Source organism: Rhizobium sp. BT-226, from assembly GCF_025847085.2.
In the GTDB taxonomy this organism is placed as follows: Bacteria; Pseudomonadota; Alphaproteobacteria; order Rhizobiales; family Rhizobiaceae; genus Rhizobium; species Rhizobium sophorae.
In genome coordinates this window covers 1,454,186-1,506,918 of the sequence record NZ_JAOYTI010000001.1, presented here as the reverse complement: position 1 = coordinate 1,506,918, position 52,733 = coordinate 1,454,186, and the positions used below count along the sequence as shown (strand labels likewise).

Here is a 52,733-nt window from a genome sequence, read left to right as displayed (position 1 = left end):
GTGCTCTGCTTCGACGGCGACGGCGCCGGCATCCGCGCCGCCAATCGCGCCGCCGAACTGGCATTGCCGCATCTGAAGCCCGGCCGTTCCGTTCGCTTCGCGCTTCTGCCCGATGGCAAGGATCCCGACGATCTTGTGCGCGATGACGGGCGCGCGCCTTTCGACAAGGTGATGAGCCAGGCAAAGCCGCTCTCCGAGATGCTGTGGAGCCGGGAGGTCAACACCGGCAAGTTCGACACGCCCGAGGCGCGCGCCGAGCTCGAGGCGCGGCTGAAGCAACTGGTCGCCGTCATCGCCGACGAGAACGTCCGCCGCCACTACCAGCAGGATATTCGCGATCGGCTGAGCGCCTTCTTCCAGCCGCAGTTCCAGAACCGCAACAATGGCGATCGCCGCGGCGGCTTCAACGGCAACGGCAATTACCGGACGGGCCGCGACAATGCGGGCAAGGCAGGGCCGAAAAGCCCGAGCGTCATTTCCGAAAGGCTCGCCCGATCGGGTCCCGTGCGCGGCCACCAGAACAATACGGCGCTGCGCGAAAGCGTGCTGGCGCTGACCGTCGTCAATCACCCCTCGCTGATGATCGACGATTATGACGAGATCGCCGCGATCGAATATGACAGCCGCGAGCTACAGCGGCTCTGGTCGGCGATGCTGGGGGCCGCCGCTGCCGTCGCCGGCCCGCATCTGACGCGCGAATATCTGACCGAAAGGTTGGAATTCGAAGGCTTTGGCCCGCTTATCAAGAGCCTGGACCAGCAGGTGCGCAATGCCCGGCTATGGATCGCGACCGAGCAGGCGGCGATGGAGGATGCGCGTGAGGGATACCGTCAGGCGCTGGCCTCCCACAAGCGGTCGAAGGCGCTGCGCCGGCAGAAGATCGAGCTTGAGCGCGAGATCGCACTGGCAACCGAAGCCGGCGACGGCGAGGCGATCGTTCAACTGATGCGAGCGCAGCAGGAAGTGCATTTCGAAGGGGTGCGCCTTGAGAACCAGGAGGCGATCATCGATGGCTTCGGCGTTCTTTCCGGCCGCGTCAAAGGGGCGGCGAACCACTGATGTCGCTGACCGAACCGGGTTTTTCCGCTTCTGGCGCGCTGTTTTCTTCCGGCCGCTCGCCGCTCGATATCCTCAAGCAGGTCTATGGCTATTCCTCCTTCCGCGGCAAGCAGCAGCAGGTGGTCGACCATGTGGTTTCCGGCGGCGATGCTGTGGTGCTCTTTCCCACCGGTGCCGGCAAATCGCTATGCTTCCAGATCCCGGCGCTCTGCCGCGACGGCGTCGGCATCGTGGTTTCGCCGCTGATTGCGCTGATGCGCGATCAGGTGGAGGCGATGAAGCAGCTCGGCATCCGGGCGGCCGCGCTCAATTCGTCGCTGTCGCGCGAGGAGTTCGTCGAGGTTCGCCGCGCGCTTTCGGCAGGCCAACTCGACCTTCTCTACGTGACGCCCGAGCGCATTTTGACCGATGGTTTCCGCGATCTGATCGCCAACGAGAAGATCGCGCTGTTTGCCATCGACGAGGCCCATTGCGTCTCGCAATGGGGCCATGATTTCCGGCCGGAATATCGTGCGCTCGGCCGGCTCGGCGAGCAATATCCCGGTGTGCCCAGAGTGGCGCTGACGGCGACGGCCGATCCGCATACACGCGACGACATCATCGAGCGGCTGGGGCTCGATGCCGCCCGGATCTTCACCACCAGTTTCGACCGACCGAACATTGCCTACGAGATCGTCGAGCGTGATCAGCCGCGCCAGCAGCTGTTGCGGTTCCTGTCCGGCCACAAGGGCGACAGCGGCATCGTCTATTGCCTGTCGCGCGCCAAGGTCGAGGATACGGCCGAATGGCTGAACGGGCAGGGCATTCGCGCGCTTGCCTATCATGCCGGCATGGACAGGGCGGTTCGTGACGCCAATCAGGATGCCTTCCTGAAAGAAGAGAACCTTTGCCTGGTCGCCACCGTTGCCTTCGGCATGGGCATCGACAAGCCGAACGTGCGTTATGTCGCCCATCTCGACCTGCCGGGTTCTGTGGAAGCCTATTATCAGGAGACGGGGCGCGCCGGGCGCGACGGTCTGCCGTCCGAGGTCTGGATGGCCTATGGCATGGCGGACGTGATCCAGCGCGGCCGGATGATCGACGAGGGCAGTGCCGCCGCTGAAATCAAGCGGGTCGAGCGCGCCAAGCTCAACGCATTGCTGGCGATTTGCGAGACCGCCTCCTGCCGCCGCCAGGCGATCCTTGCCCATTTCGGCGAGGCGCATGCCGGCCAATGCGGCAATTGCGACACCTGCCTGAAACCGGTCGAGACCTGGGAGGGCACGGAGGCGGCGATCAAGGCGCTGGCCGCCATCTATCGCACCGGCGAGCGTTTCGGCGCTGGCCATGTCGTCGACGTGCTCCTTGGCAACGTCAACGAAAAGACCGAACGGTTCGGCCACACCGAAATGCCGGTCTTCGGGGCCGGCAAGGATATTCCGGCGCGCGTCTGGCAGTCGGTCTTCCGCCAGTTGCTTGCCATGGGGCTGATCCGCGTCGACCACGAGGCCTTCGGGGCGCTGAAGTTGGAGCCGGAGGCGCGTGCTGTCTTCAAGCACGAGCGGCCGGTATTCTTCCGCAAGGACCGGCCGGCCTCGGAACGGCGCACGAAGAAGGCGGAGCGCAACGAGCGCAAGTCGGGATTATCGGGCGCCGACGGCAGTCTCTTCGAGGCGCTCAGGGCCGAGCGCATGGCGATCGCGAAATCGCTCGGCGTGCCGCCCTATGTCGTCTTTCCCGATACGACGCTGATCGCCTTTGCCACCGAGAAACCGCGCAGCCGCAAGGAATTGCTCGTCATATCAGGCGTCGGGCAGGCGAAGCTCGAACGCTACGGTGATGCCTTCCTCGAAATCATTCTCTCCCACGACAAGGGCTGAACGGCTCACGGCTGATCCTTGAGGTCGGAAGAGGGGGCATGGTAGATGCTGGCCCTTAAGGAGAGAGCTAATGGCGCAGAATATCTACGACAAGCCAGAATTCTTTCACGGATACAGTCAGATGCGCCGCTCCGTCGATGGTCTCGACGGAGCATCGGAGTGGCCGGCGGTGCGCGCGTTGCTGCCCGATCTTGCCGGCAAGCGTGTTGTCGATCTCGGCTGCGGCTTCGGCTGGTTTTCGCGTTTTGCCGTGAGCCAAGGTGCTGCGAGCGTGCTGGCGCTCGACATTTCGGAAAAGATGATCGCCAGAGCGCGGGCCGATACGGCGGATGCCGCGATCACCTACGAGATTGCCGATCTCGAGCATCTCACGCTTGCTCAAGCCTCTTTCGATTTCGCCTACAGCTCGCTGGCGCTGCATTATATCGAGGACTTCGCCGGTCTCGTCGCGACCGTCTATCGCGCGCTTTTACCGGGATCGCATTTCGTCTTCACCATCGAGCACCCGATCTTCATGGCGCCGACCAACCCCGCCTGGGCAGCCGGTGCCGAGGGGCGCCGCATCTGGCCGCTCGACCGCTATTCCGTCGAAGGTCCGCGCACCACAGACTGGCTCGCCAAGGGTGTGGTCAAGCAGCACCGCAAGCTCGGCACGACGCTCAACGCCTTGATCGCGGCCGGTTTTGCCATTCGCCATGTCGAGGAGTGGAGCCCGAACGAAGATGAGCTCCACGACAATCCAGATTGGGCGGAGGAGATGGACCGGCCGATGTTCCTGCTGATTGCGGTTGAGCGCTGAAGAAGACAAGCCGGCGGCAATATGCTAACCCGGCGGGCAAATGGAAATCTCTGGGAAAGGCCGTCCATGACCTCGCAATTTCTCTCCCATCTCAACAACGAGATCTCAGCGCTGAAGGATGCCGGCCTCTACAAATCCGAGCGCGTCATCACCTCCAAGCAGGCGGGCGAGATCGCGATTTCCACCGGCGAACGGGTGCTGAATTTCTGCGCCAACAACTATCTCGGCCTTGCCGACAACGAGGAACTGGCCGAGGCCGGCAAGCAAGCGCTCGACCGATACGGCTATGGCATGGCCTCGGTGCGCTTCATCTGCGGCACGCAGGAAGAGCATAAGCAGCTCGAAGCGCGTATCTCCTTCTTCCTCGGCATGGAAGACACGATCCTCTATTCCTCCTGCTTCGACGCCAATGGCGGCCTGTTCGAAACGCTGCTCTCCGAAGAGGATGCAATCATCTCGGACGCGCTAAACCACGCCTCGATCATCGACGGCGTCAGGCTTTCGAAGGCCAAGCGATTCCGCTACGCCAACAACGACATGGCGGCGTTGGAAGAAGAACTGAAAAAGGCCGAAGGCAGCCGCTTCAAGCTGATCGCCACCGACGGCGTCTTCTCGATGGACGGCATCATCGCCAATTTGGGCGGCGTCTGCGATCTCGCCGAGAAATACGGGGCGATGGTCATGGTCGATGACAGCCATGCCGTCGGATTCGTCGGCAAGAACGGCCGTGGGTCGCCGGAATATTGCGGTGTCGAGGGCCGGATCGATATCATCACCGGCACGCTCGGCAAGGCGCTCGGCGGCGCCTCGGGCGGTTATACTTCGGCGAAGGCCGAGGTTGTGGAGTGGCTGCGGCAGCGTTCGCGGCCCTATCTGTTCTCGAACACGCTGGCGCCCGTCATCGCCGCCGCCTCGCTCAAGGTGTTCGACCTCATCGAAAACGGTGATGCCCTGCGCAAGCGCCTTTCCGACAATGCTGAGCTGTTTCGCAGCGAAATGACCAAGCTCGGCTTCACGCTTGCCGGCGAAGGCCATCCGATCATTCCTGTCATGCTGGGTGACGCCAAGCTCGCCCAGGATATGGCCAGCCTGATGCTGAAGAAGGGCATCTATGTCATCGGCTTCTCCTTCCCCGTCGTGCCGAAAGGGCAGGCCCGCATCCGCACGCAGATGTCGGCGGCGCATTCGCGGGCGGATGTGGAAAGGGCGATCGCGGCCTTTGCCGAGGCAGGGCGGGAACTGGGTGTGATTTGAGAATGGGGTTTGCTCCTCACCCTAACCCTCTCCCCGTGAAAAACGGGGAGAGTGGACGTGCCAAACACAGCGTCGAGGTTGACGAAGCCGGTGCATCTTGCTCCCTCTTCTCCCCGCTGGGGAGAAGAGGGAATAGCAAAGTCAGATGCCAACCAGAGTGGGAATAGTTATGTCGAACATGATGAAGGCACTGGTCAAAGCAAAACCCGAGGTCGGGCTCTGGATGGAGAATGTGCCGGTGCCCGAGGTCGGGCCAAACGATGTGCTGATCCGGGTGAAAAAATCGGCGATCTGCGGCACCGACGTCCATATCTGGAACTGGGACCAGTGGGCACAGAAGACCATTCCGGTGCCGATGGTGGTCGGCCATGAATTCTCCGGCGAGATCGCCGAGATCGGTTCGGCGGTCACCCGCTATCATGTCGGCGAGCGGGTCTCCGGTGAGGGGCATATCGTCTGCGGCAAGTGCCGTAACTGCCGGGCGGGCAGGGGGCATCTCTGCCGCAACACGCTCGGTGTCGGCGTCAACCGCCCAGGCTCCTTCGGCGAGTTCGTCTGCATTCCCGAAAGCAATGTCGTGCCGATCCCGGATGATATTTCCGACGAGATCGCCGCGATCTTCGATCCGTTCGGCAATGCCGTGCACACCGCGCTTTCCTTCGATCTCGTCGGCGAGGACGTGCTCGTCACTGGCGCCGGGCCGATCGGCATCATGGGTGCGCTCGTCGCCAAGCGATCCGGCGCCCGCAAGGTCGTCATCACCGATATCAATCCCCACCGGCTGGAGCTGGCGCGCAAGCTCGGCATCGACCACGTCGTCGACGCATCGAAGGAAAACCTCGCCGACGTGATGAAGGCGATCGGCATGACGGAAGGATTCGACGTCGGGCTGGAAATGTCGGGGGCCGCACCTGCCTTCCGCGACATGATCGACAAGATGAACAATGGCGGCAAGATCGCCATTCTCGGCATCGCGCCGGCGGGCTTCGAGATCGACTGGAACAAGGTGATCTTCAAGATGCTCAATCTCAAGGGCATCTACGGCCGCGAGATGTTCGAGACCTGGTACAAGATGATCGCTTTCGTCCAGGGCGGCCTCGATCTCGCGCCCATCATCACCCACCGGATCGGCATCGACGATTTCCGCGACGGCTTCGAGGCGATGCGGTCGGGCAATTCCGGCAAGGTTGTGATGGATTGGATGTGAGGAGACGACATGCTCTATGAAGGAAGCTGCCATTGCGGCAATGTGGCTTTCGAGGTCGAAGGCGAATTCACCGAGTCGCTCGACTGCAATTGTTCGCTTTGCCGAAGGCGTGGCGGACTTCTCGCCTTCGTGCCGCGCGAGAAACTGGTGCTGACAACGCCGGAGGACAATGTCTCGACCTATACTTTCCACCAGCATGTCATTCGGCATCACTTCTGCGCCAATTGCGGCATCGCGCCGTTCGGCGAGGCTGTGGGTCCGAACGGCGCAGCCATGGCTTCGATCAATCTGCGCTGTATTCCCGCGGTCGATATCGGCGCGCTGACGGTGAAGGCGTATGACGGCGCGGCGCGTTAGCCGATATCCGTCAGGCAATGGCGAATATATTCTCGGCACAACTGCAAAAATGGTGGAAGCAACTGGTGCGGCGGGCAAAATTCTTGCTGCCCTTGTCTTTTGTTCGCCGCATCTTAAATAAGGGTTCGCAATCGCTGCCGCGGTTCAAAGCCTGTGGATAAGGCTTTTTCCGTATTTTTGTGGGCTTTTTCTCTGGAAAAGCTTGACGAGAACAAAAAATGTGGGAATCACCGTTCGACTTGTTGAATGGTGAACTGGGTCAAGGCGGATCGCGCAACCATGACCGGAAATCCAAAAGCAAGAAAGCTTTGCTGTCCGGTGCCGGTAATCGTGGTTAATCAGGCTTTAAATGTCATCCCGTTAGGTGGGCAAAGGTGATTCGAGGGCGGCGCGTGCGGCGCGTCAGGCCCTGAGACAAGCCGTTCACCGTAGCGAGATTGGATAGCGTCAGGAAGGCGACGATATAAATGGCAACCAAGGTCAAAGAGAACGAAGACGCGGAAGTCGAACGCGACGGCGCAAGCGACGGCCCTCTTCTCGATCTTTCCGACGACGCGGTCAAGAAGATGATCAAGGCCGCCAAGAAGCGCGGCTATGTGACAATGGACGAGCTTAACGCGGTCCTGCCGTCCGAAGAAGTGACGTCCGAGCAGATCGAAGACACGATGTCGATGCTGTCCGACATGGGCATCAACGTCATCGAAGACGAGGAAGCCGAGGAAGCCGGTGCTTCCGGCGGCAGCGATGACGACGACGCCGGCGGCGACGAGGAGAGCGAAGGCGGCGAACTCGCGCCTTCGAGCGGCACGGCGCTTGCGACTGCCAAGAAAAAAGAACCGACCGACCGTACCGACGATCCGGTTCGCATGTACCTGCGCGAGATGGGCTCGGTGGAGCTTCTTTCCCGCGAGGGCGAAATCGCGATCGCCAAGCGTATCGAGGCCGGCCGCGAGACGATGATCGCGGGTCTCTGCGAGAGCCCGCTGACCTTCCAGGCGCTGATCATCTGGCGCGACGAACTCAACGAAGGCACGACGCTGCTGCGCGAGATCATCGATCTCGAAACGACCTATTCCGGTCCTGAAGCCAAGGCTGCGCCGCAGTTCCAGAGCCCCGAGAAGATCGAGGCTGATCGCAAGCTCGCCGAAGAGAAGGAAAAGACCCGTCGCGCCCGCTCCGGCGACGACGACATCACCGATGTCGGCGGCGAAGGCCTGCCTCCCGAGGAGGAGGAAGAGGACGAGGACGAATCCAACCTTTCGCTGGCGGCGATGGAAGCCGAGCTTCGCCCGCAGGTAATGGAGACGCTCGACACGATCGCCGAGACCTACAAGAAGCTGCGCAAGCTGCAGGACCAGCAGGTCGAGCAGCGGCTGTCGGCTTCCGGCACGCTGTCCACTGCCCAGGAGCGCCGCTACAAGGAACTCAAAGATGAGCTCATCAAGGCCGTCAAATCTCTGTCCTTGAACCAGAATCGCATCGATGCCCTCGTCGAGCAGCTCTACGACATCAACAAGCGCCTCGTTTCCAACGAGGGCCGTCTGCTGCGTCTGGCCGAATCCTACGGCGTCAAGCGCGACAGCTTCCTGGAGCAGTATCAGGGTGCTGAACTCGATCCGAATTGGATGAAGTCGATCGGCAATCTGGCCGCCCGCGGCTGGAAGGAATTCGCCAGGGGTGAAAACACGACGATCCGCGACATTCGCCAGGAAATCCAGAATCTGGCGACCGAAACCGGTATCTCGATCTCGGAATTCCGCCGCATCGTCCATATGGTGCAGAAGGGTGAGCGCGAAGCGCGCATCGCCAAGAAGGAAATGGTCGAAGCAAACCTTCGCCTCGTCATCTCCATCGCCAAGAAGTACACGAACCGCGGCCTGCAGTTCCTCGACCTCATTCAGGAAGGCAATATCGGCCTGATGAAAGCGGTCGACAAGTTCGAATATCGCCGCGGCTACAAGTTCTCGACCTATGCGACGTGGTGGATCCGTCAGGCAATCACCCGTTCGATCGCCGACCAGGCCCGCACGATCCGCATTCCGGTGCACATGATCGAGACGATCAACAAGATCGTCCGGACATCGCGCCAGATGCTGCACGAGATCGGCCGCGAGCCGACGCCGGAAGAACTGGCCGAAAAGCTCGCCATGCCGCTCGAAAAGGTCCGCAAAGTCCTGAAGATCGCCAAGGAGCCGATCTCGCTCGAAACCCCGGTGGGTGACGAAGAGGATTCGCATCTCGGCGATTTCATCGAGGACAAGAACGCGCTGCTGCCGATCGACGCCGCCATCCAAGCAAACCTGCGTGAGACGACGACCCGCGTTCTCGCCTCGCTGACGCCGCGCGAGGAACGTGTTCTGCGCATGCGCTTCGGCATCGGCATGAACACCGACCATACGCTCGAAGAAGTCGGCCAGCAGTTCTCGGTCACCCGCGAACGTATCCGCCAGATCGAGGCGAAGGCGCTGCGCAAGCTGAAGCATCCGAGCCGTTCCAGGAAGCTGAGAAGCTTCCTGGACAGCTAGGGGCTTCGCCGCCGCCGCTCTCATTGGAAAAGCCGGGCTTCGCGCCCGGCTTTTGCTTTTCGTGATTAATACCAATGATCCCGGCGCCTTTCTTGTCCCTCTGCGGTGACAGGATTATAATCCGGCCACGGGGGAAGGGATCACTCGCGACACGCGAGCGAGGGTCGACGTTACCTGCGTGGGCCAATCCTCCGTCAGGAGGTGCGACATGACCACTTACATTCTTTTGATCAATTGGACGGATCAGGGCATCCGCAATGTGCGCGACTCGGCAAAACGGCTCGATGCCGCGAAGAAATTGCTCACCAGCGTCGGGGGCTCCATCAACCAATTCTACCTGACGATGGGCGGGCATGACATGGTCGCCGTCTGCGAGGCGCCAGATGACGCCGTGATGGCGCATTTTACCCTTTCGCTGGCGATGGGCGGCAATGTCCGCACGGAGACGCTGAAGGCATTCCCGGAGGCCGCCTACCGGGATCTCATCGGCTCGCTCGGATAACCGGAGCCGGAGATCGTCGATCTTAGATGTTGCGGAGCACTCGCTGCGCTGGCAGTGTCGCGGCGTGCTTCAATTTCCGCGGCAGGCTCCGGCCCGACTTTTCGGCAAGCTCATGATGAAAGCGCTCCTCAGTTTCATGATCGTCACCGCTCGTTCGACAGCCGCTTCCTGACCGATGGAACTGGCGGCGGACAAATGGGATGACGGGATCCGGCGGGGCGCTGCTGCGTCGTTCGCACTGCATATCGTTGCGATTCTGCTTCTGCTGCTACTGCTGCCGAAGGCGGAGCCGCCGCTGCCATTGCCGGATGACGGTCTCTCGGTGGAGATCGTCCCGCAGGCCGCGGAACAGCTGAAAATGCCCGAGCCCGCCAAGACGCCTTCGCCGGAACAGGCAAAGCCTGAGGCGGCAAAACCCGAAGCCGAGCCGGCGGTGCCGGTTACCAATAATCCGCCAGCTGCGGTAATGCCTTCTGTGGCACCGATTACTTTGCCGGTGCAAAAGCCGGCGGAATTCGTCAAGGCAAGGCAGCTGTTTTCCGACAAGCTCCTTGCCGATCCACGCAGCCGCCGCGCCCGCGAGGCACTACGTGGGCTTGCCGGCAGCGAGCGCAATCTGCAGCTCTGTGACTTGGAGGCGCTGGAGCAGGTCCGCCGGGCGCACCCGGCCATGGCGCCGGATATGCTTGCCCCCTATGCGATGGTGGCGGAGAAGGTCAGCGGTAACAGCGTCGAGGTCAGGGGCGGCGCCTTCCGCAGCAAACGGAAGTGGTACAACATCCAGTTCAAATGCGAGCTCGATGCCGGCTCCGGTAAGGTCGCGTCCTTCGCCTTCCTCGTCGGCGATGCCATTCCGCAAGGGGAATGGCAGGAGCACAATCTGGTCGCCGACGATGGCGCGGTCGACCAATAACCCTCATCGCTGCTCGATCACGCGGTTTTTTTCTTTTGTGGCTTGATGCTGCCGGCTTTAAAGGCCACATCGCTGCTGTGACAGAAGAAGACGTAGAACCGGCGGAAGCGCAGCACGAAACGGGAAAGCAGCGGCCTGAAATCCGCTGGGGCGTCGTCGCGTCCGTTGCTGCCCATATTCCTATCGTTGCTCTTCTGATTTTCGGGCTGCCGAAGATCGAGCCGAAACCTCTCGAAGACGAGAGCGTGAAGGTTGAGCTCGTTCCGCCGCCGGAGGAGAAGAAGCCGGAGCCCAAGCCCGAGGTAAAGCCACCGAAGCCGAAGCCACCGGAAGAGGCTAAGAAGGAGCCACCTCCACCTCCACCACCGCCTCTGCCTCCGCCGCCTCCGCCCGCCAGCAAGACTCCCGAGCAAGCTAAGCCGAGGCCTATGCCGACCCTGAACCCTGTCATCGAGTTTGGTGACAGGAATAGCGGTCCCGAAAAATCGCTCGCGGGAAATTCTTCTCGAGGCGAAACCAAACCCGCAACAACTCCGCCGCAGCACGATGCCGAACCTGAGCAGATGCCGACACAGGCTGCTGCGGAAAAACCTGAAACTGAGACGCCTGCTTCAAAGCCCGTCCCAGATGATGTGAAGCTTCCAGAGGTTGCAACAACAGACGTTTCTCCAAAGCCCAATGGGCCGCCGACAGACGTGTCTGGCGAAGCCACGACGAGTATCGATCAGGCCAGACCGGCGGAGCAGAAGGCCGCTGAAAAGCCGAAAGCAGTCGCTAAAAACAACGATCTGCCGAAGGCAAAAACGCTGTTTTCGCGCATGGGGGATGGCAATTTGTTTGCGCAGACTGCGATCGATGGCCTTCCGCGCAAAGAGCGAGTGGCCACGCTTTGCACTACCGAGCTTCAGGGCCAACTCGTTCACGGTTCGCCGAGTTATTTTCCATCCGCATTGCCTAGTTTCGGGTTGCGCAGCGGTACCGTCCTTGATGTCCCGGATGCAGCCTTTGGCACAGCCAAAGGCTGGTACCACGTTCGTTTCCGCTGCGAGCTGGATGAGGGAGCCACGAAAGTCGTGTCGTTCGCCCACGAAGTTGGCGGATTGATCCCCCGCAGTCAGTATGCGAAGTATGAAATCCGTGACTAGTCCTTGCGATCCTGGATTGCGGCCTTATCAGGAACAAGCCACGCGCAAGGAACCGCACCTAGCCTCTTCTCATGGCCGTGATGATTCCGGTGAAGAAGGGGACAATGATATGTCAAACGAGATTGAGCATTTTTTTGAGCGTCAGGACGAAGCCGTGAGCGCGGTGTTCTTGGAGAACAAGGGCGACGAGCTGACAGATATTCTGGTGGCTGCTCTGGAAGAGGCTTTCGAAATCCTTCTCGAAGCCGCCCCAGCCGAAACCGTTCATTGAGGTCGCAGAAGGATCGTTCAGTCTGCCAATGTGTGCTGACTGGTCGCGCCGCTTGCGCTGTCCCGCCTTGTCGGGATAATGCGCCAGCATCAACGGCCTAGATATCATGTCGATTTTCCAAGAGGATCAACCACCGTCGGCGGGCGTGCTTGATGCCCGTCTGGCTGGTTACCGGTTCGAACGCGATGCGCTCGGCCGTTCCGCTGCGAGCGTTTTTCGGCTGGAAGCTCTCGGATTGCCGACGCTTTATCTGAAGGTCGAAGAGGTCGGTCCTTTTGGCGAACTCGCCGATGAAGCGGCCAGGATTCGCTGGGTCAAAGCTTCCGGTCTGCCTTGTCCCGATATCATTGCAGAGGATAGCGACGGCGTGCGCAACCGGCTGCTAATCAGCGCGCTGCCCGGGAGTGATCTCGCCAGTGCATCAGTGCTGACGCCGCTTGCGCGGGTTGAACTGCTGGCTGCGGCACTTCTTGACCTGCATCGCCTGCCGATCGCATCCTGCCCGTTCGATCATCGGCTGGAGAGGCGTATCGCTGTGGCAAAAGCGCGGATGCAGGCCGGTATCGTCGACGAGACCGATTTTGACGAAACGCGGCTTGGAAAGAGTGCTGAGGCCTTGTTGGCCGAACTTGAACGCAAGAGGCTTGGCCGCGAGGATCTCGTCGTCACCCATGGCGACGCCTGCCTGCCGAATTTCATCGCGTCGGAAGAGGGATTTTCGGGTTATATCGACTGCAGCCGGCTCGGCGTCGCCGACCGCTATCAGGATATCGCGCTCGCCTGCCGCAGCATTGCCCACAATTTCGGCGAGGCGCTGGTGCAGCCCTTCCTCGAACGTTACGGCACGCCGGCCACGGATCCGGCAAGGCTGGATTATTATCAGCTGCTCGACGAGTTCTTCTAGGCAGCCCAGTCTGGCTACGATTGCGTCATCGCACTGCGGCTGGCAGAGTGGCCGGCGATCGGACCTGCGGGCAGATGATGGCGAGAAATCAGTTCAGGATGTTGCGCTCGGCGCTATCAGGCGTCGAAGCCGTGGCGGCGGAAACGCATCACAGCTTCGCGCGCCACACCCATGAGCAATTCGGCATCGGCTTGATTTCCGCCGGTGCTCAGTCATCGCTCAGCGGCCGCGGTATGGTGGAGGCCGAGGCCGGCGACATCATCACGGTCAATCCGAACGAGGTGCATGACGGCGCGCCGATCGGCGAGGGGCGGTCGTGGCGCATCCTCTATTTCGATCCCGCCATCGTCAGCGGTCTTTCACGAGAGATCAGCGAAAGCGGGGTAGGGCGATCGGAAATTCCGCATCCCGTCATCCGCAACGCGGCGATCGCCGCCCGCTTCGAAACGCTGTTTGGCGCGGTGACCGGCGATGGAGCGGCGGACGAGTTGCTGCATGAGGAACTGCTTCTGCAACTCGTCGCCGATGTCATGCGGGAGCGCTCTGGTACCGAAGAGCGGCCACTTGTGCCGGCGTCGATCCGCGCGGCCCGAAACCTGATCGACGACGACCCGCTTGCCGCCGTCTCGCTTGCCGATCTCTCCAGGGAAAGCGGGCTCAGCCGCTTCCAAGTGCTGCGCGGTTTTGCCAAGGCGACCGGCCTGACGCCGCATGCCTATCTCGTCCAAGCCCGCATCCATATCGCCCGCCGGCTGATCGCTCAGGGCATGCCGCTTGCAGAAGCTGCCTTTGCCAGCGGCTTTGCCGACCAGAGCCACATGACGCGCGTCTTCGTGCGCAAATACGGTCTGTCGCCGCGGCTTTATGCCGGCGCCTTTCTCTGAGCAGCTGCTTTGCACCTGCAATTTCGTTCAAGACCTCGACCGTCTCCTACTGTTTTCTCGGCGCATCCAACAGGAGACGCCGAATGGCGAGGCAGGTTCAAGGTTATGTCTATCTGGCGCTGGCCATGCTGACTGTGGGGAGCACCGTCATTGCAAGCAAGCTCATCGCATCAAGCCTGCCGCCGTTCAGCGCCACCGCATTGCGCTTCGCCATCGCCTTTCCTGTTCTTCTCCTGCTGATGTGGGCGACCGGCGCGCGGCTGCCGAGGTTTTCCCGGCATGACCGCCTCATCCTCATCATTCAGGCGGGTGCCGGCAGCGTCGGTTATACGACGCTGCTGATCTCCGGCCTCAGCCTGACCTCGGCTGCCGATGCCGGCGTCATCATCGGCACGTTGCCGGTGGTGTCGGCCGCAATCTCCATCCTGCTGCTTCGCGAACGGCCGCAGCGTGCCCTGCGTCTGGCCGTGGCGCTTGCGACGGCAGGCGTGCTCTCGATCGCCTGCACACCGGATGCGGCCGGCGGATCGCTCGCCGGCAATGCATTGATCTTTTGCGCCGTCGTCTGCGAAGGATTGTTCATCCTGCTGAACAAACGGCTGAAGACGGAGGTTGCGCCGCTTGCCCTGTCGACGCTGATGGCCGGCATCGGCTTCATTGTTGCCGCCATCCCGGCTATTTTCGAAGCGCCTTTCGCAGATGGTATTTCGGCAAGCGCTTTCGTCGCCGTCGTCTACTATGCGCTGGTGCCGACCATCGGCGGATTTCTGCTGTGGTATGCGGGGGCAGAAAGGGTGAGCGGCACGGAGGCCGCTCTCTTCACCGCGGTGGCTCCAGTTTCCGCCGTCATGCTTGCCTTCATCATCCTTGGCGAGCCGGTCGGGCTCAGCCAGATCGCCGGCATGGCCTGCGTGCTTGCGGCCGTGCTCGGGCTTGCCTTTGCCGGGAGCCGTAGCGCGAAACTTGCCGGAGGGAGATAGACCATGCAGTTCAGCCATTCCGATGCCATGTGGCAGGCCTTTCCGGAGCTTCGCGCCGGCGCGCTCCATGGCGACGGCATCCATGCGGATGCCGATGTCGAGGCGGTGATCGCAAGCTTCTACGCGATCGCCGAGGCCCGGCTGGCGCAAGCGCAGGAAGGCGAATTCCCCGAAATTCAGGCCTGGCGTCGCGGCTTTTCCCGCATGGGGCTGAAGCCGACACAATATCGCTGCGCTTCCGAGGCGTTGTTGCGCCGATTCCGCCAGGAGCATGCGCTGCCGCGTCTGCATCCGCTTATCGATCTCTGCAATGCGATTTCGCTCGCCTTCGCCATTCCGATCGCTGTCTTCGACGCTGAAAAGATCGCTGGCGATCTCGAGGTCCGGCGGGCCAGGGGTGGCGAGACCTATCTGACCTTCGCCGGCGAAATCGAACATCCGGAGCCGGACGAGGTGATCTTCGCAGACGGTGCGGGAAACGCGCATGCGCGGCGCTGGACGAACCGGCAGAGCGGGCTTTCGGCCGTGCGGGAGACGACGCGCTCGGTGCTGATTGTTGCGGAGGCCCTGCATGTTTCCGCCGGTGAGGATATGGGGAAGCTGGTCGCCACAGTTGCGGATGTGCTCGCGGGGCATTGGCCGGTGGCACCCAAAACGGCGGTGCTGAGCGTGGAATCAACGCGTTTCGAATTCTAAACGAAGGTGGTATTCGAGGCCTTGGGCCGGCGGCATCGCCGCCCTATCTCCATGGGGCCGATATCTCCTGGAGACGAACCACCATGTCAGACAAGTCGATCAAGATTCCGGGGCCGGACCATCCGATCACGGTCGAGCACAATCCCTCCCGTGTCGTCGTCACGCTTGGCGGCAAGACCATCGCCGACACCCACGACGCACTGACGCTGCGCGAGGCCTCCTATCCGCCGGTGCAGTATATTCCGCGGAGGGATGTGGACATGTCGCTGCTTCAGCGCACCGACCACACCAGCCATTGCCCCTATAAGGGCGATGCGTCCTATTACAGCATCATTGCGGGCGGCGAGCGCTCGAAGAATGCCGTCTGGACCTACGAGGCGCCGAATGCCGCGGTCAGCAACATTAAAGACCATCTCGCCTTCTATCCCGATCGCGTCGACGGCATCGAGGAAATGGCCTCTCCGGAAGCCGGCACCTTTTGACGACGCGCATTGCAGCCGTTCCGGCGGAACATGTTTGCTTCCGGGCCGTTAGGCTCATCTAGCGGGGGATGTGTGGTGCCGAAATTCTACTTTCAGCTCTTCGATCGTGATGGTGCCGGGGCGACCGAGACGGGATATGATTTCGACTCTATCGAGGCTGCCAAAGCAGAGGCGCGGCGCGTGCTCGCGGAGATGGCCGCCGAAGGCTTGCCGACCGCGCCTTTGAATATGATGTCGGTGGAGCTCTTCGATGAAAGCCGGCGACCGCTTGCGGAAATCCGGTTGATTCTCGAGGAAATTGCGAAATAGCAGCCACAGGCATGCCGGCCTTTGAATTGCTTGTCGATCGCGCCAATGCAATCGAATGACTATGTCAAATTTAATTGCCGGCCATGAAGGCGGGTCTTAGCGTCGCGTCGCAATCGACCGAGTCGGATTGATGCGTATGTGTGACCGGCGGCAGCCCTTAAACGGCTGCGGCTATCGTAAGACGTCGAGCCATTCATTGCTGAAGACGAGGCTGGCAACCGTGACCGGATCGCCACTCTCGTTGCGAACGGTGACGGCGATGATCGCGCGATCACCCGCAGGCAATTCGTCACGGGCCACATCCAGCAGGATGCGGGTCACTTCTTTCGGAATGTCTTCACGAGATCTGAGCTCGGTGCCGTGCTCATCGCGCGTGGGACCTTCCCCGTTGTGTAGATCGAAATAGTAGCGAGCCATGTTCTTTCCTGCGCGTCACAGGGGAAAATCACAGATGAAGACAATTGTTCCCGAGGCTAGGCATTGATTCTTATAGAAAAATATAGGTCGCATCGAAATCGGTCGGGCTCCAGCGATACCGGTGGGCAAGCCCGTGATTGAATCCCTGCTGCTCAACCTTGGAAGCCGCGATGTGTTGTCGGCCGAAGAGGAAAGCCATCTCAGAGCCATCATCGTCAAAGACAGGTATTTTGCTGCCGGGGAGGATCTCGTCTCCGAAGGAAGCAGGCCTGGCTACAGCACGCTGCTGCTCGATGGTTTTGCGGCGCGCTATAAGGTGATGGCCGATGGCAGCCGCCAGATCACCGCGCTGCATGTCGCCGGCGATTTCGTCGATCTGCATGCTTTCCCGATCAAGAAAATGGATCACGGGATCGTCGCGCTGTCGTCCTGTCATGTCGCCTTTGCCGATCACGCCGATCTCAAGGCGATCACCGAGGGCATGCCGCATCTGACCCGGCTGCTCTGGCTCGATACGCTGGTGGATGGCGCCATTCACCGCGAGTGGATTGTCGCCATGGGCCGGCGCTCCAAGCGCGCCCATATCGCCCATCTCGTCTGCGAACTCTTCGTGCGGCTGCAGGTGGTGAAGCGGACGCGCGGCGCAAGTTTCCAGTTTCCGTTGACGCAGATCGAGATGGCCGATGTGCTCGGCGTCTCCGTCGTCCACCTCAACAAGACGCTGCAGGCGCTGAGGCGCGAGGGCGTGTTCACCTGGGAGAACCGGACGATCACCATCGTCGACTGGGAACGCCTGCAGGAAATCGCCGAATTCGATCCCGGCTATCTCAGCATCTCCAGGGAACCGCGCTAAAACCGAGGCATCACACAATCCGGTGACACCAGCTCATTGCGATTGACAATTCGCCCATTCGGGCAGAACACCGCTCCGACCTTGAAAACTCTTATAAAGGCTGGCGGACCCGCGCTGCCGGCCGGTGACATCGCAATGGACATATCCCAAGGCCCGGGGAGCGTTCTTCGCCACCCCGGCTATCTGAACTTCGCCGCCTCCCGCGTCTTTTCCTCGCTTTCCTTCCAGTCCATTGGCATCGCCATGGGGTGGATGATCTACGATCAGACGCACAGCGCCTTTGCGCTCGGCCTCGTCGGCTTGTGCCAGTTTCTCCCGATGGCGGCGCTGACCTTCGTCGTCGGCCATGTCGCCGACCGGTTCGATCGGCGGCGCATCGGACTTGTCTGCCAGTTGATCGAGGCGGTGACGGCGCTGGTGCTGGCGGTTGCCACCTGGCAACAATGGCTGACACCGGCCGGCATCCTTGCCGCCGTCACCGTGCTCGGCGCCGTCGTCGCCTTCGAGCGCCCGACCATGGCGGCGCTGCTGCCGAACATCGTGCCAGCCTCGATGCTGCAGAAGGCGGTTGCAACCTCCACCTCGCTGATGCAGACGGCGCTGATCGTCGGCCCCTCGCTCGGCGGCCTGCTTTATGGCCTCCACCCCGTCGCGCCCTTTGCCATATCCGCGCTGCTCTTTGCCGTCGCAAGCTTCAACGTCATCTCGATCCGGATGCAATGGAGCCCTGCCAAGCGTGAGCCGGTGACGCTCGCCTCGGTCTTTGCAGGCGTCTCCTTCATCCGCAGCCGGCCGGTGATGCTCGGGACGATCTCGCTCGATCTCTTCGCGGTGCTGCTCGGCGGCGCGACTGCGCTGCTGCCGATGTTCGCCAGCGATATCCTGCATGCCGGTCCCTGGGGGCTCGGTTTTCTCCGCGCTGCCCCGGCGGTCGGCGCGCTCGCCATGTCGATCGTGCTCGCCCGCCGGCCACTGAGTAGCAATGTCGGGCGCAAGATGCTTGCCGCCGTCGCCGTGTTCGGCGTCGCCACCATCGTCTTCTCGCTTTCGACCAATATCGCGCTTTCCGTGGTCGCGCTGTTCGTGGTCGGCGCGTCCGATACGGTCAGCGTCGTCGTGCGCAGCTCGCTGGTGCAGCTTCTGACGCCGGACGAAATGCGTGGCCGCGTCAGCGCCGTCAACTCGCTGTTCATCGGCACCTCCAACCAGCTCGGCGAATTCGAATCCGGTATGATGGCGGCAGTCCTCGGCCCCGTCGCCACCGGCGTTGTCGGCGGACTCGGCACGATCGTCGTCGTCGCCCTGTGGATGCGGCTCTTCCCCGATCTCACCAAGGTCAAGACGCTGCAGGGCTAGCACATGCATGACGCGTTGAAAGCGACGACCGCTCCCGCTAGGTTCGGCCCGAAACATCATTCGGCGGAGCCGCGCGTGACAACAAATTTTCTATCCTGTGTGCTTGCGGCGGTTTTCGCGTCGGTGCCGGCTGTGGCGTTGGCCAATTGGCAGGCGGTCGAAGAGGTACGGCCCTATTCGATATCAGGCACATCGGGGGCCGGGCTCTATGCATCGATCGGCGAGCGTGGGCCGAAGGCCAGTGGCTTCGGGCGGGCGATCGCGCATACGACGTTCAAGCTGACCTGGACCAGGAAATACGAACCGCAGGGAAATGCCTGCGTTATCGTGACCAACCGGCCGAAGCTCATCATCACCTATACGCTGCCGAAACCATCTGCCGAGCTGCCAGCCGCCGTGAAGAGCAGCTGGGAGGGCTTCATATCAGGGGTGCAGGCGCATGAGCGCGTTCATGGCGAGACCATCAAGGAGATGGTCAAGGAGATCGAGGCGATGAGCATCGGCCTCACCGTTGCCGACGATCCCGATTGCAAGAAGATCAGGATCGAGCTGACCCGGCGCCTCGGCGAGATCTCCCAAAGACAGCGCCAGCGCGGCCGCGACTTCGACAAGATCGAAATGGGTGACGGCGGCAATATCCAGCAGCTCATCCTCAAGCTGGTGAATGGGCCCTGAGGGGGCCGAAGCGGATAACGGGCGACCTTCTCCGGGCGGGGCCTGGCAAGCCACGGGTGCGGCTATCAGGCCGCAGCCAAATGCATGGGCTCACCTTAGGCGCGGGCGCTTCGTCGCCATCAAGCCCTCGGTGAGTGCGTTCAGATCGCGGACAAGGGCTATCAGCTGTGGCAGCAAATCTATTTGATACCGCGGCGAGGGCAGCGAAGCGGGCCAGGCGTTTTTTGGGCCGAAATAGACGGCATGCATACCGGCGTTCTCTGCTCCAACAATATCGGCCTCGGGATTGTCGCCGACGAAGAGACAGCTGTCGACGGGCAGGTGGAGACGGCCGGCAGCCAGCTCGAAAATTTCCCGTGCCGGTTTGCGAAGGCCGATGTCTCCTGAAATGACCACCAGGTCGAGCCCTTCGTTCAGTCCCGCCGCCGCGATTTTCGGTCGCTGAACATTGCCTTCGCCATTGCTGACGACGCCGACTAGAACTCCGTATTGCTTCAGCGCCGAAATGGTCTGTCTTGCCCCTGAAATGGGGACAGCCATGCCGGGATACACTGTCTCGAAGTCATGGAAGAGGGCTGCAGCAAGGTCGCCTGGAAGACCGAATGTCTCCACCAGGCGCGGATAAAGATCGCGCTTTCTTACCAGGCCGGCCTTCTCCAGCTGCAGGAATTCAGCGATGTAGCACTGTTCGTCGACGCCGTGCTCACCAAGACGAAACCGCTGATATTGGAGCGGCAGGAAGGTGAGGACGGTAGCGGTCTTGTCGATGAGGGTCTCGTCAAGATCAAAAAGGACCGCTCTAATCATGGTGTCCCGCCCAATGCTTACTGGAAGGATTGTTCTGCAAGGCCGGTAAAGCGGAAAACCGGATCGGGGTCAAACCTCACAAATCGAGTGAACGATCGACAGCGGCGCAAGCCAGAGATGGCAAGGCAGTTGAGCGCTTCGTCCCTGGACCTGCCTGGCCGCCGTCCTATCTCCTCCGCCATAACAAGGCGCAGATACGCAAAGGAGGAGCGAGATGTCCTATGTCGATGGTTTCATCGTCGCTGTGCCGAAAGCGAATATCGAGGTCTACAAGGAATTCTCGACCTTCGCCGGCTCGATCTGGAAGGAATATGGCGCGCTCGAATATGTCGAATGCATCGGCGATGACGTGCCCTATGGCGAGTTGACCTCCTTTCCCCGCGCCGTGCAGGCGAAGGAGGACGAGGTGGTGGTGTTTTCCTGGATCGTCTACGGCTCGCGCCAGGAACGCGACGATATCAATGCCAAGGTGATGGCCGATCCCAGGCTCAAGGGCGACCAGTGGCAGATGCCGTTCGACGGCAAGCGGATGATCTACGGCGGCTTCGAGACGCTGCTCAAGCTCTGATCGCCCGGGCAAGCTTGACTTGCGCCAAGCAGCGCGCCAACTCGCGACCCAGATGTCATCTCGAAGCAGGAGAGCGCCTTGCCCCAGACGATCCTCACCTTGTCCACACGCGGACAAGGCCTTTACGAATTCACCCACCAGGCGGAGGCCTTCGTCAGCGCGTCGGGGCAGGAGGAGGGGCTTCTCACGGTTTTCGTGCGCCACACATCCTGCTCGCTGCTGATCCAGGAAAATGCCGATCCCGATGTGCGCACCGATCTTCTCGCCTTCTTCCGCCGCCTCGTGCCGCCGGCCTCCGATCCCGAGATGGGCTGGATCGTGCACAGGGCCGAGGGGTCGGACGATATGCCGGCGCATATCAAGGCGGCGCTGACGCAGGTCACGATCGGCATTCCCGTCGCCAGGGGGCGGTTGATGCTCGGCACCTGGCAGGGGCTCTATCTTTTCGAACATCGCGACCGGCCGCACCGGCGCGAAATCGTGCTGCATCTCAGCAACTGAAACCGGATTAATTCCAGATCCGGATGATCATCCGGATCTAAATCGAAGAAGGAGAGCATGATGTCGTCCGAAAACCGCTGACACTTTTCAGCATCATGCTTGTGAATGCAAACTGAATACCCGGTTCGAACACCATTCATTTTGTAACGTTTACTGTCGAGACAATCCCTGAAGGGAGAGCTTGGAATTTAATCGACGGAGACATCCCATGACGCATTTCCTGACCAAGGCTTCGCTTGCCGCTCTGCTCGCCCTCTGCACTATTCCGGCCACTGTTTCCACGGCCGCCGCCGGACCGCAGACGAGCTTTATCGTCGAGGCGCAATACCATCGCCCGATCCGTGGCTGCTCGCCGATGCACGCGGTGCGCAAGGCGCGTGATTTCGGCCTGCGGAGAGCCCATATCACCCGCATGTCGCCGCGGGTCGTCGTCGTTGCCGGGCGCGACCGCGGCGGCTGGGACAGGATCACCTTCGCGAATGTCCGCGGCTGCCCGCTGATCCGGCGCTGAGGACTGCAGCCGGAGGCGCCGATGCGGCGCTTCCGGTCCGTTTTTGCCTTGACGCTGACACTTTCAGCCGTCTCTTCTCTGACCTGTATGAGTGATTCCCAAATGACGCTTCGGCGTCATGCGGAGTAATGGGAGGGCGGCTCGACCGGCCCGACTTTCAAACGAAAAGGTTTTGCGATGATGCAGTTTCTGGCAAAGGCGGGTCTTGCCGTCATGCTGACAGCCGGCACCCTGGCCGGCACGGTGGCCCCGGCCGCCGCCCAGTTGAATATCATTATTGGCGAGCCGGACCGTGGTCCGCCGCAGGATTACCGCCGTCCGCCTCCGGGTTATGACCGTCCGCCTTCAGGCTACGGCCGCCCGTCGCGCGGCTGCAATCCGCAGCTTGCCGAAAACCTTGCCCGGGATTACGGCTTTCGCCGCGCCCGGGTTGTCGACATCACCCCGCGCCGCGTGATCGTCCAGGGCTGGACGCGTCGCGGCCCCGATGAAATGAGCTTCGGCAATGTGCGCGGTTGCCCCGCCTTGCGCCGCCGCTAATCGTTGGAAGAATACGTCGCCCCGTCTCCCCGATGCGGCGGCCACAACCGCCTTTGTCAGTCCCCCCGGATCGGCAAGGGCGGTTTTCTGTAAGGTCTTTCCTACAACGCCGCGCGTCCGAAAAGACGCGCGGCGTTGTAATGCTTATTGTTCGATGGCGAAGGTCACGGTGACGCTGACATTGTAATTGTTCTCGCCGCCCTGGACGGGAACGGCAGCGTCGGAGGCTTCCTTCATCATCGTGGCGCGATAGACCGGCTGCGGCATTGCGCGCGGCACATTCTCGTTGATCTCGAGAATGCGGCCGAGCTTGACGCCGGCGGCTTCGCTCAGCGTCTTCGCCCTCTTGACGGCATCGGCGACGGCGGCCTTGCGTGCCTCTTCGATCGCGGCGTCCGGCTTGTCGTTGGTGAACCGGATTTCGCCGCCCTGGTTGATGCCGAGGGTGACGGACTGGTCGATCACCGCGCCGAGCTTGGCGAGATCGCGCAGCCTGACGGTGACCGAATTGATGGTTTGGTAGCCAATGAGTTGCGGCTGCTGCTGCTGGCCGTCGACCGGCTGCGGATAGTTATATTGCGGCTGGATGGAAAACCCTGAGGTCTGCAGGTCGCGTTCGGCGATGCCGCCGCTCTTCAGCGCGGCAAGCACGTCGTTCATTGCCTTGTTGTTCTCATCGAGCGCTTCGCGGGCGGTTTTCGCCTGTTTGACGACGGCGAGATTGACGATTGCCATATCGGGAGCGACGGACGATTCGCCATCGCCGGTCACCGAAATCACCGGCTCGCGCGGTTTTGCCTCCTGCGCGAAGGCGGGCGCTGCGGCGGCGAGCGGCAGCGCCAGAAGGGCGGTCATCAGGACAGTTCTGGTATAGATCGGCGCCATGTTTTCATTCCTTGGTTGTCGTTTCCCGGAAGTGCTTTCTGTCGGTTGATTGTGAAGCTATTACGGCGGAAAAGACAGGCGCATGCGTAGCGAGAAAAAAATCTAAGGGGCGCACGCGTTGGCGCTGAAACCGGAGGACGTCCGCCGACCCTTAAGAGCCGAAACGGCTGGACCGGAACCGAGGGCTCGCTATCATATGGCGACCATCGATGACGAGGAAGCAATGTTCGAAACGCTCGATCCCGTCCCGTCCGAGATCGCCACCGCGATTTCCGATGGCCTGAACGCCTTCAACGAGAGCGCTCAGATCAGACGCGAGGCCTTCGCTATCGTCTGGCGGGAGGACGGAAGGCTTGCCGGCGGGATAACGGCCTCCGTTTCCTTTTCGGTTCTTTTCATCGGCAATCTGTGGGTCGAAAAATCGCTGCGCCTGAGCGGCATCGGCAGGAAGTTGATGGCGGCGGCGGAAGAAGAAGGGCGCCGCGGCGCCGCCGTCGTGGCCTGCGTCGACACGCTCTCGACCCAGGCCCCGGATTTTTACCCGAAGCTCGGATATGTCGAATTCGGCAGGGTCAGCGGGTATGCGGGAGGCCGGCCCGTTGACCGGATCTGGTTCCGGAAGGAATTTTCCGCCGCAACTTGATCAGAAGCCGCTGGCGGCTTCCTGTCAGATATCGACTGAAATGACATTGGAGGAGGTAATCGCGGGACAGACGAGTCTGTTGACTCGCCAATTGTCCTGCTAGGCGCCGAAATCGTCCATGAAGGATGGGTGGATAGCGGGCTTGCGCTCTTCGCGTGCGCCGCGAATGCGCTGGGGAACCGCACCGAGACCAGCGACGAAGCGGGTCAGGAGATTGCGGTTGAAAAGTTTCTGTATGGCACTCATGGCAGTTCACTCATTCTTTTTTTTGTTAGCCGGCAGCATATATTTTGCCCAGGCTGCCGTAACAATGGGCAATTTAGCATGACAGTTATGCGACAGTGCATGGCTGGGGCAGGGGCTGGCCTAAAAGATGATCACATTGACGTTAGAACGGGCCGCCGAGGGCGGCCGGCCGCTATAAATCCTCGTCGGTATTCGCCGTGGCGTGGTAGATTGCCCGCTTGGGGTAAAACCATGCCCTCCGAAGGAGAAGCTCAGATGAACCGATTTTTCGCATTTATCGCGACCGGAACGCTGATCAGCCTTGCCACGATCATTTCGGGCTGCACTTCGTCCGGAAGCGTCGACCAGACGTCGTCGATCGGCGGCGGTTATTATGAGCGTCAGCCGCTTAATCCCGCGTGTGGGGGTGGGTTTAGACCTAGCGACGGGCGGTCTTGCAGTTATTAGAGGGCGCGATACTTGTCACGACCACTTTGGCGCATATGTTCTCTAATCGTATAGTTCTGCGAGTGTGTCTTTAGCCTTGCAGCTATTTGTTGAGTTGGGCTGTATCCTCTGGCGTGTTGCAAGACATGGGGTAAACGAAAATGAAGCTAACGGTCGCCACCACTTTTCTAGCACTTGTCGCAACGACCGCGTTTGCGGCGGATGCCGTACAGGACATCCCGGCCGCACCTGTTGCGGCTGCGCCGGCTTTCACCTGGTCAGGCCCTTATCTCGGTATCGATGGCGGCGCCAGTTGGCTAAACGGTGACTTCAGCGTCGGCGGGGCCAGCGATTCTCAGGATTTCAACGGCGGCGTCTTCGGTGGATTTGTGGGTTACAATTTCCAGTTCGACAACAACTTCGTTGTTGGTATCGAGGGCAACCTCGAACACAACTGGAACGAAGAGGAAGCGCTGGGGGCGGATGTTGGGACCGATTGGGCCGGCGCTGTTCGTGGTCGTGTCGGCTACGCCTTCGACAGAGCGCTGCTTTACGGCGCAGCTGGTTGGACCGCCACGCGCGGATACGTGGACGTGCCGGGGTTTGACAAAGAAACGGAGACCTTCAACGGTTACACCGTCGGCGCTGGCGTCGACTTTGCCATCACCAACAACATCTTCGCCCGCGGCGAGTATCGGTATAATGACTTCGGCGAGAAAGACATTCTCGGCGTTGATGTCGACCTCGACCAGCACGAACTCAAGTTCGGAATCGGCGTGAAGTTCTAAGAGCTGTCTGTCGGATCAGCAGGAGGAAAGCCCCGCCGGAAAAAAGCGGGGCTTTGTGCGTTTAATGACAATGCCAGGAAAGTCCTTCGATTAAGCCTGACTGCAAGAGTTGGTTGAAAAACGCTCGGTCAAAGGTCTAAGCTCCAGAACAACCGTTCGATCTCAATAATGTCCTTGCCGGGCTTGCCGACCGGAATATTTATTTCAGACATCCGACTGGCGGGGGCGACGAGTTTGCTCACGGTTCGCCCCGGCAGCCCGGATTCTCGGGATCGAGCGCCGCTACCCAATGTAAGGAATATCTTCATTCCCGACGTGCACATTGACACCCTCAAGGTGAAGAGCCGAGATTCTCGCTGATCGCGATTTCGGAGAGTCGACCGGGTTGACAGGGGTCGCAGCCATCCGCATCAAAGTTGCATACTGGCGATTCAACGGGGGTAACGATGAGCTTTGTCCCAATCGAGCTGACGAAGGAGGAGGTCGCCGAATTGGTCGCCTACCACGGCGTTTCGCTTGCCGAGCCACTTCGATTCAACATCAACCTCGGCTATGACGGATCAGTGGTCACCAAAGATGGAGAAATCGTTGGCACGTGGGTAATGGACGAGAACGAGCATTCATCGTTTATCCCGGACGGCGCATCGGAGCCATTGTTTTTCGATGTCTTTCTCGGTTCGCTCTGTCGGCGAATTGAGGATTGGTTGCAGAACAACACCGGCAGTGTTGCCGGGTGACGGGAGCGCGGGATGGTGGACGGAAGTGGGAGGTGTTGCGGGCACGGCCTCGTTGCAGGCGTTTGGCATAGGCCCAAGACAGCAACTTGTTGATCCGCCGAACTTGGCCTTCCTCTTGTGGATGCTGGCAAGTAGGGCCGATGAGGCGTCCCGATAACTGACGTTGTCGATCAAGGTTTTGTTATTTGCTGAAAGCCCTTCGCCAGCGCTCGCTGCCACGATCAAGGTTGCCTCGGCCACACCTACAGATGTCGTTTGGACAACGGCGATATAGGGAGCCGCAACCTGTCGAAGGGGTCCCATTCACCCGATTGACTGCAGATCTGGAGTAGTTGGAGGCTCGGTGCGGTCATGAATCCAGAGCGAAGGTTAAGCCCGGTCGGCGAACATCCGCCATCTCGCCAGCAGCTTGCATTGGCAGAAGGCGCCTTGAGGCGCGGATGCCATATCCGGCGCGCACCGGGTCAGGTCGCATTGAAACGCTTGGGTTCCACGGCAAAGGAATAGCAAGCGGCAACGAACAGGGCTTTGGAAAACAAGGCAGAAGTCCTGTCGCAAGTCCTTCCAACCAGTAGAGAACTTAAGTTTATAGGGAGAACAACCTGCGACAGGGAAATTCGGCTTCTGTCCCGGGACTATGTGAAGGGACTTTTCGGGCACGGCCGGTGTCATTGGATATGCGGACGCCTACGGCTACGGTCTCGATCAAGGCGCTCATGAACGATACTTCGGCTCGATTGGCTTGGCGACGCCGGAGGGCTTTTCCTATAGCAAGGTGAGCATCGAGCGTGCGTCAGCGGAAAAACCGTCGCAGTTTGAATGCACCCTTCCAAGGCTTTAGCGAAGTCGCTTGGGGTGCTGAAGCCATAGACTTGCCTGCCGCCGATTCAAGCCCCTTTGAGGCTGCTTCAAGTACCCTTCGAAGGACGCCAAGGTGTTGATAAAGCATAGCCATGGTCGAAAAAGTCGCCGTCCCAAAGTTGCAGGATCTATATGTCGGCCGACTTGCTATGAGAGGCGATTGGGTAGTGGCTTGTGTTCGCTCTCAAATGGCTTGGCCGATTGTAACGACAGAAGTGTTGTTCCGGGAGCGCACAATCTTCCTCATACCTTGGGCCGATGCTGGAGGATCAGCCGGGATAATGTATCCCGCCGCCGCTGTCTCTTTACAGCCTGACGAAGACCGGGATTCGGGGCAACTGCTGATAAGCCATTTCTCAGTTCACTGGCCTGGGCACATGGGCAGTCTATCGAGATCGAACAGTGGAGTGGAGGAAATTTGCCGCGATCCATGGGCGGGTTCAATGGGCCACATGTTGCCACCCCTGATTTTCTTCACCCTTACGTGCCTGATCCTGCAGACGCTAAGGCCCGTCTGGCACTTGCCCTCTATCGGGAGGGGCTTGGTCTGAATAATCCTGCCTACGCGTGCTTGAGCTTCTTCAAAATTCTCAACATCTTTAGGGATAAAGGTCCAGATCAAATTGCTTGGATTGACGATACGATTCCTAAGATCAAAGACAGTCGGAGAGCGCGAAATCGCATCTCCTCCCTCCAGAATTCGAACGAGACGCCAGGCAAGTACCTTTACGGGTCCAACCGCTGCGCTGTGGCCCACGCCTTTGGCACTACTGCAAACCCTGAGGATCCGGCTGATATGCGGCGGATGCGACAAGATTTGCCTGTTGCTCAGGTGTTGGCGGAATACGCCATCGAGCACCACTTCGGTGTGAAGAGCAGCCAAACGATTTGGGAAGAGCACCTTTACGAACTCAAGGGCTTCTACGAAATATGCGGCGAAGGTGCCGTGGCGACCATAAAGGCAGGCGCCTCGCCGGAGCGAAATCTTTGGCCGCTGCTTCCTAGGCTTACAGTGTCGTTGGCACGCAGTGAAGGGTTCGCGGCGCTAACCAACCTTCGTTCTGAGGTAATAGCGATTGCGGATGGCTGTGCGACTGTCATGTGCACCTCTGATGACAACCTTACAGAGATGGTGCTGTGGCTGAATTTCGCAGAGGAACGACTACAGATAAATGTGAAGGATGGGCTGAGGACGGCCGACGACGGATCGGAGGGGGCGGCCAGAAGCTACGCAAGCGTCATGCGATTTGTTCGCGACTATATACTCAACGGTGTCCTTGAAGTGTGGGATTGGGATCAGCGAAGACTGCTTGGTAAATGCGATGCCTTCATTCCGTTGAATGTCGATCTCGAGGCAACCAAAACAGCTTATGATTCAATCATTAGAAATTACGAAAATCTAGCTGAGGTACGTTCGAAATCGGGGAACTTTGGTGGAGACTAGGTCCGCAGCTCCCACCATCATCGAATGACGCGCCATCAAACCCCGCCCTCAAGCATGCTTCAAAAGATTTCGAAAATTCCGGAATCTAGTGTCAAAATTCCGGTTTCGCGTCCGGCTACAGCGACCGGCTAGATACAGCATCTTGAAATGTTGGTGGGCCCGGAGGGACTCGAACCCCCAACCAAGCGGTTATGAGCCGTATGTGGTTCTGTTTCATCATGTAGCACCGCGTTTCATTCTTCGCAACATCCCGCTGAAAACCTTGATTTATCCGCGCGCTGGTGTTTCACTGCGTATCGCGATGTCTCACCAGATCTCGTACATTCTGTTGCCCCGACGTTGCCCCGATGGAGAGTTGCCATTGCCCCGCGAAAATCTGACCGATAAGCGGCTCCAAGCCCTCAAGGCTGCACCCAAGGGAGAGCGGTACGACATCTCCGACGGCATAACGCCGGGTCTCGCGGTCCGTGTGACCGACAAAGGAACGAAGACATTTGTGCTGGTTGCCCGGTTTCCGGGAAGCTCGAACCCAACGCGTCGAGCGATCGGCGAATATGGTGCCGTGACTCTGGAGGGCGCACGCGAGACTGCCCGCAAGTGGCTGCAGCTCATCCAACGCGGCCTGGATCCAAAGGTCGAAGAGCAGCGGGAGAGGGAAGAAGCAGCACGCAAGCGCAACAACACCTTTGAGGCAGTAGTCGAGGATTATCTCGTCGACATCAAGACCAGGAAGCGCAACCGCCATGTTGAGCAGGACGAGCGCGAGATCCGGCGCGAGCTTCTGCAGCGTGCCGATAAGAACGCCAAGGTGACTTGGCGCAACAAATGGGTGAAAAAGCCGATTGCGGATGTCACCGACGCAGACATTGCCGAGCTAATCGGCGAGATCCGTGATCGGCCGGCGCCGGGCATGGCCTATAATATCTGGGGGCACGTCAAGGCGATTTTCTCCTGGGCGATGTGGCCGGAGCGCCGCCAGGGATACGGCCTCACGGCGAATCCGACACAGCATCTGCAGCCGAAGCACTTCAAGCTCACGAAGACGGTCAGCACACGCGTTCTGACCGACGATGAGATCCGCGCCTATTGGGCGGCGGCGGACGCAACGCCTTATCCGCTTGGCCCATTCTACAAGATGCTCATGCTGACAGGGCAGCGGAAGGCTGAGGTGGCCGAAGCGGAGTGGCCGGAATTTGCGGGGGCAAATAGGGCGCTCTGGACGGTTCCTGAGGAGCGTTTCAAATCCGGTCAGTCGCACATCGTTCCCATCGCCGACGATGTTCAGGCGATCCTGGATTCCTTGCCTCGATACAAAGGCGAGAAAACAGGCAAGTTCCTCTTCAGCACAACACTGGGATCGAAGCCGATCAACGGCTTCAGTCGGGCAAAAGAGGCTTTGGACACGGCGATGCTTGCCGAGCTGCGCAAGGTCGACCCGGATGCGGAACTTCCTGAGTGGGTTTTCCACGATATCCGCCGGACGGTGCGCACGCGCCTCTCTGGTCTTCGTGTGAATTCGGATGTTGCCGAGATGGTGATCGGCCACGGAAAGACCGGCCTGCGGCGGGTCTATGATCAATATGAGTTCGAACCGGAGATGCGTGAAGCTCTTCAGCGGTGGGCTGCGGCTCTGAAGCAGATCGTCGCGCCGACCGGTCCTGAGAATGTCGTCACCTTCGAGAAAAAGGCCGGTTGACGAGGTGTGATTTTCAGGGCTGATGTTTCACACGATCTCACTGCGTTTCATCAAAGTCCAAAATAGGAGGTGCCCGCTGAGTTTGGCTTGAAGCGCGATGCGTGTCGCATAGCGCAGCATAATTTGAGGCAAGCAATGCGGTTCATCTCTTCGGAAGAGCTGAAGGCGAAGGGCGTATCGATATCGAGGGCCACCCTTTGGCGGCTGATCAAAAAGGGTCAGTTTCCCAAACCCATCAAAACTTCTCCATCTCGTAACGCCTGGCTCGAAAGCGAGGTGGATGATTGGATGAAATCCCGTGTGGATGCCCGTGACCGGGTTGCGCGATGACCCGGCGCGACTTCTCTAAGCTCAAGAGCCGGGAGAACGTTGCGACCCGAGTAAGCCAGCCGGCGCAAGGCGATCTACTCGATGGGGCAACCTTCATCACCCGCGTATTTAAATGCTCCACCTGCCGTCTGCAGTTCCGTGCCCGGCAAGCGATCCTTCCCGCCGCTCCGATGCTCTGCAAGCGATGTGGGAGGCCGGTTTGACTGACGACGCGCTCAAGAAAAAAGCGAAGCTCCTGTCATCCGGTGTTGCCTATGGATTACGGGGAACGGATGGCCGGTTCGAACCTAATCGAGCCGGGCCGGAATGGCTGTTCTTCGATGAGCTGCACGATGTTGTCTACTGGTGCCCGCGAACCGGCGAAGTCGCCACGTATGAGGGCAGGGCATTTGCGCTCGGAGAATTATCGATCGGCAACGCCGCGACCTATGCGCTTGACGGCCGGCTGCACATCCACGCCACCGTCGGCCGGTGGATAATCGCCGGGGGACGTGGGATCGTCGTCATCGACTGGCGCCGCGCTTACGACATGCTGAAGGACGCGCCCCGGATCAGGGTCGATGAGGCAATTCTCCCGCACTATCAGCATTACATGAGGCCACCAAAACCTGAAGTCTGGGTGCGCCCCGAGAATCAGCGGGGGCGCAATAATGCTGGACGATGAAGACGATACCCCACTCCAAGAATTAGAAATGATGAACCGACCGATGGCACCGATCGAGGCGTACGACCAGGAAGTGCGCCGACCGCAGCGCGCGCCGATGATCAGTGAAATCGAGTGGTTCGACGAGCTGTTGCCGGTGCTGACCTCGTCATATCTGATCAAGGGCCTTTTAGATCGAGGCGCAATGTCAGTCGTCTACGGGCCTTCGAATTCGGGCAAGACCTTCTTCTCTCTTGATGTCGCCTTTCACGTTGCAGCCAGGGAGACTTGGCGCGATCGGCGGATTGCCTGCGGCACCGTCCTTTATCTCGCGGCCGAAGGGGGTAACGGCATCGCAAACCGAATCGTGGCCCTACGTGCGGCACATGGCGCTTCCAACGTGCCCCTTGCATTGCGACGGGCTGGGCTGGATCTCCTCCATCCTGACGCCGATGTTCAGCGCGTCATCGAACTGGCGGGTGAGATCAGCAAGCAAGCGCCGCTGCAGATGATCGTTGTCGACACGCTTTCTCGAGTTCTCGCCGGCGGCGATGAGAACGGTCCGGCCGACATGACCGCATTCGTGAAGAACATCGATCGGATCCGCCTGGCGACCGGCGCACACATTATGATCGTCCACCACACCGGCAAGGATGCAGCCAGAGGCGCCCGCGGCCATTCCTCCCTTCGAGCAGCGACCGACACCGAGATTGAAATCACCGTCGACGAGGCAGGCATCCGCGCAGCAACGGTTCAGAAGCAGCGCGATTACAACGGCGGCGAGACGTTCCATTTCGAGCTGACCAATATCGATGTTGGCGAAGATCAGGACGGCGACCCGGTGCGCACATGCATCGTCACCAGCGCAGAGACCCCAACCACCAAGCCCGGCCGGCCGAAACTCACCCCCAGCGAGCACGTGGCGCTTCGGGCCATCGACGACGCCCTGGCCGAACACGGCATCCGCAAAGACAGTCCCGACTTCCCAACGTGCCCCATCGTGCTCACCGAGGATTGGCGGAAGCATTTCTACCGCCACTGCGACGACGACACATCAGACGCCAAGCGCCAAGCGTTCGGCCGCGCGAAAAGGAACCTCCGCGCCAAAGGCTACATCGAGTTCTATGGCGATTACCATTGGAGATGCTTCGACCCCGATCAGGCGTGACATACGGACACCCCTATAGGGGGATGTCACGTCACGTCACGGTACACGCGTGACATTGTCGCGCTTTGTCACGGTTCGTCACGGGTGAATAGATTGGATTGGTGGTGTCTTGATCGGGCAGGGGAGCGAGCCACAGCATTTCCCGCGCCTCATCGTTCTTGGCATGGCGGAGGCAGCGGCCTATAACCGCTTGGTCGATGTCGGCATTGATGTTGCAAAGTCGTTGAAAATCAGGAATATAGAGTCGTTGGTCTTGCTTGATGAGACGCCACTCCGAAGCCTTTGGGCAACGCTAGGGCAACAAACCAGGTAAGATCAGTGACGTTTTTCGCCGGAGCGATGGCCGGAGAGACCGCGAACTTACAACCGGAGCCTCTCAAATGCTGCCCAAAGTGCCCGCATATCATCGCAATGGCGATGTCGCCGATCTTCCCGAAATCGATGCAAAAGCCGCCGCGACCAATCACCCCGATGAATGGTCTCTTGAGCCGTGGAGCGCCGGGCAACGGCGTACCTATGACCTGCAGAAGGCGGAAGAGCGCCAGGCAGCATCGGCAGCCGTGAGAGAACGCGCTGCCGATCAGGTGAACGGCAAGCTGCTCATCCGGTCGCCGGCTTAGCCATCGTGTCGCTTGCTGTGGCGGACTGGTGTCCGTCGAGCGGCCCCCACCCCCTTCTTCCTGTCATCGCTCCGCAGCGAGGGGGGTGGGGGCAAAACTCGGCGGTAAATTCCCAGTTCGACCCTCACACGCGCCTCGCACTATCCGGAACACCCGGGCTTGAAATTTTTCACCATCACGAGGAAATCGACATGCCCTTATCGAACCCTTCGCCCCTTCCGTCGATCCTGCCGCACCGCGCTGTTCCGCTCGATGTCGCCACGGCCTTCGCGGTAAGCCCGCAGACGCTGACCGCCAGTGGCTACGTGAACAGCCAGCAGGCTCAAGTCGACATCGGAAACGGTCTCTGGGAAGGCCGGCTCACCCTCGAATTGTCCGCCCTCGATCTTTCGTCGAATGATGAGACGTACCGGCTGATGCTGCTCGGCTCGAATGACGCGGCTTTTGGCAATGGCAACGTGGATATTCTGGCGACCCAGGACTTCGCCGCGGCGTCAGCGGGCCGGCTGCTGCCGACGGTGGCGCCGGCGTCAAACTCTGTGCCGCCAGCGGGCCGCCAGTCCGGGCGCTTCGTGGTGCCGGTGACGAATTTGCGCGGGCAGTTCCTGTTCCGGTATCTCCAGCTCTACGCGCTGCTTGGGGGCACCACTCCCTCGATCACGTTGTCGGCCTGGCTGGCGGCGGAGTGAAGCCGGATGGCAGTCCGTCACGACAACAGCCCGACGGCGTTGGTGGCCGCCAAGGCCCGTGAGGCGTCGAAGCGTGGCCGTCATAAGCAGTCCGGGCGCGGCTCCGGGCTGACGCCATCGGTGATGACAGCGATCGAGCTTCTCATCTTCGGCAAAAAGGATGATCCTGGCGCCATTGTCAAAATGGAAGACGCTGCTGGCGCTGCAGGCATATCCGGCCGCGCGCTTCGCGCCGCACTGTTGAAGCCGGCCGTCGAGCATTTCTACCAAAAGCAGCTTGCCGCTTATCGGAACGGCGAGCGCGCCGCCAGCATCCGGACCATCGTGGAGATCCGCGATAATGACAACTTGAAAGCGACCGCAGCCGGTCAAAATGTCAGGCTCAAGGCGGCGGACATGCTCGCTTTCGATCGCCCGGAAACGCAGGTCAACGTCCAGGTGAACAACACGGTGAGCGTGACGCCTGGCTACGTGATCCGCATTGGCGGGTCGAAGGGAAGAAGCCCGCCGATGATCGATGCAACTCCGGTCGACGATGAAATCGCGGTCAGCACAATCCGATAGGAACAGGTCATGAGCATACAGAACTGCCTCGCGCGTCTCGTCCAGGCAAACCGGATCAGCCAGAAAGCGGCGGATGACGCACTGGCGCTTCACGAAGGCATTCAGGGCCGGCTCTATCCATCGATGGGGCCTGCATCCGCTGATGCTGCCGGCGCGCTAGAGGCGGCCCGCGTGATGATGCAGGCGGCGCAAGAGCGCAAGCTGATGGCGGCGAAACAGGCGATCCGGCAATCCGAGATCGCGAACCGGATGGAGCTCCATCCGAAAGGCAAGTCGACCGGCCTGATGTCGGCCCTGGTCCGCGACAACTGGGAAGGCGGCGCCGCGACAAAGGATGCCATCAACGTCGAGAGCCACGCGGAGTCCGTGACCAAAAAGCTGCTCGGCATCATGAACGGCACGATGGACAAATATCGGTCGACCATGGCCGGCCTCAGGCAGGACACCGAATCCATCTGGAACGTCGTCGACGAAATCTATGGTGTCGATTCCGGTGACGCCGATGCCAAGGCTGCGGCACAGGCGTTCAGCGCCACCGCGAAATATGCGGTCGATCGTGTGAAGCGCGAAGGCAAGCCCCTTTCGGTGCTGGAAGACTGGCGGCTGCCGCAAAGCTGGGACGCGAAGCAGGTCAAGAACATCGGCGAGCGGACCTTCATCAACGACCTGATGACGGAATACGAGGGCGGCAACCTCAAGGTGATGGACAAGGCCGGCCATGGGGAGGCGCCGAAAGCTGCGGTGCCCGGCATCATCGCCAACGCCTTCAACGATATCACGATCGGCAAAGGGCAAGGCTCCGGCGCCGGCGGCTTCTCCAATCAGTTGCGCGTCTTCAGGTTCGAGAATCCCGACACCTATAAGCGCCTGATGCAGAAATACGGTGTCGGCTCTGGCGGGCTCTTCAACACCATGATGGGGCACGTCCAGGCGATGGCGAAAGAGATCGCCTTCGTCGAAGTGCTCGGCCCGAATTATGAGGGCACCTTCAAGAAGCTCATCCAGGCAGCTCGGGATGATTTCGCTCAAAAGGGCAACGTCGGAAAGCTGGTGGACTGGACGACGATGAATAATCCGGTCTCGGTGCAGCGGACCTATGACGCGCTCTCCGGCCGGCTGGGCGCCGCTCAAAGCGACCTGATCGCTGGTATCGGCGGCGGCATGCGCAACCTTCAGACGGCGGCGCGTCTCGGCTCCGCCACGATCTCGGCGCTGCCGGGCGACTCCATGACTGCGATCCTCGCATCGAACTATAACAACGTGCCGGCGGCGGCGGTTCTATCGCGGCTGGTCACCGACCTGACCACGAACCGGCAGGGCGCCGAAGAACTGGCGCGGCAGTTAAATCTGACTGCGGCGACGGTGCTCGATACCGCGATCGGAACCAAGCGCTTCGATGACGAGGTGATCGGCCAAGGCGTCACCGGCCGCCTGGCTGATGGGCTTATGCGCGTCACTGGCATCAACACGTGGACCGAAGGTCTCAAGCGCGCGTTCTCCATGGAATTCATGGGCATGATCGCGAGGCAGACCGAAAACAAGTTCGAGGATCTGGATCCGGTATTCCGCGGCTTCCTCGATCGCTACGGCTTCAATGCCGGCGACTGGGACAAGCTGCGGGTTTCGCCCCACATCGAGGCGGAAGGGGCGAGGTTCTTCGATGTGAACGGCGTCGAGGATCAGCGCCTCGCCGACCGGCTTATGTCGGCCATCATCGACGAACGTCATTTCGCCGTGGTCGAGCCCGACGCTCGTATTCGTGGGAAAATGGCACTCGGCATGCAGCGCGGCACCATCCTCGGTGAAGCCGTCCGCTCGGCGACACAGTTCAAGTCGTTCCCGATGACGTTTATGATGACGCACCTGATGCGCGGCCTCACACAGGGCAGCATGTCCAACCGCGCTTATCGAACTACACAGCTGCTCATCACGATGACGATAGCGGGCGCGGTCACTTCGCAGATGCAGAGCATTATCGCTGGTCGCGACCCTCAGAATATGGCGGATCCCAAGTTCTGGATGCAATCCTTCATTCGCGGTGGCGGTGGCGGCATGCTCGCCGATTTCGTCTATTCGTCGACCACCCGAGGCAAGGAAGGCATAACGCAGTATCTTGCCGGTCCCGCTCCGGGGGCGCTCATTGCTGGCGCTGGAGATCTTGCTCAGACGATCGCAGGGAACGGAGAACTCAAGGGCAAGACCCTCGCCGATCACATCAAGGCTTGGACGCCCGGCTCGTCGCTCTGGTACACGAAGGCCGCAACCGATCGCCTCATCTTCGATAACATCCAGGCGATGATCGATCCGAATTACCGGCAATCTTTCAATCGTTATGAGCGGCGGATGAAAAAGGAGTTCGGTCAAACCTTCTGGTGGGCGCCTGGCGATGGGTTGCCGCAGCGTGCTCCCGATCTAGGAAAGGCGCTATTGCGATAATGTCCACAAGTGCCTTTAACAGTCAGTTCTGCACAAGCCGCGCTAGATAACTGAAACTGTGGAAGAACTGGGAAGCGCTGACCTGTGGAAATCATGTGGACGACCGGTGCGTTGTGACTTCCGCCAACTTTGGTAGTTTTCTTTTAGGCTCCTGGGCCTAAATTAAAAGAGCCCCGTTGCAGCGGGGCTCAAGGTTAATGTGGTGTTAACCGAAACGGGGTTAGCGTTCGACAACGGGCGTTGACCCCGACCCCTTCACAAGATTGATAGCGGCGAGGCAATCGCTCTTGTTGAAGTAACCCTCGCCAGAGTTGGCGATCTTGCGGTTATTGCCGGCATACAGCGTCCAGCGCCAATGCCGATTTGCATCGGTGTAGAGATGGAAGAACATGTCTGATAATTCCTTTTCTTCAGACGTTGAGTTCAACCGATACCTTTTCGAGTATCGGCACGATGGCACGGATTGGGGCATTGAGATTGTTGCCTCGTCGCCGGCGGACGCACAAGCAAGGCTAAAATCTCTGGCCTGGGCTCGCTTTCAGGGCGAGATCAAAGCCAAGATCCCCGTTCCTGGTACCGGATTATTCCGCCGAATCATCCGAGTACTGTGGCCACGGTAACACCCGTTTAGAGATGTCAACATCGACAGATTTATTGAAAAGACCGAAACCTCAGTGGTTGCGCGCTTCTATCCACGTTGTTCGACTTCTCCACAGTCCTGTCGGACGCCAGAAGGCTTCGACCTATCGTGATTTACAGGGGGCCGTCGCCGATGGTCGCTATGTGCTGGAATTCGGAGCAGCGGACGCGCCGACATGCACAGCGCGCGGCGGCACCGTGGAATTACTGCGGTAGTCAGTGTTGTTCGTCCTGAGTAGTGGAAAATAGCGCACCGGGCCACGGCAAGAGTAGATGCACGCGCGTTTTCATGATCACAGGCTTTGAATCCTCGTCAGCTAAGATGCCGTGGCAGGCTGCCGTGATAACGTAGAGGCCGAGCTCATCGGCCGGGTCCCACTGGTCAGATTGGAGCTTTGCCTGGGCCTTGCAGATGAGGCTCGCTTTGGGCGTCGGATGCCCCTCTACCCTTCCGGGGATGATGCAGTTTTGGATCAACCCCTCAAAAATATGATGCATAGGAAGTGGCCGTTCCACATCATTGACAAAGCATCGACGAACCGTGAATACCACGCTCGGTGAAACTGCCGCTTCCGCTATCGTCGACAGCATTAACGTTCGACGGTTATGGTTTTCGATGACGAACCGGATCATCGGTTCGCCGTAATCATCGGTAGTTAGCATCGCATACATCGTCGGCTTCGAGTCACCGAGCTGAAAATCGATTTGACGTTGCTGCAGTTGAATTTGCCGACGGATGGCGAGAAGAGTGACAAACGCGAGAGCGCCCGCGAACCAGCCGCTGGTTGCGGCAACCCATTCCCGAAAACATGCCCCTTTGTCGTCGGATCCACAAGCGGACGGCAAGAGTGCAAAGGTTGGCCTGAAGCCGTAAAGGGCTATGCATGCAACGATCACGAACAGCGTGAGCGCTATCCAAGTCGCATATTTCTCATAGATATCTCGCAACGACTCCTCCCCGCCCTGTATCACTCATAGTTGCCGGTGAAATCAATTAGTTGCAAGGCTGTGCTTTGCAGCGGGATGCCGCGAGCGGCACTGTCCGGCCATGTCCATCACCACGCCCGACGATCGCATCTCGACCTATAACCCCGTCGCAGCGACCACGCAGTTTGCGGCCGGCTTTCCAGTATTTGACAACGCTGATATCGGCGTGATCGTCAACGACGTTGAGCGCTTTGATTTCACCGTCACCGCGACCTATACGAATGGCATCTCCATTGACGCGAAAGCGATCTTCTCGACGGGTGTGACCGGGGACGTGATCATCTTCGGCAAGCGCGCGCCGCACCGGACAGCGCGCTTCACCGATGGCGCTCCACTTCCGGCAAAAGACCAGAACCTCGCGCTAGACACCATGGAAGCCGAGATCCAGGAGGCTGCCCGCGAAAACCGGCGCGCCCATAAAGCCCCCTATGGCGAGGAAGGTGGAGTCTTCACTGCATCTGACGTCGGGAATGCGCAAGCAAACGCGGCGAGTGCTGCGGCATCGGCTGCGCTGGCGGCGAAGTGGGCGGAGAATGGTGACCTCGATGTCACGCCCGGAAAACGCGCCTCTGAATATTGGGCCCGCAAGGCGCAGGAATGGGCTATCGGCGGTGTTGCCGGCGTCGGTTCGTTCAACAGCCGCACCGGGCCGGTCACGGCACAGACCGGGGACTATTCGTCAGATCAGGTTTCCCGAGGCGGCGGCAGCGTCGAAGATGCGCTTGATGCGATCGAGTCCGACATCACGGCCACCAAGGGATTGCTGCTGTCCGGTATCGAAGACCTTCTCCTAAGCAACAACTCCGGCAATCCCAACACCCATATCGATATCGGAACGGGCAAGGCGCGCGTTGGATCTGCGGTCGTTGCCAACTTGGCAACGCTGACCAAGCGCCTCAACGGAACGTGGGTGGCAGGCGGCGGCAACGGCGGCCTCGATACTGGCGTCAGCGCGGCAAACGGGACATATTTCCTGTACGCTCTTCGCAAGGTCTCCGACGGCTCGTTCGATGCCGTTTTCTCTACTTCAGCTACGATTGCGGGTGTGAACGTGTCGCTCCTCGCAGGGTATTCCATCGTCAAGTGCATCGGCGTGGTGCTGACGAATGCCAGCTCTATCATCCGGCCTTTCGTCATGTATCCAAAGGATGAGTACACCTTCGTGACGCCGGTAAAGGATGCGGTCGGTGTCAGCATATCGACAACATCGAACCTATTCGCGCTCACTGTTCCAAACGGCGTCAAGTCCAAGGCGAAACTCCGCTTCGAATTCACCTCCTCTGCGACAACCAACGCAGCTCTGCTATCCGACGCGGCGCAAGGCGTCCTCACGGCTGGCATTGGGGATGACGGCGGCAACCTCGGGACCATGCAGGTTGCAAGCGGCTTCGCGATCGGCTCGCAAGAAATCTGGACCAATACAAGCAGGCAAATTCGCCGCGTCGCCGGCGCCTCCGGCAGCCTTTGGGTCTGGACCGATGGCTTCCATTTCCCATGCGGGAGGAACGCGTAATGCCTTACGTTTCTCGATCGATCGACGGCGCCATCGATGGCGTGTTCGAGCAGTTGCAGGAGGGCACGGCAGAGGAATTCCTCTCTGACGACAATCCTGAACTCGTCGCGCGCCTGAACGCCCCGCCAAAAGTGTCCTCGGTGTCTGCGCGGCAGTTCAGGCTGATGCTGCGGCGTGCCGGCCTGCTCGACCAGGTCAAGGCATGGGTGGCCCAGCAGGACGGCGAAACGCAAGACGCCTTCGAATACAGCGGCACCTTCGTCAAGGACAGCCCGATGATGGGGGCCGGCTTCGCGGCATTGGGGTTCACGGCGTCCGCGGTCGACGCCTTCTTTTTGGCCGCATCAAAACTATGAAAGGCAACGACATGGATCAGAGACTCGATGCGCTGACGAACCGCGCGGATGAGCTGGAAGCCGAGATCGCCGCGTTGGTCGATCAGGACGTGGTGGCGGCGATGACCGGTACCGAGCCGGCGAACAGTGACAAGATCCTGCGGCTCACCCAGGACATTAACATCATCAGCACTGCACGCGAGCGCCTCCGCGCCGCCGACTGACCCTGTGCTTTGTCTGCCGGTGGCAACTCATGGCAACTGATGTCCGGTGTCAACATCGCACCTCAGGGGATAAAAATGCAGTCGAAGCGCGAACGTCATCAAGCCCTTGTCGAGAGCAGGGAAACCCTCACCGAAAACCTGGCTGGCCTCCGATCGGAGCAGTCGGCCGCCCTGATCACCGGCATCGAATTCGCCCATGGCGCGGAAATCCGCTCCCTCACAGACGACATTGAAGCGCTCGATGCGGCGATAAAGGTCGTATCAGCAGATGCTGATGCAGAGGACGCCCAGGCGATTGCGCTGGCACGCGTCGATCGCACCGAGCAGCAGATCGCCACTTACGAGGTGATGCGCGGTCAGTATCTCGGAGCTTGGGGAATGGTCGAAACGCTGACGGGTCAACTGCACGCTGCACTCTCTGTCATCCATTCGACAATCCCTGAGTTTGTTTCGGTGTTGTCCTCGCTCTCCGGGCAGTTCGATGAGGCGCTTTTGAAGAGGGACAACATCGATGCGCGTCTTTTGTCTCGCATGGTTGATGTCTTGGGCGACGACATGACTGCGCTCCGCGCCTTCCAAGTTCCTCGGATGGAATCCGAAAAATGGTTGGCCTCCTGGGTTGAGGAAGAGGAGGGCAAGATTCGAAATACGTTTGACCGTTTAGTTGCCCGCGCGAAGGAACTTGCCGAGCGAGCTCGCCGTGAGGCTGAGGGTTGAGCATGTCAGCGATGGGCGGCCCTTATCTCGACAGCCAGGAAGTTTGCGAGCGGTATCGCATTTCGGAGCGGACGCTGCACCGATGGACGCGCAACAAGGCCCTGGAATTCCCTCAGCCGTTCCGGATTAACCGACGGTTCTATTTCAAGCTGGGCGAGCTCGACGCATGGGATGCGAAGCAGGGCGCGCCCGCGGAGGCTCCGGAGACCGCGAAGGGCATGCCGATCGTGTCCGAGGTGATCAGAACCTATGATGACTTCGTGAAGGCGATGACAAGGCGGCGAGCTGAGTTGAATATGACCTGCCTCGAGCTCGATTCCCGATCGGGGATGCAGGAAGGGTACTCCAACAAGCTTGAGCACTGGCAGAAATCGGTCCATGGCCGTGGCATGGGCACCGACACCTTTCCATTATGGCTGGGCGGCCTTCGCGTCGGCATCATCCTGGTGGATCTGCCGCGCCGGCCGCGCGTGAAGCGGGCCGCTTGACGCAACACCCGTTGGCATGAGAGCGTTGTTCTGCCGGAGGGGCGGAAGAGCTGTGTCCGTCTGCCTTTAAATCGCTGGGACGGTCCGTCGTCTTCCCTGTGCTCCGGCGTTAGGATCTCGACATGGCAAAATCTGACGTTCTTTTCGTCACCGATGCCGAATGTGCAGCTCGGATAGGCCTGCCCACGCAGGATTTCAAAGACGCGCTGCCCGCCCTGGAGCGAACTGGCTTCCCCCCGAAAGACCCTCTGTTCAACAACAAGCGCTATTGGCCCGCCATTCAGGCGTTCCTAGACAAGCGCAGCGGACTTGCGTCATCCTTCCAGAGGCGCAATCCCGCGCCACTTAAGGAAGCAGCGAAAGGACCAGAGGTATGGTGACCAAAACTGGATGCTTTGTGACCGAAGGGGAGCTGGCAGAGCGGATCGGTCTAACCCTCGACCAGTTCAAGATCGCTCTGCCAGGGGCAACGAAAGCTGGCTTTCCAGTGCCTGATGAATTATTCGCCAACCGCCGTTATTGGCCGGCCTGTGTTGCCTGGCTGGATCGTAGGTACGGGCTTCGCCCGGATGGCGCCGGCGGGCCGTATGTGCCAGACGGTGAAGAGCATTGGAGAGATTGACAGGTCAGTCCTCAGCGTCATCTTCCCGTTCATCGAGCAAATGCAGATATGAGCGCTTCGAGATCCGCACGAGGAAAGACCGGTCACGCTTCCAGATTACCGGCTGCACGAAACGCCAACGGACCGTCGTCTCCATCGTTTGATCAGGGTCCAGAGAACGCCAATTTGGCGGCGTAAGAACTGGAAAGGTCGCCTCTTGCCCACCGTCGAGCACGACAGCTTTTTCTCCGTGCAGCAGCGATTTGACGATTGACCGAGTGGAATTATCAGTCGCAATTCGCAGCACATCATCAGCGATCCCGGTCGGCCAAGACATAAGGATCGGCCGCTCACTGCGGTTGACGACACGGAGATAGCAGCCCTTCTGAGCGCCTCCGGGGATCAGAGGTTTGGAGATGATGAAGGCAGTCGGCTGATAGCGAAAGAACCGCTCCCATATAACGAATGCGCCGGTGACGACGCCAATGATCGAGCCGGGGATGGTGAAGTATGGCACCAAGTCAGCAACGGTCATTGATACTCCTCCGGCGTTCGATCGCTAGATTGCAATTAAGTGCGAGTTCAGTTGCAGAGATTCACTCCGTCCTTCACGATCACAGCCCATTTGGGGCCCAGAACCTCGCGGGCCGACACGGCTTGATTGCTGCCAGGCTCGCCGTCTTTGAACATCACCACACCGATCGACTGGTCGTGTGATCCGCCGTAAATGATCGGCCCGGGCGTATAAGTCGTCGTCGCATTGACGGTGCCGTAGCCGCCGTATGAATTTATGGTGCCGTATGTGTTGTAGTGTCCAGGCATCTGAGTTGCCGTCACATTGCTTGCGGCTGCCGCTGAGGTGATTATGTAGCGGTCATACCCCGCTTTGATGGTCTCGACAGCAGCTTGCTTCTGCGCCGCCTTTGCAGCACCAACGCTGCCGCACATTGGCTCTGCGCTGGTTTGAATGATCATCTGGTTCTTGGACACGCGCATCGTGCTCGACTGCACGCAGGAACTCAACAGCACGGCAAAAGCCGCTACCGCAACAGTTGTTCTAAGCATAAAGATTCCCCAACCTCAACGCGTGCACAATGCCCGGAAACCCTATTAAGTCAACGGGCGCGGCGACTATTGCTGCTTTTCGTCGGCGTAGCTGAGACGAATTCGATTCCTCTCCAAAAGCCACTCTCTCATTGTGTTACGCTTGTGCGTCATCCTCATATAGGGGTCCATTTTCGCCATAATGCTCGGGAACAGATCATACAGCTCGCCGGAAGCGGTGGTCGATCCTGTCTCAACCTGACCGCACAGGCGATGGACCTCTTGCAGCTGAGCGGTCACATCCTCGTCAAACAGGAACCGTCCGCGGGCTACTACTTCATTCGGAAGGCCCGGATCCCGAAACAGTCGGCGGATACCGCCTTTGCTCACGATCTCGCGGACTGACATGAAGACCTCAAACCTTTTTTCAAACAGATCCAGCATCACCTTTTCATGTGCGGTGCGCCACTGTCGATAGGCGATAACGCCTACCGCGAGAGCGATCGCCGGCGTGAGAAGCGCTTGAAGGATCTGTATCCATGCCGGTACCTCACTCATCGTTTCAGCCTCACGCCAGGTTGACCATGGTTGAGGAATTCGATTCCCCGTTCTTCCAATGCGCGCTGGACCGCCTGCACATTTTGCGCCCGGCCAGAGATCCCATTCGCGCCAGAAGCTTCCATCGCACGGATTGTGTTGACGTGCACCTTCGCTGCGTCGGCGAGCTCAATCTGCTCGACACCCGCCAGCGCCCGCGCGGCTTTCAACTGATTTCCTGTGGTTAGCATTTATGTCTCCTAAAAACTGATAATCATGTACCACACACAGAAACGTATTGACAATTGGCCTTGGCTAATATAGTTACCAGACACAGTTAATCATGTCTGACAAATGGGAGAAGTGCAATGCCGAAAACATCAGTTCCGGCCGCCGCCGAAGGTGCGCCTGCCATCAATGCCTTACGCTCTGGTGACCCGATGACGTACGGAGACCTGGAGAACCCGATCTGTGAATTGGTCAGCATGGCGCGTATCGCTGACGAAATTCTCGACCAGGTGTTCGAAGCGGCGCCACCAAAAGGGCGCTTCATTACGGTGAGCCTCAGTCGAGATCAGATCGACACATATTCGTTCGCTTACAAAAACGTCTTGGATCGAGCGATCGAACTTAAGCAGGCTTTCTATGCGGCTGCCTATGGGGAGAACATGCGATGACCCGCGAACCGGAAACCGACCGCAGCGATATCTATTACCAGCTCTTGGAGCTGTCGATGCTGATGAAGTCCATCAACGGGATTGTGCGCGAGATGGACTACGTGCGGCAGGACGGAAGCCGGATCGAGGAGCTTGATTGCGTTGCGGCACTGCATCGTATCGCATCCCGCGAGGTCGATCGCATAAGCGAGCTGGCGTCTTTCCTCGATCGTCCCCGGGAATAGGCGATGTTGCCCACACCGTTGCCCAAAAATGCGCAAGGGCTTAGCCGATCAGTGAAAAATATCGACTAAGCCCTTGAGATATCTGGTGGGCCCGGAGGGACTCGAACCCCCAACCAAGCGGTTATGAGCCGCCGGCTCTAACCATTGAGCTACAGGCCCTTGGCGCCGGTAGCGGCACCGTGATGCCGGGGCAATGGTTCCCGCAGCATCGGTTTCGCTCTAACGCAAATCCGCGGGAGCTACAAGCGGTGAGCGCAAGCATCTGTGGACGATGCATATTTCGTGGGCAGCCACTGGAACCTTCTCGCGTGGGCTACACTTATCCAAGTCACATTCCGCATGAAGAGGGCGATCGCAGATGGTGGCTTCGAACAGTGCCGTGGTGCTCATCGTGGAGGACGAGCCGCTGATCCGGTTCAATATCCTCGATGTGCTGGAAGAGGTGGGTCATGTGGCGCTGGAGGCGGCGAATGCCGACGAGGCTCTGGTGGTGCTGAAGGGCAGGCAGGATGTCGATATCCTGTTCACCGACGTCAACATGGCGGGTTCGATGGACGGTCTCCAGCTTGCCAACCGGGTGAGGGCGATGCGGCCGAATATCGGCATCATCATCACCTCCGGCATGGTGCGGCTCGATCCGATGGCGCTGCCCGCCAATACCGCCTTCCTGCCGAAGCCCTACATGCACGACACGCTGATTTCGACCATCAATTCCCTGATGACGTAACGGCAATACCCTGATGACTGGACAGGCGCGCGCAGCCGCAAAACGGGGACTGTTTTTGCGGCTGCGCGCGAGGCGCCGGGAGACATGCTCGTCTTCAGGCGGGGCGGAGGGGAACCACACCCTCAGCTGAAGCTGCTCTTCAGCGCCTCGTTCTCATGATGGGCCTTCTTCTCGTAGATCGTAAACAGCGCCATCGAAAGGAGATAGGAGAGGAAGGGATCCCCTATCTGCGTGGCGATGTCGCGGGATGCGAGAACATGGCGCTCCAGCGCGCCGATATCCTTCTGCATTGCGGTCTGCGTGGCGGTTTCAGCGAGGCGGTTCATGCTGCCATCTCCAGGAATTGGGTCACGACCGAGCGGGCCGGCACGTGCCTGACATAAAGGGGTAGGGTGAGGCCGAGGGCGGCGCGCATCTTGCGCAGCACGCGGTCCGAGACTTCGAAGGCGCCGCAGCAGACGGGATATTTGCCGTAGCCGTCTGCACGGCCGAGTTCCTCCACTTCGGCGCCGGCGCGCTTGTAGACGCGCTTGAGGTAGGGCTCGTAGTTGGAGATCATCGTATGGATGCCGTGGTCGAGAGCACATTCGCAAAGGGCGAGCAGCATCATGGAGAAGGCGCGGCCGGCGTCGATATCGGGGAAATCCTTGGCGATCGCCTCCTCGTCGATGCACATGCGCGTGCCTTCCCAGATGCCGGGGGCGATAAGATTGGCGGCATCTGGAAATGTCTCGCGGAAGACGTCGTAGAGAAGGGTCGGGCCTGTTGTCGGCATCAGGCGCATGCCGCCATAAAGACGGGTGCGGCTGTCGTTGCACCAGACGAGATAGGCGGGGGCGAGCGAATCGTAGCTGTCGCGTTCGTAAGGGCCGATGACGGGAACGTCCCAGCCGAGCGTATCAGCGAAGACCTTCTTGCGCAGGCGAAACATCTGGTCGAGTACGGCAGCGTATTTCTGATACTCATGTGCCTGAATGATAACGAACATTTTGCCCTCCAGCGTTTTCAAGTTCGTGGAAAGCAGAATGGTTCATGCGGGCCGGATCGGAAATTCCCTCAGATAGGCCCCCTCAGATGAGGGGGGGCAGAACATGTCGCGCAAAAGTGTGCCGCGGTTTTGCGACAACGACATGCGTAAAACAAAGAGCTAAAGCGCGAGGACCGAATCTGAAAGATCGCGATGCGCTAGGGATTGATGATGCGCAATTGCACGGCCCGCGAGGCGGCGGCCGAGATCGTCGCGCAGCCGAGCTTGAAACGGGCGGTCTTCAGGTAATCGCGCGTGGTGTGCTCCGATATGCCGAGGATGACCGAAATATCCTTGTAGTCCTTGCCCAGCGCCGTCCAGTGCAGACATTCGATTTCGCGCGGCGACAATGCCGGCACCGGATCGTTTTCGCCATGCAACTCGTAGACGGCCTTGCGGTGGATGAGATGGGCAATCTCGATCCATTCGTTGCGGCAGCGGCGGACAAGTTCGGCCCATTCCTCGGCCGGTATGCGAGCATTCAGCGACAAGAGCGCACGGCGCTGCGCCTTGTCGGCGACGGGAATGGAGTAGCCGTTGCCACCGATACCGTGCTTCTGGGCATCGACCAGCATGGCATAGGCCTCCGGCGTCGGCTCGACCTCGCTCCAGTCGAAGGGCAGCTGGCGTTCGAAGCCCTGTTTGACGATCGGATCGACCTTCACATAGCTGTTCAAGAGATAACGGGAGACCCAGGCATCCGGATAGGTGGTGCGCACGAAGGGCGAATCGATCTTGCTGGCGATCGTCTGGGCGAGATGGTAGGTGACGAAATCGAGGCCATATTCCGCCTGGAGAATGCGGATGGCGCCATCCACATTGGCCGCAGCCTTGATCTGTTCGAAAGCGGACTCGAACTTTTCGCTGTAGGTATTTTCAATCATTTCCACTGCCCCAATCCCCTCAATCCTACCGCGAGGGCCGTCACAAATACAAGGCATCCCCACATATGCGGGGAATGACAATCTTGGCCCCATCTGCTAGCGCCTTCCATGAGGAGGCCTCATATGGACAGCAAAAGACCATTCGAGATTGCCGAATGCCAACAGGCCGCCAAGGGTCTGAAATCCAGCTGGCAGGACATGGCCGGCTCCGAAGCGCTGATCCGCGCGCTCGTTGCCGAACGCAACGGCGACACGCCGCTGGCGCTGTTCTGGACTGAGGTTCACCGGGCGCTCTGCCAGGAAACCAACGCCTTCTGATAATCGGCTTTCCCGAAAGGCTCAGGCTTTTCTCCTTGGCTAAACAGCGCACCACCCGGGCGCGGCAGCAAGGAAGTCCCGCCGCCTTTTCTATATAATTGTCGATGAACACGTCTTCATTCTTGTCGCGATTCGATTCTACGATGAAAGCGTCGGACGACAGCGTTTTCGGATATATGGTTAATAAACTCGCACTATTTCATCGATTTGTGCCAAAACGGGTTGACGAAGAATTTGTGGCAGGAGCAATGGTGTTTGTGGAAACGGTTACACTCCTCACCTGTGCCGCCACTGGCTGTAGAATGTTTCGACTGTCATCACCGATATGTGAATGGAATGACTGAAAAGCGCGTGCATCTGGTCTTCAAGACCCATCTCGATATCGGCTTTACCGATCATGCCGAGAAAGTCCGCCGGCAATATCACGAGCGCTTCATTCCGCAGGCGATCGAAACGGCCAAGCATTTTCATGCCGAAAATCCCGACGAGCCGAAATTCATCTGGACGACGGGCGCCTGGCTGATCTGGGATCATCTGAATTCGCGCTCTGCAGCCGAGGTGGGAGCGCTGGAACAGGCGATCGAGCGCGGGCTGATCCGCTGGCACGGCCTGCCGTTCACCACCCATACGGAGCTGATGTCGCCGGATCTCTTCCGGGCCGGGCTTTCCTATTCGCAGGAGCTCGACCGCCGCTTCGGCAAGACGACGATCGCGGCGAAGATGACCGATGTACCCGGCCATACGCTCGGCATGGTGCCGCTGCTATCCGAGGCAGGCATCCGCTTCCTGCATCTCGGCGTCAATACGGCCTCACCGCCGCCCGACGTGCCCGAGATCTTTCGCTGGCGGGCGCCGGGCGGCGAGGAGGTCGTGGTCATGTATCAGCGCTCCTATGGCGAGACTTTCTTCCCGGACGGCTTTCAGGATGGCCTGAGCTTTGCCCATACCAACGACAATACGGGGCCGCAGAGCGTGCCACAGACGGCCGAGGCCTATCGCGAATTACGCGCCCGTGAGCCGGATGCGGTCATCCGCGCGGCGACGCTCGAGGATTACGGCGCCATTCTCTGGGGGGAGCGTGAGCGTTTCCCTGTTGTCGAGCTGGAACTCGGCGACAGCTGGATCCATGGCAGCGGCAGCGATCCGGTGAAGACGGCGCGGTTTCTTGCGCTGCAGCGGCTCTACGACCGCTTCGCGGCGGATGGGCTCGACGCGCGACGTCTCGCCTTCGGGCGCGGACTGGCGATGGTGGCCGAACATACCTGCGGCGTCGATATCAAATCCTATTTGCGCGACGACAAGGCGTGGTCGCGGGCCGATTTCGAGGCCGCACGCCGATCCGATTATCGCTTCGCCTATACCGAAGCCTCATGGGACGAGCAGCGCGCCTATCTCGACCAGGCGGTCTCGGAGCTCGACGAGACGGACCGGAGCGCAGCCCAGAGCGCACTTGCCGAATTTGCCACGCCTGCCGTCATCAAGGGCGGTGGGCGGGAGCTCCGCCTGCAGACCGGTGGCTGGTCGATCGTGCTCGACGGCGCGAGCGGCGATGTGGCCGAAATCACCTCTCCCTCCGGTCGGACGATCTCCGGCTGCGAGGGCTCGCTGATCGCCTATCGATATGAGAGCTACGATGCCGGCGACGTCAACCGCCACATGCAGACCTACCTGACCCATCGCCAGGAATGGGCGGTGCTCGACCATGACAAGCCGGGGCTCGCCCGGTCGGGGGCCGCACTTTCGAAGGTCTTTCTGCCGGCGTTGGAAGCAACGCAAGCGGCGGGCATCGTTCTGTCGATGCCGGCCGCGGCCGTGCAGAAATATGGCGCGCCGCCGGATGTGATGCTGCATTTCGCCGCCGAGGGCGATCGCCTCAACCTCAGCCTGACATTGCACGACAAGCCCGCCAACCGCATGCCGGAGGCAAGCTTTCTTTCCTTCACGCCTGATGGTGCGGCAGACTGGAATTTCCGCAAAATGGGCCTCTGGCACCGATCGGGGAATATAGCGACGAGCGGCGGGGCGCAATTGCAGGCGGTGACATCAGCACGCAGTGATCTTGCCGATGGTCCGCTGACGATCGAAACTTTCGATGCGCCGCTGGTTGGGCCGCAAAGCTCGGATTTCATGACGTTTTGCAGAACTCTGCCGGATTTTACCGCCGGCATCCGCTTCAATCTGCACAACAACAAGTGGGGAACCAATTTCCCCATGTGGTGGCAGGGAGATTTTCAGGCGCGCTTCCGGCTCAGGCTCGACTGAGCCGCTCGATCCGCAAGCGGCCCGGTCGATGTGAGAAAGGATTCAGCCGACGTTTGCTGTTCGGTTGAACCAACTGGCGCGTGGCGCTTCGGGCCGCTGCGGCTTCGGGCGAAACTTCACCAGCACCTCGCGGCCATCGGAGGAGGCCTGCGTGCGCTCCAGCGCGTCGCGTTCGGCAACTGCCTGGCGCCAGTGCTCGTCGTCGCGCCCATTTGGCCGGCCCTGTTCCTCCCAAATCGCGTAAGCTCTTTTGCTGATCCATTCGTGGCGTCTGTCGCTCATCGATCCATTCCATTGATCAAAATTGTTATTCGGCAATTCTGTCCTGCAGAACCGGCGGCCGGCGCTTGGCTGCCATCAGCAGGTCGAGTTCGATCGAGGAGGGCCCGAAACGGGTAAACAGGCTTTCTGCCTGCTCGCCGCGCAGGCCATATTTGGAGGCGAATTCGTCAAGGCTATAGGGGCGGCCGCGCAGGATCTTGCTTCGGCGCTCCGGTTCACGGATTTGCGTCATTGGTGATAACCCCAGTGTGTTTTGCGAATGTGAGGACAAAACAAATTACAGAGACAAAAGTTCCGTGAATTTTCAGGGTTTTTTCGCCTCGCCGTGTCATTCCGGAGCGATCTCGGGCGGGTGGCATAGATTTTTAAGGCTGGTGTGCGCGGAGAAAATTTCGTCTAAAACACGCAAAAATATCAGCGTGTTATGGAATTCGCTTCCGCGGCGGCGGATAAATGGGCTTTACCCCGGCGCGTTACTCTATAGAATCAATAGTGTTATTCGGTTCGCAGGGGCAGCAAATCGTTCCGTTCCCCGCGTTGGCGCGACCGATACCGGAGGACTTTGGCTTCAACCCATCAAGAGGAGACAGACATGATGAATGCACTGCCGCCACTTCATGACGGCCACGCGCCGTTCAACCTCCAGCAGCTGTTTCGTGAAGCGCTCTATGCCTTCGAGGAATGGGACAGCGAATTGACCGAACCGATCGTGACCCACGAAGGCCGGGTCATCCCCATCAGCTTCGTTTTCGAAGCCATGCGCGAATGCACCGACATCGTGCCGATGAACATCGTCGGCGCCGTCACCGAACGGCTGACCAAGCCGTGGGAGGGCGAAGGCCCGCTCGACCAGATGACTTTCTCGACGGCGGCGCGTGTCATGCGCGTCCTGGTGCGCAAGCGCCTTCTCGTCACCGGGGCTGCGGATCTCGTTGCCGTTTCGGCCCATGCGTCAGAAGACCAAGGCCGCGACTGACAAAGTGAGGATCGCGGCCATGGCTGCGATCCTTTTCCGCTTCTTGGCGGAACCTCGCTTATTCCCAGCCGTTTAATTCGGCAGGCACAGCCCGCAACTACAGCGCCCTTTTCGAGAGTCGCAAAGGGCGCTGTAGCGGTTTGAATTGCTGCATAATCTATAAATCGATCCCGATTTGAGAGTTATGCAGTGGTGACGGGCGAGGAATGAGCACCATGCTAAAATCTATTGTTCATGAAATCATGGGTACACCCAGGCGTGAGCCTGATCTTCCGCAATCGCTCGAGCAGTTTCGCGACAGGAAACGGGTGCTGATCATCTTTGCCGATGCGCAAGATGACCGCGCGCTCATCCAGGATGAATGGCTGCGCAAGGCGCATATGCGCTTGATCGAGGAAGACGTCGAGGTGTTCAGCATTGCCGGCGGCGGCGCATTTGCGCTGTTCGACGATGACTGGGAACTCGATGCCGACGATATTCGCGATCGGCTGCAGGGACCGCCATCCGGCGAGTTCGGGTTGATCCTGATCGGACGCGACGGAACCGTTAAGCTGCGCTCGAGTGAGCCGATGAGCGCCGAGGATATCTTCGCGGCTTTTGAGATGTTGCCGAAGAAGACGCCTTGGTAGTGTTTCGAGGGTCCGTTTGAAGCGGCGGGCGGGGGAGCATCCGCGCCCGCATCCTTGGATGTTCAGAGTTCGAAGGCTTCCTTGAGGCCGAGGCTCTTGCGTTCGCGCAGGTCGAGATCGGCCTCGATGTGGGCGATGTGATGCAGCATCAGCTGGCAGGCGCGGTCGAGTTCGTCGGCTTCGATCGCCGAGATAATGTCACCATGTTCGGAATGGCCGCAGCTCGATGCGGTCGACTGACCGTAGAGCGCAATCACCAGTGACGAGCGGGCGACGAGTTCCTCCATGAAGCGCTGCATGATCGAATTTCCCGATATGACCGCCAGCGTCAGATGAAAATCGCCCGATGCCTTGATTTCAGCGCGGCGGGCGGTCTGGCCACGCTCGCTCATCAAGCGGCCTTCTTCCAGCAGAAGCTGTCGCAGATGAGTAATATCGTCAGGCGTGATCCGCGCCGCTGCCTCGCGCAAAATGCCCGGTTCGACCAAGCGGCGGGCGGAAAAGATCTGGCGAGCCTCATCAGGCGAGGGATAGGCGACGAAGGCGCCGCGGTTTTTCTCGACGCTGACAAGGCCTTCATAGGAGAGCGCCTGCAGGGCTGCGCGGGCAAGCGTACGGCTGACATTGAAGAGATTGCCGACATCGCTTTCCGAAAGCTTGGTGCCGGGCGAAAGTCTGCGCTCGACGATCGCTTCGCGAATGGCATCGCGGATCTGTTGCGCGCCGGTATCTGTGGAGTCTTCGGCCTGCTGAGCCTTGGCGGCGGATTTCATGAAATTTATTTCCCGATGGTCTGCAAACCATACCCGGCTTCGCGCCAAAGTTAAACAGAATTTGTGCTCGAAATGGTGGCGACATTGTATACGATGTTTTGCACAAATTGCGCACGATAGCCTAAATCATGTGCAGATGGCGCTGCGCCTATAATTTGCTCACTCAACTGCAGTTTTGATAAAATTGTTATTTCGCAATGGCTTGGTGCAGTCACTGGAGTCTGGCACGGCAGATGCATCGTCTTTTCCAAACAGGGGAAGGCATGATGTCGAAAGCGGCAGAGATCGATATAGTATCCGTTTCGAAGGTCTATGGCGC

At 59.8% G+C, this 52,733-nt stretch carries 68 protein-coding genes, 1 tRNA gene and 1 pseudogene (2 of these 70 running past the window's edge); 53 read left to right on the top strand and 17 right to left on the bottom strand.

Translation table 11 applies throughout. The features are described from left to right. From dnaG to OIU37_RS07630, 17 genes are all read left to right on the top strand, one after another. Positions 1 to 1,059, top strand: the 3' portion of a protein-coding gene (gene dnaG / locus OIU37_RS07710) for a DNA primase (protein WP_264256988.1). It extends 951 nt beyond the left edge of the window; only the last 1,059 of its 2,010 coding nucleotides appear in the window; its start codon lies beyond the left edge, outside the window; it ends in the stop codon at positions 1,057 to 1,059. After that, positions 1,059 to 2,918, top strand: coding sequence for a DNA helicase RecQ (gene recQ / locus OIU37_RS07705; protein WP_264256985.1), 1,860 nt, complete (start codon positions 1,059 to 1,061; stop codon positions 2,916 to 2,918). Before dnaG ends, recQ begins: the two co-directional genes overlap by 1 nt. A gap of 70 nt (positions 2,919 to 2,988) precedes the next feature. Next, positions 2,989 to 3,717, top strand: a complete 729-nt coding sequence (locus OIU37_RS07700; protein ID WP_264256983.1) for a bifunctional 2-polyprenyl-6-hydroxyphenol methylase/3-demethylubiquinol 3-O-methyltransferase UbiG — start codon at positions 2,989 to 2,991, stop codon at positions 3,715 to 3,717. A 66-nt stretch (positions 3,718 to 3,783) separates the two neighbouring features. Then, complete coding sequence (locus OIU37_RS07695) at positions 3,784 to 4,971, top strand: glycine C-acetyltransferase (RefSeq protein WP_168314092.1); 1,188 nt, start codon at positions 3,784 to 3,786, stop codon at positions 4,969 to 4,971. 169 nt (positions 4,972 to 5,140) lie between these two features. After that, a complete protein-coding gene (tdh, locus tag OIU37_RS07690) occupies positions 5,141 to 6,178 on the top strand; it encodes an L-threonine 3-dehydrogenase (protein ID WP_011652887.1) in 1,038 nt (345 codons plus the stop codon). Between the two features lie 9 nt (positions 6,179 to 6,187). Continuing rightward, positions 6,188 to 6,535, top strand: coding sequence for a GFA family protein (locus OIU37_RS07685; RefSeq protein WP_264256969.1), 348 nt, complete (start codon positions 6,188 to 6,190; stop codon positions 6,533 to 6,535). Between the two features lie 467 nt (positions 6,536 to 7,002). Further along, positions 7,003 to 9,060 (top strand): RNA polymerase sigma factor RpoD, encoded by a 2,058-nt coding sequence (gene rpoD / locus OIU37_RS07680; RefSeq protein WP_018074040.1) that lies wholly within the window; start codon positions 7,003 to 7,005, stop codon positions 9,058 to 9,060. Positions 9,061 to 9,268: 208 nt separating this feature from the next. Then, positions 9,269 to 9,562: a GYD domain-containing protein gene (locus OIU37_RS07675; protein WP_003541605.1), complete on the top strand. Its 294-nt coding sequence runs from the start codon at positions 9,269 to 9,271 to the stop codon at positions 9,560 to 9,562. Between the two features lie 175 nt (positions 9,563 to 9,737). Further along, positions 9,738 to 10,475, top strand: a complete 738-nt coding sequence (locus OIU37_RS07670) for a DUF930 domain-containing protein (protein WP_168310695.1) — start codon at positions 9,738 to 9,740, stop codon at positions 10,473 to 10,475. 35 nt (positions 10,476 to 10,510) lie between these two features. Further along, entirely contained in the window at positions 10,511 to 11,620 is a 1,110-nt protein-coding gene (locus OIU37_RS07665) for a DUF930 domain-containing protein (RefSeq protein ID WP_264257459.1), read from the top strand. Positions 11,621 to 11,729: 109 nt separating this feature from the next. After that, on the top strand, positions 11,730 to 11,891 hold the full coding sequence (locus OIU37_RS07660; RefSeq protein WP_171598430.1) for a hypothetical protein: 162 nt from the start codon (positions 11,730 to 11,732) through the stop codon (positions 11,889 to 11,891). A gap of 106 nt (positions 11,892 to 11,997) precedes the next feature. After that, a complete protein-coding gene (locus OIU37_RS07655; protein WP_168314090.1) occupies positions 11,998 to 12,795 on the top strand; it encodes an APH(3') family aminoglycoside O-phosphotransferase in 798 nt (265 codons plus the stop codon). A gap of 77 nt (positions 12,796 to 12,872) precedes the next feature. Then, positions 12,873 to 13,679, top strand: a complete 807-nt coding sequence (locus tag OIU37_RS07650) for an AraC family transcriptional regulator (protein ID WP_168314375.1) — start codon at positions 12,873 to 12,875, stop codon at positions 13,677 to 13,679. Positions 13,680 to 13,762: 83 nt separating this feature from the next. After that, a complete protein-coding gene (locus OIU37_RS07645; protein ID WP_264256936.1) occupies positions 13,763 to 14,659 on the top strand; it encodes a DMT family transporter in 897 nt (298 codons plus the stop codon). A 3-nt stretch (positions 14,660 to 14,662) separates the two neighbouring features. Continuing rightward, positions 14,663 to 15,355 carry a B3/4 domain-containing protein gene (locus OIU37_RS07640; RefSeq protein ID WP_264256934.1) on the top strand — a complete coding sequence of 231 codons (693 nt, stop codon included), beginning with the start codon at positions 14,663 to 14,665 and terminating at the stop codon, positions 15,353 to 15,355. Between the two features lie 83 nt (positions 15,356 to 15,438). Next, complete coding sequence (locus tag OIU37_RS07635; RefSeq protein WP_168309892.1) at positions 15,439 to 15,837, top strand: DUF427 domain-containing protein; 399 nt, start codon at positions 15,439 to 15,441, stop codon at positions 15,835 to 15,837. Positions 15,838 to 15,912: 75 nt separating this feature from the next. Then, positions 15,913 to 16,146, top strand: a complete 234-nt coding sequence (locus OIU37_RS07630; protein WP_129419781.1) for a hypothetical protein — start codon at positions 15,913 to 15,915, stop codon at positions 16,144 to 16,146. A gap of 171 nt (positions 16,147 to 16,317) precedes the next feature. Here OIU37_RS07630 and OIU37_RS07625 read toward each other — a convergent pair whose 3' ends face one another. After that, complete coding sequence (locus tag OIU37_RS07625) at positions 16,318 to 16,563, bottom strand: hypothetical protein (RefSeq protein ID WP_168255513.1); 246 nt, start codon at positions 16,561 to 16,563, stop codon at positions 16,318 to 16,320. Between the two features lie 133 nt (positions 16,564 to 16,696). On the opposite strand from OIU37_RS07625, the gene OIU37_RS07620 reads away from it, so the two are divergent. The 3 genes from OIU37_RS07620 (at position 16,697) to OIU37_RS07610 (ending at position 19,447) form a co-directional block, all read left to right on the top strand. After that, a complete protein-coding gene (locus OIU37_RS07620) occupies positions 16,697 to 17,416 on the top strand; it encodes a Crp/Fnr family transcriptional regulator (RefSeq protein WP_017961399.1) in 720 nt (239 codons plus the stop codon). Positions 17,417 to 17,551: 135 nt separating this feature from the next. Then, positions 17,552 to 18,772, top strand: a complete 1,221-nt coding sequence (locus OIU37_RS07615; protein ID WP_264256929.1) for an MFS transporter — start codon at positions 17,552 to 17,554, stop codon at positions 18,770 to 18,772. 3 nt (positions 18,773 to 18,775) lie between these two features. Then, positions 18,776 to 19,447, top strand: a complete 672-nt coding sequence (locus tag OIU37_RS07610; protein ID WP_264256927.1) for a DUF922 domain-containing Zn-dependent protease — start codon at positions 18,776 to 18,778, stop codon at positions 19,445 to 19,447. Between the two features lie 90 nt (positions 19,448 to 19,537). Here the strand turns inward: OIU37_RS07610 and OIU37_RS07605 are convergent, their stop codons facing one another. Beyond that, the gene (locus OIU37_RS07605) at positions 19,538 to 20,254 is read right to left on the bottom strand and encodes an HAD family hydrolase (protein WP_264256926.1); all 717 of its coding nucleotides are present in this window, start codon (positions 20,252 to 20,254) and stop codon (positions 19,538 to 19,540) included. Between the two features lie 214 nt (positions 20,255 to 20,468). On the opposite strand from OIU37_RS07605, the gene OIU37_RS07600 reads away from it, so the two are divergent. From OIU37_RS07600 to OIU37_RS07585, 4 genes are all read left to right on the top strand, one after another. Continuing rightward, on the top strand, positions 20,469 to 20,822 hold the full coding sequence (locus OIU37_RS07600) for a DUF1428 domain-containing protein (protein WP_168309896.1): 354 nt from the start codon (positions 20,469 to 20,471) through the stop codon (positions 20,820 to 20,822). A gap of 78 nt (positions 20,823 to 20,900) precedes the next feature. Then, positions 20,901 to 21,323: a secondary thiamine-phosphate synthase enzyme YjbQ gene (locus tag OIU37_RS07595; RefSeq protein ID WP_264256924.1), complete on the top strand. Its 423-nt coding sequence runs from the start codon at positions 20,901 to 20,903 to the stop codon at positions 21,321 to 21,323. 208 nt (positions 21,324 to 21,531) lie between these two features. Then, positions 21,532 to 21,834: a hypothetical protein gene (locus tag OIU37_RS07590; protein ID WP_264256922.1), complete on the top strand. Its 303-nt coding sequence runs from the start codon at positions 21,532 to 21,534 to the stop codon at positions 21,832 to 21,834. A 177-nt stretch (positions 21,835 to 22,011) separates the two neighbouring features. Beyond that, positions 22,012 to 22,374 (top strand): hypothetical protein, encoded by a 363-nt coding sequence (locus OIU37_RS07585; protein ID WP_171604130.1) that lies wholly within the window; start codon positions 22,012 to 22,014, stop codon positions 22,372 to 22,374. Positions 22,375 to 22,518: 144 nt separating this feature from the next. Here the strand turns inward: OIU37_RS07585 and OIU37_RS07580 are convergent, their stop codons facing one another. Then, a complete protein-coding gene (locus OIU37_RS07580) occupies positions 22,519 to 23,259 on the bottom strand; it encodes an SIMPL domain-containing protein (RefSeq protein WP_264256920.1) in 741 nt (246 codons plus the stop codon). Between the two features lie 196 nt (positions 23,260 to 23,455). Between OIU37_RS07580 and OIU37_RS07575 the strand changes: the two genes are divergently transcribed. Then, positions 23,456 to 23,902, top strand: coding sequence for a GNAT family N-acetyltransferase (locus OIU37_RS07575; RefSeq protein ID WP_264256917.1), 447 nt, complete (start codon positions 23,456 to 23,458; stop codon positions 23,900 to 23,902). Positions 23,903 to 24,001: 99 nt separating this feature from the next. On the opposite strand, the gene OIU37_RS07570 is transcribed toward OIU37_RS07575, so the two are convergent. After that, the gene (locus OIU37_RS07570; protein WP_171604128.1) at positions 24,002 to 24,148 is read right to left on the bottom strand and encodes a hypothetical protein; all 147 of its coding nucleotides are present in this window, start codon (positions 24,146 to 24,148) and stop codon (positions 24,002 to 24,004) included. 255 nt (positions 24,149 to 24,403) lie between these two features. Here OIU37_RS07570 and OIU37_RS07565 point away from each other — a divergent pair, with 255 nt between their 5' ends. The 13 genes and pseudogenes from OIU37_RS07565 to OIU37_RS07505 all read left to right on the top strand — a co-directional run bounded on the left by OIU37_RS07565 (position 24,404) and on the right by OIU37_RS07505 (position 36,550). After that, positions 24,404 to 24,595, top strand: coding sequence for a hypothetical protein (locus tag OIU37_RS07565; RefSeq protein ID WP_020050966.1), 192 nt, complete (start codon positions 24,404 to 24,406; stop codon positions 24,593 to 24,595). A gap of 140 nt (positions 24,596 to 24,735) precedes the next feature. Beyond that, complete coding sequence (locus tag OIU37_RS07560) at positions 24,736 to 25,362, top strand: outer membrane protein (RefSeq protein ID WP_240602772.1); 627 nt, start codon at positions 24,736 to 24,738, stop codon at positions 25,360 to 25,362. Between the two features lie 146 nt (positions 25,363 to 25,508). Beyond that, a pseudogene (locus OIU37_RS07555) lies at positions 25,509 to 25,722 on the top strand (hypothetical protein); the annotation flags it as partial. Positions 25,723 to 25,808: 86 nt separating this feature from the next. Next, positions 25,809 to 26,099: a hypothetical protein gene (locus OIU37_RS07550; protein ID WP_264256911.1), complete on the top strand. Its 291-nt coding sequence runs from the start codon at positions 25,809 to 25,811 to the stop codon at positions 26,097 to 26,099. Between the two features lie 1,291 nt (positions 26,100 to 27,390). Beyond that, positions 27,391 to 28,404 carry a methylamine utilization protein MauJ gene (gene mauJ / locus OIU37_RS07545; RefSeq protein ID WP_264256909.1) on the top strand — a complete coding sequence of 338 codons (1,014 nt, stop codon included), beginning with the start codon at positions 27,391 to 27,393 and terminating at the stop codon, positions 28,402 to 28,404. 88 nt (positions 28,405 to 28,492) lie between these two features. Next, complete coding sequence (locus OIU37_RS07540) at positions 28,493 to 30,100, top strand: site-specific integrase (RefSeq protein WP_264256908.1); 1,608 nt, start codon at positions 28,493 to 28,495, stop codon at positions 30,098 to 30,100. Positions 30,101 to 30,235: 135 nt separating this feature from the next. Then, positions 30,236 to 30,430 (top strand): AlpA family transcriptional regulator, encoded by a 195-nt coding sequence (locus OIU37_RS07535; RefSeq protein WP_264256907.1) that lies wholly within the window; start codon positions 30,236 to 30,238, stop codon positions 30,428 to 30,430. Positions 30,431 to 30,629: 199 nt separating this feature from the next. Next, on the top strand, positions 30,630 to 31,094 hold the full coding sequence (locus OIU37_RS07530; RefSeq protein ID WP_264256905.1) for a hypothetical protein: 465 nt from the start codon (positions 30,630 to 30,632) through the stop codon (positions 31,092 to 31,094). Further along, the gene (locus OIU37_RS07525) at positions 31,081 to 32,241 is read left to right on the top strand and encodes a helicase RepA family protein (RefSeq protein ID WP_264256903.1); all 1,161 of its coding nucleotides are present in this window, start codon (positions 31,081 to 31,083) and stop codon (positions 32,239 to 32,241) included. Before OIU37_RS07530 ends, OIU37_RS07525 begins: the two co-directional genes overlap by 14 nt. A 380-nt stretch (positions 32,242 to 32,621) precedes the next feature. Beyond that, the gene (locus OIU37_RS07520; protein WP_264256902.1) at positions 32,622 to 32,861 is read left to right on the top strand and encodes a hypothetical protein; all 240 of its coding nucleotides are present in this window, start codon (positions 32,622 to 32,624) and stop codon (positions 32,859 to 32,861) included. A gap of 191 nt (positions 32,862 to 33,052) precedes the next feature. Then, the gene (locus OIU37_RS07515; RefSeq protein WP_264256900.1) at positions 33,053 to 33,550 is read left to right on the top strand and encodes a hypothetical protein; all 498 of its coding nucleotides are present in this window, start codon (positions 33,053 to 33,055) and stop codon (positions 33,548 to 33,550) included. A 6-nt stretch (positions 33,551 to 33,556) separates the two neighbouring features. Beyond that, entirely contained in the window at positions 33,557 to 34,114 is a 558-nt protein-coding gene (locus OIU37_RS07510; RefSeq protein WP_264256898.1) for a hypothetical protein, read from the top strand. 9 nt (positions 34,115 to 34,123) lie between these two features. Further along, positions 34,124 to 36,550 (top strand): hypothetical protein, encoded by a 2,427-nt coding sequence (locus OIU37_RS07505; RefSeq protein ID WP_264256897.1) that lies wholly within the window; start codon positions 34,124 to 34,126, stop codon positions 36,548 to 36,550. Positions 36,551 to 36,770: 220 nt separating this feature from the next. Here the strand turns inward: OIU37_RS07505 and OIU37_RS07500 are convergent, their stop codons facing one another. Both OIU37_RS07500 and OIU37_RS07495 read right to left on the bottom strand, forming a co-directional pair. Next, positions 36,771 to 36,941: a DUF1508 domain-containing protein gene (locus OIU37_RS07500; protein ID WP_138328207.1), complete on the bottom strand. Its 171-nt coding sequence runs from the start codon at positions 36,939 to 36,941 to the stop codon at positions 36,771 to 36,773. Positions 36,942 to 37,405: 464 nt separating this feature from the next. Further along, on the bottom strand, positions 37,406 to 38,137 hold the full coding sequence (locus OIU37_RS07495; protein ID WP_264256894.1) for a hypothetical protein: 732 nt from the start codon (positions 38,135 to 38,137) through the stop codon (positions 37,406 to 37,408). Between the two features lie 100 nt (positions 38,138 to 38,237). On the opposite strand from OIU37_RS07495, the gene OIU37_RS07490 reads away from it, so the two are divergent. The 7 genes from OIU37_RS07490 (at position 38,238) to OIU37_RS07460 (ending at position 42,075) form a co-directional block, all read left to right on the top strand. Then, complete coding sequence (locus tag OIU37_RS07490) at positions 38,238 to 39,689, top strand: hypothetical protein (protein WP_264256892.1); 1,452 nt, start codon at positions 38,238 to 38,240, stop codon at positions 39,687 to 39,689. Then, on the top strand, positions 39,689 to 40,045 hold the full coding sequence (locus tag OIU37_RS07485) for a hypothetical protein (protein ID WP_264257458.1): 357 nt from the start codon (positions 39,689 to 39,691) through the stop codon (positions 40,043 to 40,045). Before OIU37_RS07490 ends, OIU37_RS07485 begins: the two co-directional genes overlap by 1 nt. An 11-nt stretch (positions 40,046 to 40,056) precedes the next feature. After that, positions 40,057 to 40,248 (top strand): hypothetical protein, encoded by a 192-nt coding sequence (locus OIU37_RS07480; protein WP_264256890.1) that lies wholly within the window; start codon positions 40,057 to 40,059, stop codon positions 40,246 to 40,248. A 75-nt stretch (positions 40,249 to 40,323) separates the two neighbouring features. Continuing rightward, a complete protein-coding gene (locus tag OIU37_RS07475) occupies positions 40,324 to 40,965 on the top strand; it encodes a hypothetical protein (RefSeq protein ID WP_264256889.1) in 642 nt (213 codons plus the stop codon). Positions 40,966 to 40,967: 2 nt separating this feature from the next. After that, positions 40,968 to 41,453: an AlpA family transcriptional regulator gene (locus tag OIU37_RS07470; protein ID WP_264256887.1), complete on the top strand. Its 486-nt coding sequence runs from the start codon at positions 40,968 to 40,970 to the stop codon at positions 41,451 to 41,453. Between the two features lie 122 nt (positions 41,454 to 41,575). Further along, entirely contained in the window at positions 41,576 to 41,833 is a 258-nt protein-coding gene (locus OIU37_RS07465) for a winged helix-turn-helix domain-containing protein (RefSeq protein WP_264256885.1), read from the top strand. Next, a complete protein-coding gene (locus OIU37_RS07460) occupies positions 41,827 to 42,075 on the top strand; it encodes a winged helix-turn-helix domain-containing protein (protein WP_264256883.1) in 249 nt (82 codons plus the stop codon). The genes OIU37_RS07465 and OIU37_RS07460 overlap by 7 nt, the downstream gene beginning before the upstream one ends. A 4-nt stretch (positions 42,076 to 42,079) precedes the next feature. Here OIU37_RS07460 and OIU37_RS07455 read toward each other — a convergent pair whose 3' ends face one another. The 4 genes from OIU37_RS07455 to OIU37_RS07440 form a co-directional block, all read right to left on the bottom strand. After that, on the bottom strand, positions 42,080 to 42,589 hold the full coding sequence (locus OIU37_RS07455; protein ID WP_264256881.1) for a hypothetical protein: 510 nt from the start codon (positions 42,587 to 42,589) through the stop codon (positions 42,080 to 42,082). A gap of 47 nt (positions 42,590 to 42,636) precedes the next feature. Beyond that, positions 42,637 to 43,119, bottom strand: a complete 483-nt coding sequence (locus OIU37_RS07450) for a hypothetical protein (RefSeq protein WP_180693193.1) — start codon at positions 43,117 to 43,119, stop codon at positions 42,637 to 42,639. A 66-nt stretch (positions 43,120 to 43,185) separates the two neighbouring features. Beyond that, positions 43,186 to 43,656 (bottom strand): hypothetical protein, encoded by a 471-nt coding sequence (locus tag OIU37_RS07445; protein ID WP_264256878.1) that lies wholly within the window; start codon positions 43,654 to 43,656, stop codon positions 43,186 to 43,188. Continuing rightward, on the bottom strand, positions 43,653 to 43,886 hold the full coding sequence (locus OIU37_RS07440) for a hypothetical protein (RefSeq protein ID WP_264256875.1): 234 nt from the start codon (positions 43,884 to 43,886) through the stop codon (positions 43,653 to 43,655). The genes OIU37_RS07445 and OIU37_RS07440 overlap by 4 nt, the downstream gene beginning before the upstream one ends. Positions 43,887 to 44,003: 117 nt before the next feature. On the opposite strand from OIU37_RS07440, the gene OIU37_RS07435 reads away from it, so the two are divergent. Then, the gene (locus tag OIU37_RS07435; RefSeq protein ID WP_264256874.1) at positions 44,004 to 44,312 is read left to right on the top strand and encodes a hypothetical protein; all 309 of its coding nucleotides are present in this window, start codon (positions 44,004 to 44,006) and stop codon (positions 44,310 to 44,312) included. Further along, positions 44,309 to 44,536: a hypothetical protein gene (locus OIU37_RS07430; RefSeq protein WP_264256872.1), complete on the top strand. Its 228-nt coding sequence runs from the start codon at positions 44,309 to 44,311 to the stop codon at positions 44,534 to 44,536. Before OIU37_RS07435 ends, OIU37_RS07430 begins: the two co-directional genes overlap by 4 nt. 83 nt (positions 44,537 to 44,619) lie before the next feature. On the opposite strand, the gene OIU37_RS07425 is transcribed toward OIU37_RS07430, so the two are convergent. After that, positions 44,620 to 44,695 (bottom strand) — tRNA-Ile (locus OIU37_RS07425). A 199-nt stretch (positions 44,696 to 44,894) separates the two neighbouring features. Between OIU37_RS07425 and OIU37_RS07420 the strand changes: the two genes are divergently transcribed. Next, positions 44,895 to 45,263: a response regulator gene (locus tag OIU37_RS07420; protein ID WP_130692259.1), complete on the top strand. Its 369-nt coding sequence runs from the start codon at positions 44,895 to 44,897 to the stop codon at positions 45,261 to 45,263. Between the two features lie 122 nt (positions 45,264 to 45,385). Here OIU37_RS07420 and OIU37_RS07415 read toward each other — a convergent pair whose 3' ends face one another. The 3 genes from OIU37_RS07415 to OIU37_RS07405 all read right to left on the bottom strand — a co-directional run bounded on the left by OIU37_RS07415 (position 45,386) and on the right by OIU37_RS07405 (position 47,174). Beyond that, a complete protein-coding gene (locus tag OIU37_RS07415; protein ID WP_020050905.1) occupies positions 45,386 to 45,589 on the bottom strand; it encodes a hypothetical protein in 204 nt (67 codons plus the stop codon). Continuing rightward, positions 45,586 to 46,251 carry an acyl-homoserine-lactone synthase gene (locus tag OIU37_RS07410; RefSeq protein WP_027683681.1) on the bottom strand — a complete coding sequence of 222 codons (666 nt, stop codon included), beginning with the start codon at positions 46,249 to 46,251 and terminating at the stop codon, positions 45,586 to 45,588. The genes OIU37_RS07415 and OIU37_RS07410 overlap by 4 nt, the downstream gene beginning before the upstream one ends. Before the next feature lie 197 nt (positions 46,252 to 46,448). Beyond that, a complete protein-coding gene (locus tag OIU37_RS07405) occupies positions 46,449 to 47,174 on the bottom strand; it encodes a LuxR family transcriptional regulator (RefSeq protein ID WP_182208904.1) in 726 nt (241 codons plus the stop codon). A 123-nt stretch (positions 47,175 to 47,297) separates the two neighbouring features. On the opposite strand from OIU37_RS07405, the gene OIU37_RS07400 reads away from it, so the two are divergent. After that, positions 47,298 to 47,492 carry a hypothetical protein gene (locus OIU37_RS07400; RefSeq protein WP_003541553.1) on the top strand — a complete coding sequence of 65 codons (195 nt, stop codon included), beginning with the start codon at positions 47,298 to 47,300 and terminating at the stop codon, positions 47,490 to 47,492. 336 nt (positions 47,493 to 47,828) lie between these two features. Further along, the gene (locus OIU37_RS07395; protein WP_264256860.1) at positions 47,829 to 49,754 is read left to right on the top strand and encodes a DUF5054 domain-containing protein; all 1,926 of its coding nucleotides are present in this window, start codon (positions 47,829 to 47,831) and stop codon (positions 49,752 to 49,754) included. 42 nt (positions 49,755 to 49,796) lie between these two features. Here OIU37_RS07395 and OIU37_RS07390 read toward each other — a convergent pair whose 3' ends face one another. Then, a complete protein-coding gene (locus tag OIU37_RS07390) occupies positions 49,797 to 50,036 on the bottom strand; it encodes a DUF2934 domain-containing protein (protein WP_171377548.1) in 240 nt (79 codons plus the stop codon). A gap of 25 nt (positions 50,037 to 50,061) precedes the next feature. Further along, positions 50,062 to 50,268, bottom strand: coding sequence for a hypothetical protein (locus OIU37_RS07385; protein ID WP_129419795.1), 207 nt, complete (start codon positions 50,266 to 50,268; stop codon positions 50,062 to 50,064). Between the two features lie 360 nt (positions 50,269 to 50,628). Here OIU37_RS07385 and OIU37_RS07380 point away from each other — a divergent pair, with 360 nt between their 5' ends. Further along, on the top strand, positions 50,629 to 51,012 hold the full coding sequence (locus OIU37_RS07380; RefSeq protein ID WP_129419796.1) for a hypothetical protein: 384 nt from the start codon (positions 50,629 to 50,631) through the stop codon (positions 51,010 to 51,012). Positions 51,013 to 51,227: 215 nt separating this feature from the next. Then, on the top strand, positions 51,228 to 51,641 hold the full coding sequence (locus OIU37_RS07375; protein ID WP_180694532.1) for a DUF4174 domain-containing protein: 414 nt from the start codon (positions 51,228 to 51,230) through the stop codon (positions 51,639 to 51,641). A gap of 62 nt (positions 51,642 to 51,703) precedes the next feature. Here the strand turns inward: OIU37_RS07375 and OIU37_RS07370 are convergent, their stop codons facing one another. Continuing rightward, positions 51,704 to 52,414 carry a GntR family transcriptional regulator gene (locus tag OIU37_RS07370; RefSeq protein ID WP_180694533.1) on the bottom strand — a complete coding sequence of 237 codons (711 nt, stop codon included), beginning with the start codon at positions 52,412 to 52,414 and terminating at the stop codon, positions 51,704 to 51,706. 266 nt (positions 52,415 to 52,680) lie between these two features. Here OIU37_RS07370 and OIU37_RS07365 point away from each other — a divergent pair, with 266 nt between their 5' ends. Further along, positions 52,681 to 52,733 carry the start of an ABC transporter ATP-binding protein gene (locus OIU37_RS07365; protein ID WP_180694534.1) on the top strand. Its footprint extends 1,036 nt past the window's final position, so only the first 53 of its 1,089 coding nucleotides appear in the window; the start codon lies at positions 52,681 to 52,683; its stop codon lies beyond the right edge, outside the window.

Excerpts from the sequence above, each read along its gene's own strand:
- OIU37_RS07605 (WP_264256926.1), bottom strand. The coding sequence starts at position 20,254 with ATGATTAGAGCGGTCCTTTTTGATCTTGACGAGACCCTCATCGACAAG.
- OIU37_RS07600 (WP_168309896.1), top strand. The coding sequence starts at position 20,469 with ATGTCCTATGTCGATGGTTTCATCGTCGCTGTGCCGAAAGCGAATATC.
- OIU37_RS07390 (WP_171377548.1), bottom strand. The coding sequence starts at position 50,036 with ATGAGCGACAGACGCCACGAATGGATCAGCAAAAGAGCTTACGCGATT.
- OIU37_RS07395 (WP_264256860.1), top strand. The coding sequence starts at position 47,829 with ATGACTGAAAAGCGCGTGCATCTGGTCTTCAAGACCCATCTCGATATC.
- OIU37_RS07380 (WP_129419796.1), top strand. The coding sequence starts at position 50,629 with ATGATGAATGCACTGCCGCCACTTCATGACGGCCACGCGCCGTTCAAC.
- OIU37_RS07655 (WP_168314090.1), top strand. The coding sequence starts at position 11,998 with ATGTCGATTTTCCAAGAGGATCAACCACCGTCGGCGGGCGTGCTTGAT.
- OIU37_RS07430 (WP_264256872.1), top strand. The coding sequence starts at position 44,309 with ATGACCCGCGAACCGGAAACCGACCGCAGCGATATCTATTACCAGCTC.
- OIU37_RS07475 (WP_264256889.1), top strand. The coding sequence starts at position 40,324 with ATGCAGTCGAAGCGCGAACGTCATCAAGCCCTTGTCGAGAGCAGGGAA.
- OIU37_RS07675 (WP_003541605.1), top strand. The coding sequence starts at position 9,269 with ATGACCACTTACATTCTTTTGATCAATTGGACGGATCAGGGCATCCGC.
- OIU37_RS07510 (WP_264256898.1), top strand. The coding sequence starts at position 33,557 with ATGGCAGTCCGTCACGACAACAGCCCGACGGCGTTGGTGGCCGCCAAG.
- OIU37_RS07635 (WP_168309892.1), top strand. The coding sequence starts at position 15,439 with ATGTCAGACAAGTCGATCAAGATTCCGGGGCCGGACCATCCGATCACG.
- OIU37_RS07375 (WP_180694532.1), top strand. The coding sequence starts at position 51,228 with ATGCTAAAATCTATTGTTCATGAAATCATGGGTACACCCAGGCGTGAG.
- recQ (WP_264256985.1), top strand. The coding sequence starts at position 1,059 with ATGTCGCTGACCGAACCGGGTTTTTCCGCTTCTGGCGCGCTGTTTTCT.
- OIU37_RS07525 (WP_264256903.1), top strand. The coding sequence starts at position 31,081 with ATGCTGGACGATGAAGACGATACCCCACTCCAAGAATTAGAAATGATG.
- OIU37_RS07565 (WP_020050966.1), top strand. The coding sequence starts at position 24,404 with ATGAACCGATTTTTCGCATTTATCGCGACCGGAACGCTGATCAGCCTT.
- OIU37_RS07610 (WP_264256927.1), top strand. The coding sequence starts at position 18,776 with ATGCATGACGCGTTGAAAGCGACGACCGCTCCCGCTAGGTTCGGCCCG.
- OIU37_RS07370 (WP_180694533.1), bottom strand. The coding sequence starts at position 52,414 with ATGAAATCCGCCGCCAAGGCTCAGCAGGCCGAAGACTCCACAGATACC.
- OIU37_RS07640 (WP_264256934.1), top strand. The coding sequence starts at position 14,663 with ATGCAGTTCAGCCATTCCGATGCCATGTGGCAGGCCTTTCCGGAGCTT.
- OIU37_RS07670 (WP_168310695.1), top strand. The coding sequence starts at position 9,738 with ATGGAACTGGCGGCGGACAAATGGGATGACGGGATCCGGCGGGGCGCT.
- tdh (WP_011652887.1), top strand. The coding sequence starts at position 5,141 with ATGTCGAACATGATGAAGGCACTGGTCAAAGCAAAACCCGAGGTCGGG.
- OIU37_RS07520 (WP_264256902.1), top strand. The coding sequence starts at position 32,622 with ATGCTGCCCAAAGTGCCCGCATATCATCGCAATGGCGATGTCGCCGAT.
- OIU37_RS07445 (WP_264256878.1), bottom strand. The coding sequence starts at position 43,656 with ATGAGTGAGGTACCGGCATGGATACAGATCCTTCAAGCGCTTCTCACG.
- OIU37_RS07485 (WP_264257458.1), top strand. The coding sequence starts at position 39,689 with ATGCCTTACGTTTCTCGATCGATCGACGGCGCCATCGATGGCGTGTTC.
- OIU37_RS07695 (WP_168314092.1), top strand. The coding sequence starts at position 3,784 with ATGACCTCGCAATTTCTCTCCCATCTCAACAACGAGATCTCAGCGCTG.
- OIU37_RS07455 (WP_264256881.1), bottom strand. The coding sequence starts at position 42,589 with ATGACCGTTGCTGACTTGGTGCCATACTTCACCATCCCCGGCTCGATC.
- OIU37_RS07505 (WP_264256897.1), top strand. The coding sequence starts at position 34,124 with ATGAGCATACAGAACTGCCTCGCGCGTCTCGTCCAGGCAAACCGGATC.
- mauJ (WP_264256909.1), top strand. The coding sequence starts at position 27,391 with ATGGGCGGGTTCAATGGGCCACATGTTGCCACCCCTGATTTTCTTCAC.
- OIU37_RS07625 (WP_168255513.1), bottom strand. The coding sequence starts at position 16,563 with ATGGCTCGCTACTATTTCGATCTACACAACGGGGAAGGTCCCACGCGC.
- OIU37_RS07645 (WP_264256936.1), top strand. The coding sequence starts at position 13,763 with ATGGCGAGGCAGGTTCAAGGTTATGTCTATCTGGCGCTGGCCATGCTG.
- OIU37_RS07450 (WP_180693193.1), bottom strand. The coding sequence starts at position 43,119 with ATGCTTAGAACAACTGTTGCGGTAGCGGCTTTTGCCGTGCTGTTGAGT.
- OIU37_RS07415 (WP_020050905.1), bottom strand. The coding sequence starts at position 45,589 with ATGAACCGCCTCGCTGAAACCGCCACGCAGACCGCAATGCAGAAGGAT.
- OIU37_RS07480 (WP_264256890.1), top strand. The coding sequence starts at position 40,057 with ATGGATCAGAGACTCGATGCGCTGACGAACCGCGCGGATGAGCTGGAA.
- OIU37_RS07650 (WP_168314375.1), top strand. The coding sequence starts at position 12,873 with ATGGCGAGAAATCAGTTCAGGATGTTGCGCTCGGCGCTATCAGGCGTC.
- OIU37_RS07420 (WP_130692259.1), top strand. The coding sequence starts at position 44,895 with ATGGTGGCTTCGAACAGTGCCGTGGTGCTCATCGTGGAGGACGAGCCG.
- OIU37_RS07700 (WP_264256983.1), top strand. The coding sequence starts at position 2,989 with ATGGCGCAGAATATCTACGACAAGCCAGAATTCTTTCACGGATACAGT.
- OIU37_RS07560 (WP_240602772.1), top strand. The coding sequence starts at position 24,736 with ATGAAGCTAACGGTCGCCACCACTTTTCTAGCACTTGTCGCAACGACC.
- OIU37_RS07515 (WP_264256900.1), top strand. The coding sequence starts at position 33,053 with ATGCCCTTATCGAACCCTTCGCCCCTTCCGTCGATCCTGCCGCACCGC.
- OIU37_RS07585 (WP_171604130.1), top strand. The coding sequence starts at position 22,012 with ATGATGCAGTTTCTGGCAAAGGCGGGTCTTGCCGTCATGCTGACAGCC.
- OIU37_RS07460 (WP_264256883.1), top strand. The coding sequence starts at position 41,827 with ATGGTGACCAAAACTGGATGCTTTGTGACCGAAGGGGAGCTGGCAGAG.
- OIU37_RS07550 (WP_264256911.1), top strand. The coding sequence starts at position 25,809 with ATGAGCTTTGTCCCAATCGAGCTGACGAAGGAGGAGGTCGCCGAATTG.
- OIU37_RS07570 (WP_171604128.1), bottom strand. The coding sequence starts at position 24,148 with ATGAGTGCCATACAGAAACTTTTCAACCGCAATCTCCTGACCCGCTTC.
- OIU37_RS07660 (WP_171598430.1), top strand. The coding sequence starts at position 11,730 with ATGTCAAACGAGATTGAGCATTTTTTTGAGCGTCAGGACGAAGCCGTG.
- OIU37_RS07470 (WP_264256887.1), top strand. The coding sequence starts at position 40,968 with ATGTCAGCGATGGGCGGCCCTTATCTCGACAGCCAGGAAGTTTGCGAG.
- OIU37_RS07465 (WP_264256885.1), top strand. The coding sequence starts at position 41,576 with ATGGCAAAATCTGACGTTCTTTTCGTCACCGATGCCGAATGTGCAGCT.
- OIU37_RS07500 (WP_138328207.1), bottom strand. The coding sequence starts at position 36,941 with ATGTTCTTCCATCTCTACACCGATGCAAATCGGCATTGGCGCTGGACG.
- OIU37_RS07580 (WP_264256920.1), bottom strand. The coding sequence starts at position 23,259 with ATGGCGCCGATCTATACCAGAACTGTCCTGATGACCGCCCTTCTGGCG.
- OIU37_RS07575 (WP_264256917.1), top strand. The coding sequence starts at position 23,456 with ATGGCGACCATCGATGACGAGGAAGCAATGTTCGAAACGCTCGATCCC.
- OIU37_RS07410 (WP_027683681.1), bottom strand. The coding sequence starts at position 46,251 with ATGTTCGTTATCATTCAGGCACATGAGTATCAGAAATACGCTGCCGTA.
- OIU37_RS07400 (WP_003541553.1), top strand. The coding sequence starts at position 47,298 with ATGGACAGCAAAAGACCATTCGAGATTGCCGAATGCCAACAGGCCGCC.
- OIU37_RS07590 (WP_264256922.1), top strand. The coding sequence starts at position 21,532 with ATGACGCATTTCCTGACCAAGGCTTCGCTTGCCGCTCTGCTCGCCCTC.
- OIU37_RS07435 (WP_264256874.1), top strand. The coding sequence starts at position 44,004 with ATGCCGAAAACATCAGTTCCGGCCGCCGCCGAAGGTGCGCCTGCCATC.
- OIU37_RS07685 (WP_264256969.1), top strand. The coding sequence starts at position 6,188 with ATGCTCTATGAAGGAAGCTGCCATTGCGGCAATGTGGCTTTCGAGGTC.
- OIU37_RS07535 (WP_264256907.1), top strand. The coding sequence starts at position 30,236 with ATGCGGTTCATCTCTTCGGAAGAGCTGAAGGCGAAGGGCGTATCGATA.
- OIU37_RS07490 (WP_264256892.1), top strand. The coding sequence starts at position 38,238 with ATGTCCATCACCACGCCCGACGATCGCATCTCGACCTATAACCCCGTC.
- rpoD (WP_018074040.1), top strand. The coding sequence starts at position 7,003 with ATGGCAACCAAGGTCAAAGAGAACGAAGACGCGGAAGTCGAACGCGAC.
- OIU37_RS07615 (WP_264256929.1), top strand. The coding sequence starts at position 17,552 with ATGGACATATCCCAAGGCCCGGGGAGCGTTCTTCGCCACCCCGGCTAT.
- OIU37_RS07385 (WP_129419795.1), bottom strand. The coding sequence starts at position 50,268 with ATGACGCAAATCCGTGAACCGGAGCGCCGAAGCAAGATCCTGCGCGGC.
- OIU37_RS07440 (WP_264256875.1), bottom strand. The coding sequence starts at position 43,886 with ATGCTAACCACAGGAAATCAGTTGAAAGCCGCGCGGGCGCTGGCGGGT.
- OIU37_RS07405 (WP_182208904.1), bottom strand. The coding sequence starts at position 47,174 with ATGATTGAAAATACCTACAGCGAAAAGTTCGAGTCCGCTTTCGAACAG.